This window comes from Duganella sp. Leaf126 (assembly GCF_001423125.1).
GTDB lineage: Bacteria > Pseudomonadota > Gammaproteobacteria > Burkholderiales > Burkholderiaceae_D > Rugamonas.
In genome coordinates, this window is record NZ_LMNW01000023.1 from 457392 (window position 1) to 515062 (window position 57671).

Consider the following 57671-nt stretch of genomic DNA (forward strand, 5'->3'; position numbering starts at 1 on the left):
ATCGCCAGCCACAGGCGGCCGGCCTCCAGCGCACCGCGCCGCAGCCCGGCAAACGGTTCCATCGCTGCCAGCGCCAGCAGGATCGCCAGCGCGGCCAGCGGCACCGGCATGGCGCGCAGGTCGGTCAGTGCGGCGGCAGCGAGCAGCACCGCAGCCAGGGTAATGCTGCCGGCGATGCCGAAAGCGGCACCGGCGCGCGTGTCGCATCGCATCAGCGCCAGGTCGGCGCGCGCCAGCGCCCGGTCGGCGCTTTGCAGGGCGTGGCACTGCGCACCGAGACGGCCGGCCATCGCCAGCTCGGTCTGCCCGGCCACCAGGTCGATGGCGCGGGCGCGCAGCGCCTCGACCGCGCGCGCACGGGCCAGTCCGGGACGCAGCGCACTGCTCATCAGCAGCGCGGTGATCGCGCTACCGCACAGCAGCAGCCACAGGCCCACTGCCACGCCCAGCTGCCACTGCATGACGCCGAGCGTCACGCCGGCCAGCAGCGCCGCGCAGACGGCGGTGGCGGCCGGCACCAGCAGCCGCAGATAGAGCGATTCCAGGGCGTCGATGTCGGCGGTGAGCCGGAACAGCAGCCGGGCCGGGCTGCGCAGCAGGCGGCTCGATGCATCGGGCAGCGACCAGCCGCGGAACAGCTGCACCCGCAACCGGGCCAGGGCGCCGAAGGTGGCGTCGTGCGTGACCAGCCGTTCCGCGTAACGGCTGCCGGTGCGCCCGAGCGCCAGCAGACGGATGCCGGCCGATGGCGCGAAGACGTCGAACATCAGCGCGGTCGCCGCGCTGGCGCCCGCGATCGCGGTGGCGGTGATGAACCAGCCGGATAGGCCCAGCAGGGCCATGCCGGCCAGCGTGGTCAGGGCCGCCAGCGCGGCGCCGCCCAGCAGCCGTTTCGGTTCGGCCAGCAGCAGCTGGCGCAATGCGGGATCGGATATGAGGTTCATGCGATGCTCCGGTACACGCTCCGGGCGCGGAGGTCGATGCTGCGGTGCAGGCGCGCGGCCAGCACCGGATCGTGGGTGGCGACCAGCATGGTCTTGCCGCGGGCCAGCGCCAGCAGCGCGTCGGTCACGCGGGCGGCGGTCTCGCTGTCGAGATGGGCCGTCGGTTCGTCGACCAGCAGCAGGTCGGCGTGCGGCCAGATCGCCACGCGGGCCAGCGCCAGCCGCACCGCTTCGCCGCCGGACAGTCCATGCCCGCCATCGGCCAACATCATGTCCGGCTGCGCTTGCGTCACGCCGGCCAGACCGGCCAGGTTCAGCGCTGCAGCGACAGCCCCGCCGGCGGGCACCGGGCGCCCGAGCGTGACATTGTCTGCCACCGAGGCGCTGAACACGTGCGGACGCTGACCCATCCACGCCATGCGCCGCCGCAGCGCTGCCGCACTGGCTTGGCCGAGCACGACGCCGCCGATACGGATGGTGCCAGCAGTCTGCTGCAGCAAGCCCGCCAGCAGCGCCAGCAAGGTGGTTTTGCCGGCGCCGCTGTCGCCGAGCAGCGCCACGTGTTCGCCGCCGCCCACGCAGAACGACAGCTTGTCGAACAGGGGCGGTTCGCCGGGATGGGCGAAACACAGCGAGCGGACCGCAAGCGCAGGCGGCGTCTGGCGGAAGCCGGCAGCTGCCCCAGCGCCAGCGCTGACGATGGACACGTCGACGCGATCCTGGCCCGAGCTGAGAGCGGCTACGTCTGCGACTTCCCTGCCCGGGTCGGCAGCTGCCCTGGCTGCGCCGCACACGGGGGACACGCCAGCGTCTTCCCTGGCTCCCCCACTGGCGGCAGGCGCGCCTGCGTCTGCGTGGTCCGCGCCGACCGCTGCCCGGCCGGTCGGCCTGACGGTGGCGACGTCCGCCGAGCGCGCCGTGCTGCCGGCATCGGCGCCGGCGCCGGCGCCGACCAGCATCGCACCTGCAACGCCCAGGTCGTGCAAGCCCGCCAGCCCCGCTTCGCCGGCTGCCTTGTCGTGCCAGACGGCGGCCAGCTCGCGCAGCGGCTCGAAAAACGCCGGCGCCAGCAGCAGGATGAACAGGCCCTGCGCGAGGCCGAGACGCCCGCCCCACGCGCCGATGTCGAGGGTGCCCAGCAGCGAGAAGCCGACATACACGGCCACCATCGCCACGCCCAGGGCCGAGAACAGTTCCAGCACCGCCGACGACAGAAACGCGATACGCAGCACGGCCATGGTGCGCCGGCGCAGCGACTGGGCCGCGTCACCGAGGCGGGCGGCAGTGGCGTCCACCGCGCCCAGCGCCCGCAAGGTCGCCAGGCCGCGCAAGCGGTCGAGCAGGAAGGCATTCATGCCGCCCAGCTCGACCAGGTGGGTGCGGCTGGCCGCTTGCGCTCCCATGCCCACCAGCGCCATGAACAGCGGGATCAGCGGCGCCGCCGCCAGCAGCACCAGCGCCGCCAGCCACGACAGCGGGGCGATCACGGCCAGGATGGCCAGCGGCGCCAGCACGGCTTTCCAGCGCGCCGGCTGGAAGCGCACCAGATACGGCACCACGGCTTCGGCCTGCTCGGCCAGCACGCTGGCCGCCTGGCCCGACGGCGCGCGCTGGCGGTCGAGCGGCGAGCGCCGCGCCAGTGCGGCCACGGCGTGCGCGCGCAGCGACGACAGGTGGGCGCGCGCAGCGACGACAGGTGGGCGCGCGCCGCCGCATACATGGTCCGCGTTCCCCAGGCCTCGGCCAGTGCGCGCAGCACGCCCAGCGCCAGCACGGCCGCTGCCGGCGCCACGGCGGCGCGCCAGCCAGTTCCTGCCGCCATGCCCTGCACCGTCCACGCCAGCAGCGCCGCTTGCGGCAACCATGCCAGCGCGGCAGCACCGTGCACCAGGGCGGCGATGCGGGGGGCGACAAAAACCGGGGTCGGGACGCTTGCGGAGCACATGGGAACATCCTGTAATTACTGAGTTTTCAGAAATTTTTGTAAATTCGATTTTTAGTATAATCCTTCTGTTCGATGATGTACATCACTTTTCACTGCGGAGCCGTCCACCATGCCCAATACACCGACCACGCCGACCCCGAACAACTTCCAGATGACGCCGCTGGCACAGGGCTTCATCGGCCACTTCGGCGAAATGGGCAGCCGCTGGGGGTTCAACCGCACGGTGGGACAGGTGTATGCGCTGCTGTTCGTCTCCGAGCAGCCGCTGCACGCGGACGAAATCGCCGAGCACCTGGCGTTCTCGCGCTCGAACGTCAGCATCGGCCTGAAGGAATTACAGGGGTGGGGCCTGATACGGCAGACGCGCCTGCCGGGCGACCGGCGCGAATATTTTTCATCGCTGGGCGACGTCTGGCAGATCTTCAAGGTGGTGGCGGCCGAGCGGCGCCGGCGCGAGGTGGCGCCGACGCTGACCGTGCTGCGCGAGTCGCTGATGGCGCCGGCCAGCGAACCTGGCGACCACTACGCGCAGCAGCGCATGCGCGACATGTACGAACTGGTCGACCTGGCCAACACCTGGTTCGAAGAGATGCAGCACCTGTCGCCCGAATCGCTGGCGCAGCTGATGAAGATGGGCGCCAAGGTGCAGAAGCTGCTGAGCACCAAGGAACGCCTGTTGGGTGGCAAGAGCAAATCCTAGCCGGCGCCGGCGCGCGACGCGCCGGTCGCATGGCGGGCAACGATGCGTCTGCGGTCAAAAAAACGCTCGCCTGCCTGGCGCGAAAAACCATAAATCCATTGATTAAAATGATTTTCGGGGATAATCTCGGTCCCTTTGAATGCCGGTAGTTGTGTGTAATGAAATCTGCAAGTGAAACCGACCAAGTGTGCACCACCCAGCGCGCAGCCGAGATCCTCGGCGTGTCCGTCTCTTCGGTCCAGCAGCTGGTCGAATCGGGCGCCATCGAAGCCTGGAAAACGCGGGGCGGCCATCGCCGCATTCCGCTGGCGGCGGTGCTGGCATACAAGGGCCAGGCCGGCGGCCAGCATACCGCACCACCGACCCCGGCAACGGCGCCGGTAGCAGCGGCGCCGCGCCACCGGGACCGAGAACAGGCCACCATCCTGGTCGTGGAAGATAATCCGATGCAGCGCATCCTGTACCAGAAGCACCTGGCGGACTGGCACCTGCCGGCCGAGCTGGTGTTCTGCGAAAACGGCTACCAGGCGCTGCTCGAGGTGGCGCGCCGCCAGCCCGACATCATCGTCACCGATATCGTCATGGACGGCATCGATGGCTACGAGATGGTCAATACCATCGTCAACGACCCGCAGCTGCGGCCGATGCACATCGCCATCGTCTCGGCGCTGGCCGAGGCCGACCTCGAAGCGCGCGGCGGCGTCCCGCCGGGCGTGGTCTTCTTCGGCAAGCCGGTCAACTACGACGAGTTGCGCGGCTACCTGCGCGCCGGCTGCGCCCAGTTCCTACGGGCCGCCAGGTGAGCGCCTACCGTTACCAGAGCATCGACCCCACCGTGCTGATGGAAGCGGCCGGCGACCGGGGTACGTTCATCACGCTGTCGCACACGTTTCTCGAACATGCGCCGGGCCTGTTCGCGCGGCTCGAACAGGCGTTTGCGCGGCGCGACTTTGCCGCCATTACCGCCAGCAGCCATGCGCTCAAGGGCATGGCCATGCTGATCGGCGCCGGCGGCCTGTCGGCCGAACTGCAACGACACGAAGCGGCTGCGCGCCAGGGCTGTGCGCTCGAGGCGGCGCAGGCCGACCTGGCGCCGCTGTTCGCGCTGGTGATGCGCGAAGTCACGCAGAGCATCGTGCGCGCGGTGCCCCAGCAATGAAGCGGGAACAGCCATGACCGTCACCCGGCGCCTCTGGTCCGGCATGACCGCGCGCCGCGCCACCGTGATCGTGTGCGTGGTGCTGCTGGCCATGCTCGGCGCGACCACTGCGCTGGTCAGCTGGCGCCTGTACGTCCATGAAATCGCCGACTGGCGCGACGAGCTGGACAACCTGACCCTGGTACTGGCCGAAAATACCGCCCAGACCATGAGTTCCACCTACCAGGTGCTCGACAGCATCGACGCGCTGGTGGCCGACGCCGCGAAAACCGCCGGCCCGTCGCCCGAAGCCCGGCGTGCGGCGTTCGGCAGCGCGCGCATGTACCAGGCGCTGCGCGACCGGCTGAGCGTGTCGCCGCAGATCGGTGTGGCCACCATCATCGCCGCCAACGGCGACGTGATCAACTTCACCCGCAGCCATCCGGCCCCGCCGATCAACCTGGCCGACCGCGACTACTTCCTGTACCACGTCCACAACGATACGCCCAAGCCCTTTCTTTCCACGCCGGTGCGCAACAAGGGCAACCAGACCTGGACCTTCTATGTGAGCCGCCGCCTGAACGACGAAGCCGGCCGCTTCGCCGGCGTGATCCTGGTCGGCGTCTCGTGCGACTTCTTCAGCGAATTTTTCCGTAACGTGAGCCTCGGTGAGCACGCTGCCATCTCGCTGTACCGCAGCGACTTCACGCTGCTGGCGCGCTGGCCGCTGCGCGAGTCGATGATGGGCAAGCAGAACCTGGGCGGCGCCACCTACCGCGTGATCAGCGCCGGCAAGCAGCACGACGTGGTGCTGACCGAGAGCCCGCGCTCGGCCGACGGCAACCGCGAGGTGGAGCGCATGGGCGCCGTGCGCGCGGTGCGCGACTACCAGCTGATCATCAACGCCACCATCACCGAGGAGCTGCTGCTGGCCGGCTGGCGCAACAACCTGCACATGCTGGGCGCGGTGGTCCTGCCCAGCATGATCGCGGTGCTGGTGGCCTTCGTGCTGATGGGCTATCTGCTCAAGCGCCGCGAAGAGGACGCGCGCCACGCGCTGGCCCTGAAGGCGGAAGCCGATGCGGCCAACGCCGCCAAGTCGCGCTTTTTGGCCGTCACCAGCCACGAAATCCGCACGCCGATGAACGGCATCATCGGCATGAGCGAATTGATGCTCGATACCCGGCTCGACGCCACCCAGCGCACCTATGCCAGCAATGTGCATCACGCGGCGCTGGAGCTGCTCCACATCATCAACGACGTGCTCGATTTCTCGAAGGTCGAAGGCGGGCATATGCAGCTCGAACGGCAGGCCTACGCGCCAGCCGAGCTGATCGCCCAGGTCGCAGCGCTGCACCAGGCAAGCGCCGCGCGCAAGCAGCTGCGCCTGACGACCGACGTGGACAGCCTGCCCGGCTGGGTGGAAGGCGATCCGGCGCGCGTGCGCCAGGTCCTGGGCAACCTGGTCAACAACGCCATCAAGTTCACCCCTTCCGGCACGGTCGGTATCGGCCTGCAGGCCATGGCGCCGGGCGCCGACGACGATGCCGCGCACTGGCGCTTGCGCTACAGCGTCACCGACAGCGGCATCGGCATCAGCGAAGCGGCGCAGCGTCACCTGTTCGAGCCGTTCCGCCAGGCCGACAGCAGCATCGCCAACCGCTACGGCGGCACGGGCCTGGGCCTGGCCATCTGCAAGCACCTGGTGGAGCTGATGGGGGGCGCCATCGCCTGCACCAGCGTGACGGCCCAGGGCTCGACGTTCAGCTTCGAACTGCCGGCGCGCCTGGTGCCGGCACCGGCCGACATCGCGCAAGCGCCAGCCGATCCGGCGCCGGCGCCGGCCCATCAGGGCCACGCACTGCTGGTGGAAGACACGGAAATGAACCGCCAGCTGGCGCGCATCCTGCTGGGTAAGCTCGGCTGGACTGTCGACGAAGTCCACGACGGCCAGCAGGCGCTGGTTGCGCTGGCCGTGCGCCGCTACGACCTGGTGCTGATGGACTGCATGATGCCGGTCATGGATGGCTATGAAGCGTGTCGCCGCCTGCGCGCCCAGGAAACGGCCAGCGGCTGGCCGCGTACCCCGGTGATCGCGCTGACCGCCAACGCCATCGAAGGCGACCGCGCGCGCTGCCTCGACGCCGGCGCCGACGCCTATCTGACCAAGCCGTTCACGGCCGCCGCGTTTGCCGACGCCATCCGCCGCTGTACCGGGACGGATGCCCCTCCCATACCGCCGCACAATTAAAAATTCCGCCGCTGTATCGTCACGACGGCCCCCCTCACATACTGGCGCACAATTAAAAATTCCAATAAGAAATTAGCGTAATTTGCTACAATCGTTAAAATCACTGAATTTAACGACCATCACGCATCATGCTCAAGAAAATTTCGATCGACCAGCTGGCGCTCGGGATGCACGTCCACGCCGTCTGCGGTTCCTGGTTCGACAACCCGTTCTGGAGCAATTCCTTCAACATCGACAGCCTGATCGACCTGGCCAGGCTGCAGAGCGGCCGCGTGCGACAGGTGTGGATCGATACCAGCAAGGGTGCCGACGTGCGGCCGGCGGCGCCTGCGCCGGAAGCGGAGGCGCCGTCCGAAACGCCTGAAACGCCAGCCGCAGCGCCTGAGCCAGAGCCAGACCCCGCACCAGTCGCAGCGCCGGCGCCGCTGCCCAAGCGGGTACCGCCCACCACCGGCACGGCCGAAGAACTGGCGCGCGCCGCGCGCGTCATCGCCGAGTCGCGCCGCGCCGTGGCCGACATGTTTGCGGACATCCGCATGGGCCGCATGATCGACGCCGACCGCGCCGCGCCGGTGGTGGACGATATCGCCGCTTCGGTGCTGCGCAATACCGGTGCACTCATCAGCCTGGTGCGCCTGAAACAGGCCGACGACTACACCTATCTGCATTCGGTGGCGGTATGCGCGATGATGGTGGCGCTGGCGCGCCAGCTGGGACTCGACGAAGACGACGTCCACCGCTGCGGCATGGCCGGCCTGCTGCACGACGTGGGCAAGATGGCCGTGCCGACCACGGTGCTGAACAAGCCGGGCAAGCTGACGGACGACGAATTCGCCTGTGTCAGGCAGCATGCGCTGGCCGGCCACGCGCTGCTGCAGCGGTCGGGCGTCACCTGCCCGGTGGTGCTCGACGTCTGCCTGCACCACCACGAACGGGTCGATGGCGGCGGCTATCCGCATGGCCTCAGCGGCGACCGACTGAGCCTGCACGCGCGCATGGGCGCGATCTGCGACATCTACGACGCCATCACCTCCAACCGTCCGTACAAGGCAGGATGGAGCCCGGCCGTGTCGTTGCGGCGCATGGCCGAATGGGCCCGCAGCGGCCACCTCGACGCCCAGGTGTTCGCCGCCTTCGTCAAGTGCATCGGCATCTATCCGCTCGGCAGCCTGGTGCGGCTGCGCTCCGAGCGCCTGGCCGTGGTCATCGACAACAGCGGTTCGCTGCTGGCACCCGTGGTGCGGGTGTTTTTCTCGATCCGCAAGGACATGCACGTCGCGCCCGAAACGGTGGACCTGATGCACAACCAGAGCGCCGATGGCATCGCCAACTACGAGGAACCGGATACCTGGAACCTGGGCGACCTGTCGCATTTCTGGACCTAGCATCCTGCCCGCAGGCGATGGCTTGACTCGATGACATGGTTTCCGGCTTAGAATGGCGCTACTGTTCGAACCACTTACAATAGCGAGACACCATCGATGCCGGACACCGCACGGACCACCGCCCGCCCCCTGGTGAGCCAGGACTACAAGACCCTGGCGCTGGCCGCGCTTGGCGGCGCCCTGGAGTTCTACGACTTCATCATCTTCGTCTTTTTCGCCACCACCATCGGCGCCCTGTTCTTCCCGCCCGATATGCCCGACTGGCTGCGCCTGTTCCAGACCTTCGGCATCTTCGCTGCCGGCTACGTGGTGCGCCCGCTGGGCGGCATGGTGATGGCCCATTTCGGCGACCTGCTCGGCCGCAAGAAGATGTTCAACCTGTCGATCCTGCTGATGGCCGTGCCCACGCTGCTGATCGGCCTGCTTCCCACGTATGCCGCCATCGGCCTGGCCGCACCGCTGCTGTTGCTGCTGCTGCGCGTGGCGCAGGGGGCGGCGGTGGGCGGCGAGGTGCCGGGCGCCTGGGTGTTCGTCGCCGAGCATGTGCCGGCGCGCCATATCGGCTATGCCTGCGGCACGCTCACCGCCGGCCTGACCATGGGCATCCTGCTCGGCTCGCTGATGGCCACCGCCGTCAACAGCGTGTTCACCCCGCAGCAGGTGCTGGCCTATGGCTGGCGCCTGCCGTTCCTGCTGGGCGGGCTATTCGGCCTGGGCGCCATGTACCTGCGCCGCTGGCTGCACGAAACCCCGGTCTTCACCGAACTCCAGCAGCGCAAGGCGCTGGCCGCCGAGGTGCCGCTCAAGACCGTGCTGCGCGAACATCGCGGGGCGGTCGCCGTGTCGATGCTGCTGACCTGGATGCTCTCGGCCGCCATCGTCGTGGTGATCCTGATGACGCCGACACTGCTGCAGAAAGGCTATGGTGTCGACGCCCGTACCGCGCTCATGGCCAATACCGCCGCCACCCTGTGCCTGGCCGTGGGCTGCGTGGCAGCCGGCGCGCTGGCAGACCGCCTGGGCGCGCAGCGCGTGCTGGTCGCGGGCGCCGTCCTGCTGGCCGTGTGCACCTATGCGTTCTACACCACGCTGCGGGTGCGGCCGGACCTGCTGCTGCCGTTGTATGCGCTGCTGGGCCTTGCGGTGGGCGTGGTCGGCGTGGTGCCGGCCGTGATGGTGCGCGCGTTCCCGGCGCCGGTGCGTTTTTCCGGGCTGTCGTTCTCGTACAACCTCGCTTACGCCGTGTTCGGCGGCCTGACCCCGGTGATGGTCACGCTGCTGCTCAAGACGGCGCCGCTGGCGCCGGCCTGGTATGTGATGGCGCTGTGCGCGGTGGGCGTTGCCACCGCGCTGTTCGTCAGGGACGGGCAGCGATAGTCGCGTCGCCGGCATCGGTCCAGCCGCCGCCGAGCGCCTGGTACAGCCCGACCGTATCGGTGTAGCGCGCGGCGCGCGCCGCGATCAGCGCCACGCTGGCCTGCTGCCACGACTGCTGCGCCAGCAGCACGGCCGGAAACGCCAGCGCCCCCAGCTGCCACTGGCGCTCGGTGATGGTGAGGCTGCGGCGTGCTGCCTGCTCGGCCGCTTCCGCGCTGTGCAGCGCGCGGGCGTCGGCATCGACCGCATGCAGCGCATCGGCCACGTTCTGGAACGCCGTCAGCACCGTGCTGCGGTACTGGAACGAGGCCTCGGTGTAGGCCGCTTCGGCCGCGCGCTGCTGGTGCAGCAGGGCGCCGCCCTTGAACAGCGGCTGCACCAGGTCGGCGCCGATGCTCCACAGACCGGTGCCGGACTTGAACAGGGTACCGGCGCTGAGCGCCGTACTGCCCAAGGTGGCGGTCAGCGCGATATTGGGCAGGCGGGCGGCCATGGCCACGCCGATGTCGGCGCTGGCCGCATGCAGCTGCGCTTCGGCGGCGCGGATGTCGGGACGGTGCTCCACCAGCCGCGCCGGCACGCTGACCGGCAAGGTGTCGGCCAGGACCAGGGTGTTGAAGTCCACTGCCCCGGCGCCGGTGCCATCGGCAGGCATGCGTCCGCCCAGCACGGCCAGCAGATTGCGCTGCTGGGCCAGCTGTTTTTCCAGCGGCGGCACCGCCGCTTCGGCCTGCGCCAGTGCCGTTTCCTGCGCCGCCACGTCGGCCGTGCCTACCTGACCGGCCCGCAGCATGGCGCGCGTGGCATCGAGCTGGCGGCGCGCCAGGTCGGCCAGTTCGCGGGTGACGTCGAGCTGCGCGCGCAAGGCCGCTTCGTTGATGGCGGCCAGCGTCACGTTGGCCGCCAGCGTCAGGCGCGCAGCGTCGGCCTGGTAGCGCGCCACATCGACCTGGGCGCCGGCCGCCTCCACCTGCCGCCGCACACCGCCGAACACGTCGGGCGTGTAGCCGACATTGAGCTGCGCCGTGTGCAGCGAGAACAGGTTGACGTTCGACGCCGTGGGGCTCGACAGCGTGGCAGCCACGCGCTGGCGCGTGGGCGTGACATGCAGCGTGGCGTCCGGCCACCACAAGCCCTGCTGGGCGGCGGCGTTTTCGCGGGCCGCCAGCAGCGCCGCCTGTGCTGCCTGCAGGTCGGGATTGGCGGCCAGCGCGGCATCCACCAGCGCGGTCAGCGGCTGCGAGCCGAAGCCGGTCCACCAGCGCACCGGCACGTCCTGCCCGGCCGCCAGCTTTTGCGTGTCGCGCGGCTTGGCCGCTTCGCCGTCGAGCACCTGGGCGGTGTAGCGCTGCGCCGCGGGTGCGGCAGGCGCGACGAAGTCGGGACCGGCGGCGCAGCCGGCGATCAGGACGGTCAGCGCGATGGCGACCAGTTGGGCGGCGATGACTTTTTTCATGCGGATACTCCTGCGGGTGCCTGCACCGCTGCTCGCGCGGCCAGGCGGTGTTCGATCATGTAATACAGTGCCGGCAGCAGCACCAGCGTGAGCGCGGTGGCCGTGACCAGTCCGCCCACCACCACGGTGGCCAGCGGACGCTGGACATCGCTGCCCAGGCCATGCGCGAGGGCAGCCGGCACCAGCCCCAGCGCCGCCACGGTCGCCGTGGTCAGCACCGGGCGCACCCGTTCGCTGGCGCCCCTGATGACGGCGCCGCGCAAATCGTCCGGCAGCAGCGCGCGCCAGCGATTGAGGTTGGACAGCATCACCACCGCGTTCAGCACGGCCACCCCGAACAGCGCGATGAAGCCGACTGCCGACGAGACGTTGAGCGTCATGCCGCGCAGCTGCAGCGCCACCAGGCCGCCCAGCAGCGACAGCGGCACCACCATCAGGATCAGCGCCGGCTGGCGCAGGTTGCCGAAAGCCGAGAACAGCATCACGAACATCAGCGCCAGCACCGCCGGCACGATCACCGCCAGGCGCGCCTGGGCGCGCTGCTGGTTCTCGAACTGGCCGCCCCAGGTGATCTGGTAGCGCGCATGGTCGTACGGGATCCCGCGCGCGATGCGGCCCTGCGCTTCAGCCAGGAACGACGACAGGTCGCGTCCGCGCAGGTTGGTGCGCACCGTCAGGTGGCGCCGGTTCATCTCGCGGGTGATGGTGGTCTCGCCCTGCGCCATGCCGATATGGGCCACCTGCGACAGCGCCACGTGGGCGCCGTTGGCGGCGGTGAGCACCAGGTTGCCGATCGCCTGCGGGTCGCTGCGGGCGGCGCCGGCAAAGCGCGCCGCGACATCGTAGCTGCGGTCGCCCACGTACACCTGGGCCACCGGGCTGCCGCCGATACCGGTCTGTATCAGCGCCATCACGTCGGCCACGTTGATGCCGAGGCGTGCGGCAGCGGCGCGGTCGACGTCGATGCGCACCTGCGGCAGCGGCGGCTCCTGGTCGATGATCACGTCCTGGGCGCCCGGCACGGTGCGCAGCAGGTGTTCGACCGCGCCGGCGAGCTTGCGGGTCTGCTGGAAATCGTCGCCGTACACTTTCACCACCAGGTCGCTGTGGGCGCCGGCCAGCTTGTCGAGCACACCGTCGATCATCGGCTGCGAGAAGCCGACATCGGTGCCGGGCAAGGCGCGGTAGCGCGCGGCCAGCCGGTCCACCAGGTCCTGCTTGGCCATGCCGGATGGCCACTGGTCGTAGGGCTTGAGCGTGACCGCGCACTCGATGTGCGACGGCGTGAACGGATCGGTGCCCTCGTCGTTGCGTCCCAGCTGGGTGACGATGTGCGCCACCTGTGGCTCCTTCAGGGTGGCTTCGCGCAGCGCATCGGCCATGCGGGTCGCCTTGTCGAGCGAAATCCCCGGCGGCAGCGTGACCTGCAGCCAGATCGAGCCTTCGTCCAGCGCCGGCAGGAAATCGCGGCCGATGGCGCCGCCCAGCACGACCACCGCCACCAGCGTGGCGCCCGCCAGCGCCAGCACCAGCGTGGTCTTGCCGACCAGCCGTTGCAGCAGCGCGTCGTAGCGCGGCATCAGCCATCCCAGCAGCGGGTTATGGAAAATCTTGCGCGGCTTGCGGAAAGCCCAGTGGGCCAGGCCCGGAATCACCATCATCGTCATCAGCAAGGCGCCCAGCAGCGCGAAGCCGACTGCGAACGCCATCGGCGAGAACAGCTTGTATTCGATGCGCTGGAAGGCGAACAGCGGCAGGTAGGCGACCATGATCACCAGCATGCCGAACAAGGTCGGCTTCATCACCTGGCTGGTCGCAGCCATCGCGTCGCCCTCTGCCAGCAAGCCTTCGGGCTGCTCTTCGCGGCGGCGCAGGATCGCTTCCAGCACGAAGATGGCGCCGTCGACGATGATGCCGAAGTCGATCGCGCCCAGCGACAGCAGGTTGGCCGGCACCTTGAAGTGGTGCATCAGGATAAAGGCCGTCATCAGCGACACCGGGATCGCCGCCGCGGCGATCAGCGCGGCACGCACGCTGCCCAGGAACAGCACCAGCACCAGCGTGACCAGCACCACGCCTTCGACCAGCGTCTTGCCCACCGTGTGCACGGTCGCTTCCACCAGCGAGCTGCGGTCCATGTACGCCACCACCTTGACGTCCTTGGGCAGCAGGTGCTGGTTCAGGTCGGCCACGGCGTCATGCACGCCGGCGATCACGCGCGACGGGTTCTCGTTTTTCAGCAGCAGCACGATGCCGGACACGGTATCGGCCACGTGGTCCTTGCCCAGGATGCCGTGACGCTCCTGCTGGCCCAGCGTGACCTTGCCCAGATCCCTGACCAGCACCGGCACGCCCTCCTTTTGGGCGACCACGATATTGCCCAGGTCATCGAGGCCACGGATCAGGCCCACCCCGCGCACGACCATGCCCTGCTCGCCGCGCGTGAGGATGCTGCCGCCGGCGTTGGCGTTGTTGGCCGAGATGGCCTGCGTGATCTGCGCCAGCGATACGCTGTACTTGGTCAGCTGGCCCGGGTCGAACTCGATCAGGAACTGGGTGGTGACGCCGCCGAAGTTGGTCACATCGACCACGCCGGACGCCTGTTTCAGGCGCGGCACCACGGTCCAGCGCTGCAATTCGGACAGCTCGCGCAGGCTGCGCGACGGCGACTCCAGCGTGTAGCGGTAGATCTCGCCGATCGGCGACGTCAGCGGATCGAGCGACGGCTGGGCGCCATAGGGCAGCGTGACGCCGGCGATGCGTTCCTGCAGGCGTTGGCGCGACCAGTAGTCTTCGGCGCCGTCGTCGAACACCACCGTGATCAGCGACAGGCCAAAGGTGGACTTCGAGCGCATCACGTGCATGCCCGGCGTGCCCATGATTTCGCGCTCGAGCGGAATCGTGATCTGCTGCTCGACTTCCTCGGCCGCCAGGCCATTGACCTGGGTCACCACCTGTGAGGTGGTGTCGGCGATGTCGGGATAGGCTTCCAGCGGCAGCTCGGTCCAGCAATAGGCGCCGTACAGGGTGGCCAGCAGGAAGATCAGCGCGACCATGCCGCGCTTGTTGAAGCACAGTTGGACGAGACGATCAATCATTGAGCAGCACTCCATCCTTGACCACGATGCGCGCGCCGGCGGCAAGGCCGGACAGCACTTCGACGTTGTCGCCCACCTGCGCGCCCAGCGTCACCTCGCGCGCGGCAAAGTGCCACGGCGAGGTCTCGACAAACACGCGGCTGGCAAAGCCGCCCTGCACCACCGCGGTCAGCGGCACCAGGATGGCCGGGCGCGGGCGCGCCAGCAGGGTGGCGCTGGCGAACATGCCGGGCTTGAGGCGGCCGTCGCGGTTATCGAACGGCACCCGCAGCTTGACGGTGCGGGTATCGGGATCGAGCATCTCGCCCACGTAGCGCACCGTGCCCTGCAGCGGCTGCGGGTACGCGTCGAAGCGGATGCTGGCGGACTGGCCGGCATAGACCTGCGCCAGGTCCTTTTCCTGGGCGTTGATGGCAACAAAGACCTGCGACAGATCGGCGACCGTCATCAGCGACGCGGTGGGGTCGTTCCAGTACATGCCGCGCGCGGCCGACAGCTCGACCACGCGGCCGGCAAACGGCGCGCGTACGGCCAGCGTGCCGTTTTTCACATCGAGCGCGCTGGCGCCGCTGGCGTTGCCGGCGCCGCTCTGGCGCAGCCGGGCGGTGGCGCGCGCCGACTCGCTCGCAGCCTGGGCAAAGTCGTTTTGCGCCTGCTCCAGGTCGCGGCGCGCAGTCAGCTGTTCATGGTCGAGCGACTGCTGGCGCGCCAGGTTGCCCGCCGCCAGCGTGAGCGCTGCCTGCGCCCGCGCCGCATCGGCGCCTGCCTGGGCAAAATCGGGGGCGTCGATCACGAACAGGATGTCGCCAGCCTTGACCGCATCGCCGAGCTGCTTGTTGAGGCGGACGACGCGCCCGGCCATCGGCGTGGTGATCCTGACCAGGCGCGCGGGATCGGCTTCCACGGCAGCGGGCAGCACGAACGGCGCCGCCAGGCTGTGCGACGCCACCGGCGCCACCGCCAGCGAACGGCGCAGCGGCGAGCCGGCCGGCACCGTGATGCCGTCGGCGTCGTGCACCAGCGCGGGGGCCGGCCCGGCGTCCGGTCCCGCCGCGGCAACAGCCTGCGACAGGTACAGGTGGCGCGTGCCCCAGCCGGTCAGCGCCACGCCGATCAGGATGGCCAGCATCAGCGGACCCGGGACGAAGCGGGACCAGCGGCGGTCCGGCGAAGTGTAGTGGTTTTTTTTCATGACGACTCTCCTGAAGCAACGGCCGTCATGGTACGAATTTATGCTGCACTGCATCCTGAATTCTTCTTCAGGAAGCGACGCGCGGCGCGCTGCTATACTCGGGCTCTCGGCGAGGACACCCATGCACATCCTGTTGGTAGAAGACGATCACAAAGCGGCGCGCCTGCTGGCGCGCGGCCTGGAGGAAGAAGGCTTCAGGGTACGCGTCGCCCACGACGCGCAGGAAGCGGCTGCGCCGGCCGGCTTCGACCTGGCCATCCTCGACTGGATGATGCCGGGCAAAGACGGCGTGACCCTGTGCGCGGAGTGGCGCCAGGCCGGTCACGACCTGCCGGTGCTGATGCTGACCGCGCGCGATGCCGTGGCCGACCGCATCACCGGCCTCAATACCGGCGCCGACGACTATCTGACCAAACCGTTCGTGTTCGACGAACTGCTGGCGCGTGTGCGCGCCCTGCTGCGCCGTTTCGACCGCGCCCAGCCGGCCGTGCTGCGGGTGGCTGACCTGACGCTCGACGCCCGCACCCGCACCGCCATCCGCGCCGGCACCGACTTCGCCCTGACCACCAAGGAATATGCGCTGCTCGAACTGCTGATGCGCCATGCGGGCACGGTGGTCACCCGCCTGCAGCTGGCGGAACAGGTGTGGCATGCGGACCTGATTGCGATCGACAACCTGATCGACGTCCATATCAAGAACCTGCGCCGCAAGGTCGATACGCCGGGCGCCGCGCCGCTGATCGAGACCGTGCGCGGACGCGGCTTCCGGCTGGTGCCGCCGGGGGATGCGGGCGATGCTTAGCCTGCGCCAGCGCCTGATCACCGTGCACCTGCTGGCGATCCTGGCGGCCGTCGGGGCCACGGCGGGCGCCGGCTGGTGGGTGCTGTCGCAATCGGTCAACCGCCAGCTCGATACCGCGCTGCTGGCGCTGGCCGAAGCCGAGGCGGCGATGCTGACCGACGGCGACGGCGCCGTGATCCGCGTGCACGAGGCGCCGCAAGGCAGCGCCCCGCCCTCGCTCACCCGGCTCGACCGGCTGGTGCAGATCATCGACCAGCAGGGCTGGATCCTGGCCCGCAGCAGCAACCTGGGCACCGAGGACCTGCCGGCGTCGTCCCACCTGCTCGACCAGCTGGCGGCCGGCCGCACGGTGTTCGAGACCCTGCCCGACACCAGCGAGGAGCCGCTGCGCATGGTGTCGGTGCCGGCGCGGGTCAAGGGCCGGCTGTACGCGGTGCAGGTAGCCGGGTCGCTCGACGACGCCAACAGCACGCTGCGCTCGGCGGCGCTGCTGTTTGCCGCGATGGCGGTGGCGCTGATGGCGGCGCTGGGCTGGGCCGGCGCGCGGCTGTCGCGCAAGCTGTTCGTGGCGATCGAGAACATCGTCGAGCAGGCCGGCCGGATCGAGGACAACCACCTGGACCGGCGCCTGCCCCACCCCGGCGGCGACGACGAAATCGGCCACCTGGTAACCACCCTGAACGCCATGCTGGAGCGGATCGAGGGCGCCTTCGAGACCCAGCGCCGCTTTACTGCCGACGCCTCGCACGAATTGCGCTCGCCGCTCTCGCGCCTGCGCGCCGAGATCGAGATCACGCTGCGCCGCCCGCGCGAGAGCGGCGACTACGTTGCCGCGCTGCGGTCGTGCCTGGACGAGGTGGAGCGCCTGACCACGCTGGTCGAAGAACTGCTGATGCTGGCGCGGATCGACGCCGGCCAGGAGCGCGCGCCCGGTGAGCCGGTGGCGCTGGCCCCGCTGGTGCGCGACACCATCGCGCGCATGGCAGCGCCGGCGCACGAGCGTGGCATCGCGCTGACCTGCAGCGGGGCCATCGCCGACGACGTGCGCGTGGACCACGCGGCGCTGGGGCTGGTGCTGCGCAACCTGCTGGAAAACGCCCTGAAATTTTCGCCGCCGGGCGGATCGATCGAGATCGGCCTGACGCACATCACCGGCACCGGCACCGTGCAGCTCACCGTGGCCGACCAGGGCCCCGGCATCGCCGAGGCCGAGCTGCCGTATGTGTTCGACCGCTTCTTCCGCGGCACCGGCGCGCGCGCCAGCGCCGATGCCGGTGTGGGCCTGGGACTGGCGCTGTCGCAGTCCATCATGCGCGCCAGCGGCGGCACGATCACGGCCGCCAACCGCCCGGGCGGCGGCGCGCTGTTCACCCTCCAACTTAAAGAGACCTCATGACCGCACCGATACGGCAGCCCGACGCCGTCAGCCTGCTGGCCACCCTGCGCCAGGGCGCCAGCACCGCCGAACAGCTGGTCGGCCAGCACCTGGACGTGCTGGAACGGCAGCAGCCGCGCCTCAATGGCGCCACCGCCATCTTCCGCGAACAGGCGTTGCTGCAGGCGCGCCGCCTGGACCGCGAGGGCGACCGGTCGCTGCCGCTGTTCGGGCTGCCGTGCAGCGTCAAGGAGACGTTCGGCCTGGCCGGACAGGAAGTGACGGCCGGCTCGCGGCGCATGGCGCCCGAGCACCATGCGCAGGATGCGGAGATCGTGCGGCGCCTGAAGGCGGCCGGCGCGGTGATCGTCGCCCGCAGCAATGTGCCGGAACTGGCGATGACGGCCGAATCGAATAACCCCCGCTATGGCCGCACCAATAATCCGCTGGCGCCGGAACGGGTGGCCGGCGGTTCTAGCGGTGGCGAAGGCGCGCTGGTGGGGTCGGGCAGCTCGGTGTTCGGCGTCGGCTCCGACATTCTCGGCTCGATCAGGATACCGGCAGCGTTTTGCGGCGTGGTCGGTTTCAAGCCGCATTCGGCGGCGGTCGACGGCACCGGCACCTGGCCCACGGTGACCGGCAACACCCGCAGCTGGCTGGGCCTGGGGCCGCTCACGCGCAGCGTGCGCGACGCCCGCCTCGTGTACGACGTCATTGCGCGCCAGCCGCTGGCGGCAGCACCTGCGGGGGCCGCAGCATCGGGCCGGCTGGTGACGCCGGCCGGCTTGCCGCTGACACTGCAGGACGCCTGCATCGGCCAGGCGCTGGCGGCAGCCCGGTCGGCGCTGACGGACAGCGGCTACCGCGAGGAAGTCCAGGATTTTTCGCAGGTGCGGCACCTGTTCCTGCAGATCCCGAAAATCATCCTCGACGATTTTTACGACACCTGGATCCGCCTGCTGTCGACGCCGGGCCAGGCGCCGTTTTCGCCATGGCGCGAACTGGCGGCGCAACTGCTGCGCCGGCCCACCATCGACAACGGCTTGCTGACCTGGATGCTGATCGCGCCGCTGATGAAACCGCGCCGCCAGGCTACTGCCTCCCGCATCGCCGCCGACTACGCCAGCGCGCGCGCCCATTTCCATGCCATGCTCGGTGCGGACGGCGTGCTGGTGCTGCCGACCCTGGGCCTGCTGGCGCCGCACCACGGCAAGATGAACCGGCAATCGCTGAAACCGGGCGTCAACGGCCTGTTTACCGCCCACACGCTGGGCAACTACCTCGACCTGCCGGCCATCGCCATCCCGGCATGGAACTTCCGCGACCCGGCCACCGGCCTGCCGCCGAGCATCTCCGTGCTGTGCGCCCCGGGCGCCGAAAGCCAGCTGTTCGCTGCCGCCGACGCGATCGAAACCGCCCTCAACCCGCCCTTACCGGGTTGAGTCGGGGTTCAGCCAGCCGGCCAGCTGCGCGGCCGGCATGGGGCGGGCGATCCAGTAACCCTGGCCTTCGTCGCAGCCCCAGCTGGCCAGCAATTCATACGCTTGCGCGGTCTCGATGCCCTCGGCCACCACGCGGTGGCCAAACTCGTGGCCGAGCCGTATCATCGCGCACAGAATGGTCACGTCGTGCATATTGGCCGGCAGCGAGCGCACGAAGGACTGGTCCAGCTTGAGCGTGGTGGCGGGGATTTGCTTGAGATAGCTGAAATTGCTGTAACCGATGCCGAAGTCGTCGATCGCGATCTGCAGGCCCAGTGCGCGCAGCCGGCGCAGCTGCATGCCGACATGAAATGCATCATCGGCGACGGCGCTCTCGGTGAACTCGATTTCGATCAGCGCCGGGTCGAGACGACTGTGTGCCAGCAGGCTGGCCAGCATGTCGGCAAAGCCGGGCGTGGCCAGGTCCAGGGCCGAGACGTTGAGCGACACCGTCAGCCGCCAGCCGGCGTCCTGCCATTGCTGCGCCTGGGCCAGCGCCGCGCGCACCACCCACGCCGTGATGTCGCCGATCAGCGCGGTCTTTTCCGCCAGCGGAATGAACTCGGCAGGGCTGATCGCGCCCAGTTCCGGATGGTTCCAGCGCAGCAGCGCCTCGACGCCCGTGCACGTACCGTCGGCCAGGTCCACGCGCGGCTGGTAGTGCAACTGCAGCTGGTCGTCGGCGCCGAGCGCGCCGGGGATCGCCGCCAGGATGCGAAACGCGCGCTGCTGCGCGACATCGAGCTGCGGGTGGTAGATGGCCCAGGGCCGGTGCGCCGCGCGCGCGTGGGCCAGTGCCGCGCCGAGGGCGCGCGACGTATCGGCCAGCGCGGCATTGGGCGCCGCCAGCGACACCGCGCCGAGCGTGATGGCCGGCGCATGGGGGATGCCCTGGTGCGCCGACGGCGCGCACAGGCGCTGCTGCAACAGGCCCATTTTTTCTTCCAGCGCCGCCTCGTGCTCGGCTGCCAGCACGCAGGCGATCACCGTGCTGTCGATGCGGTACACGGGTGCGGGACCGATGGTCTGCGCCACGCGCTGCGCTGCCGCGCGCACAAACCCGTCGGCGTAATCGGCGCCGAATGCCGACTGCATCTGCTGCAGGTAGGCCGGGCTGCAGACGTCGATGGCGACAGCGTACAGGCGGCGACCGTCGTCCGGCACGTCGGCCACCCACAGCGCCACGTCTTCCAGGAAGCGGGTGCGGTTGGGCAGCTGGGTAAGCGGATCGGTATAGCCGATGCTGCGCAGGGTTTCGACGCGCATCATGGCCAGCCGCGCAAACTGGCGCAACAGCTTGATCTGGCCGGCGTCGAACCCGTCGCGCGTGCTGGGATCGAGCACGCAGAAGGTGCCCAGGCACAGGCCATCCTGGGTGATCAGCGGTGCGCCGGCGTAAAAGCGCAGATACGGCGCGCCGGTCACCAGCGGATTGTCGACGAAGCGTTCGTCCTGCAAGGCGTCGAGCACCACCAGCGGCTCGGGATTGAGCAGCGCCCAGGCACAAAAGGCGTGCGAGCGCGGCGTTTCGCGGACATCCAGACCGACGCGCGACTTGAACCACTGGCGCCCTTCGTCGACCAGCGAGATCAGCGCCATCGAGGTACCGAAGACCTGCGAGGCGAGCAAGGTCATCTCGTCAAACGTGGGGTCGCTGGGCGTATCGAGCAGGCATAAGCCGTGCAACGCCCTGAGGCGCTCGACCTCGCTGCGGGGGACTGGTGGAGAAATAGGCATGGGACGATTGTAGCGCAAGCACCAGAAAATTACCTGAAAACAATACCATTAACCTGGTATAACATCCGCGCCACTCCGGCAAGCGCCCGTCAAGCCAGCGTCGCCACCAGCGCCACCAGCTTGGCCGGGTCGATCGGCTTGACGAAGTGGTGGTCGAAACCGGCGGCAGTGGCTTGCTGCCTGGCCTGCGCGTCGCCGTAGCCGGTGACGGCGATCAGCACCAGGCCAGCGAGTTCCGGCGTGGCGCGCAGGCGGCGCGCCAGTTCGTAGCCGTCCATGCCGGGCAGGCCGATGTCGAGCAGGCAGACATGCGGCCGGAACGCCAGCGCCTTCTGCACCACGTGCGCCGGCTCCTCCTCGATCAGCACGGCGTGGCCGTGGATCTCCAGGAACATGGCCAGCATGGCGGCAGCGTCCTCGTTGTCGTCGACGACCATGGCGCGCAGCGCGTGGCTGGCCGCGCCAGCCGGTGGCACACCGGAGCTTGCAGCCGCTGGCCCATCCTCTGCCGCCACAGCGGCCGCCGCACCACCTGCCGTAGGGGCGTCTTCCGCAGCTCCGTCAGCCGCTTCTGCCGCCAGCTGCGGCAGCACGATGGTGAAGCGGCTGCCCTGGCCCAGGCCCGCGCTTTGCGCCTCCACCGTGCCGCCGTGCAGTTCGACCAGGCTTTTTACCAGCGCCAGGCCGATACCGAGGCCGCCCTGCGAGCGGTCGGTTTCGCGCTCGGCCTGGACGAACAGGTCGAACGCGTGGGCCAGCACGTCGGCCGTCATGCCGATGCCGTTGTCGATCACGGCCAGCTTGACGCGGGCGCCGTCGGCATCGAGGCGCAGCATGATGTCGCCGCCGCCCGGCGTGTACTTGACCGCGTTGCTCAGCAGGTTGGCCAGCACCTGCACCAGGCGCTTGGCGTCGCCCGTCACCAGCACCGGCGCCGGCGGCGTGCTGACGGTCAGCAGGTGGCCGTGGCTGTCGATCAGCGGCCGCACCTGCTCGATGGCGTCGGCCACCACGCGCAGCAGGTCGGTGGCACTGGTGTTCAGGGGGATCATGCCGCGCGTGACGCGCGAGACATCGAGCAGGTCGTCGATCAGGCCCGTGATGTGGCGCACCTGGCGGCCGATCACCGCGCTGGCGTGCTGCACCCGTGCGGCATTGGTCCCCGGCTGCTGCAGCAGTTCGGCCGCGGCCGAGATGGGCGCCAGCGGGTTGCGCAGCTCGTGCGCCAGCATGGCCAGGAATTCATCCTTGCGGCGGTCGGCCGTGCGCAGGGCCTGCTCGCTGCGGATGCGGTCGCTTACGTCGCGGAACATCAGCGCCACCATCAGCTCGTCCCTCGGTCCCACCGGCGTCGCGTACACCTCGAACCAGCGGTTCATCGGCGCCGACCCTTCCAGGAAGCGCACCGATTCGCCGGTCAGCGCTACCTTGCCATAGGTCTGGAACCAGCGTTCTTCGAGGCCGGGCACCAGATGGCGCGCGGTCTTGCCGACCACGTCCAGCAGGCCGGTCTGACGTTCGAACGCCGGGTTCACTTCCAGGAAGCGGTAGTCGGCCGGCTGGCCGGCGTCGTCGAGCATGATGCGGATCACGGCCAGCCCTTCGTCCATCGATTCGACCACCGTCACATACGACTGCTTGAGCAGCTGGCGCGTGCGCATGTCGTGGGTCACGTCGGTACACACAACCAGCACGCCGCGCACGCCCTCTTCATCCTCGATCGGGCTGTAGCCATAGGTCCAGTAACGGTCCTCGCGCTTGCCGTTGCGGGTCAGCGGCACCAGCGCGTTCTCGTGCCAGGTAGGGCTGCCGCCGGCCATCACCGCAGCCAGTTCCGGGCCGATGATGTGCCATGCCTCGTTCCAGCACTCGGCGCCGCGCTGGCCCAGCGACGCGGGATGGCGGTCGGCGCCCAGCGTGCGGCGGTAGGCGTCGTTGTAGAACTGGTAAAGGTCGTCCCCCCAGAAGATGAACATCGGGTGGTTGCTGGCCAAAACCAGGCGCAGCGTGGATTTGAGCAGCGACGACCAGCCGGCGGGTGGTCCGAGCGGGTGGGCGCTCCAGTCATGATCGCGCGTGAGTACGCCCATTTCACCGCCGCCATCGAGAAAACCGGGCCGGCCATGCGCGCTGTTCCAGATCATTGCCAAACTCCACGTGATTAGTAAGGGCAATCTTACCATGCGGCACACGGGTGACCAGGCAGACGGCAGGGCCGCAGCGATTCTGGTATTGTCGATAGCACCATAAACGCTTGCCTTGCCTGAAAGGAGTTCCAGATGGCTTACGAATTGCCTCCCCTGCCGTACGCATACGACGCCCTCGAGCCGCACTTCGACGCGCGCACGATGGAAATCCACCACAACAAGCATCACCAGACCTATGTCACCAGTTTGAACAACGCGGTCAACGACGCCGGCATCGAGCCGGTAGCCGTCGAGGACCTGATCCGCGATATCGGCGCGCTGCCCGAAGCGGCCCGCACTGCCGTGCGCAACCACGGCGGCGGCCACGCCAACCACGCGCTGTTCTGGACCGTGCTCAGTCCCAAGGGCGGCGGCCAGCCGACCGGCAAGCTCGCTGCCGCCATCGACGCCGACCTCGGTGGTTACGACCGCTTCAAGGACCTGTTCACCAAGGCCGCGCAGACCCGCTTCGGCAGCGGCTGGGCGTGGCTCACGGTGGGCAAGGACGGCAAGCTGCTGGTGGAGAACAGCGCCAACCAGGACAGCCCGCTGATGGGCGAATTCGTCGGCCTTTCGGGCGGCACGCCCATCCTCGGCCTCGACGTCTGGGAACACGCGTACTACCTGAACTACCAGAACCGCCGTCCCGACTACATCGCCGCGTTCTTCAACATCATCAACTGGGACGACGTGGCGCGACGCTACGAGGCGGCTATCGGCTGAGCTGCCCGTTGGCTGTCAGGCAGGCTGTTGTAGGCCACAGCCATTGTTTCGTGATGAAATACTTTTCGTAGGGAAATGCCTTATACTCGGGAGGTCTGGGCTCACCCCAGGCGCCCTCCCGGCACCGCCCCCGCCGTTTTTGAAGTCTTCATGAAAACGGTAAACGTATGAAATTCGGCAATCTCAAAATCGGTGTCCGGCTCGGATTACTCTCCGGCCTCTTCTTCATCGCCTTGTTAATCGTGGGCTGGGTCGGCTGGCGTGCGCTCGACGCCGGCAATACCCGCGCCAGTGCCGCGATGGCGCGCCTGGTGGCCATGGGCCAGGCCAGCGATGCGGCGCGCAGCGCGCAGGTGGAATTCAAGATCCAGGTCCAGGAATGGAAGAATATTCTGGTCCGCGGCAAGAATCCCGAAACATTCGACAAGTACCGCGCGGCGTTTGTCAAAAGCGGTGAGAGTACCCATGCGGAACTGGCGCGCCTCGGGACCCTGCTCGACAAGCTCGGTATTGCCACACCGCTGGTGGCCGATGCACAGCGCACCCAGGAAACCCTGACCAGCCGCTACCTGACGGCATTGCAGCAGTTCGACCCGTCCCAGGCCGCACCGGCCGACAAGGTCGATGCGCTGGTAAAGGGCATGGACCGCGAACCGAAGCGCAAGATCGACGACATCGTCGCCCATATCGGCAAGGAGGCGCAGGATGTCGCGCACCAGATCGAAGCCGAGAATGCGGCCGCGCACCGGCGCGCCACGCTGACCATCGTCGTGGCGCTGGCGCTGGTGCTGGCGGTCGGCTCGGGCACCGTGGTGTGGCTGATCCGCAGCATTACGCTGCCTTTGTATGCGGCAGTCTCGGTGGCGCAGACGGTTGCCGCAGGCGACCTGCGCACCGAGGTGCGGGCCGACACCACCGACGAAATCGGCGACTTGCTGCATGCGCTCAGGCAGATGCAGGACAACCTGTCCGGCATCGTGGGCCGGGTCCGCGACGGCACGGTGGCGATCCATGCAGCATCGACCGAAATCGCCACCGGCAACCTCGACCTGTCTTCGCGCACCGAGCAGCAGGCCGGCGCGCTGGAGGAAACGGCAGCATCGATGGTAGAGCTGACCAGCACCGTCAAGCAAAACAACGACAACGCCAACCAGGCCGGCCAGCTGGCCGACAACGCCTCGGCGATCGCCATCAGGGGCGGTCAGGCAGTGGAGCAAATGGTCACCACCATGACGGCGATCAGTGCCTCGTCGAGCAAGATCGTCGACATCATTGCCACCATCGACGGCATCGCGTTCCAGACCAATATCCTGGCGCTGAACGCGGCCGTGGAAGCAGCGCGCGCCGGCGAGCAGGGGCGCGGTTTCGCGGTGGTCGCCACCGAGGTGCGCAACCTGGCGCAGCGCTCGGCGACGGCAGCGCAGGAAATCAAGGTGCTGATCAACGATTCGGTCGGCCGTATCGCCTCCGGCAGCGAGCTGGCCGCCGTGGTCGGCGCGACCATGGGCGATGTCGTGGCCAGCGTGCAGCGGGTGACATCGGTGATCGCCGAGATCACCGTCGCCGGACAGGAGCAGACCGACGGCATCGCCCAGATCAGTTCCGCCATCAGTCACATGGACGGCGTCACGCAGCAGAACGCCGCCCTGGTGGAAGAAGCGGCGGCAGCAGCGGACGCGCTGCAGCAACAGGCCGCCACCCTGGCGCAGGCGGTCAGCGTGTTCAAGCTGGCGGCCTAGCGCCGGCCACCGCGGGAAATGCCACGATGACCCGCAGTCCCGTCGCCGACAGCGGCGCCTGGTCGAACCTGACCGCGGCGCCGGCCTTGTCGGCCACCGCCTTGACGATGGCCAGGCCCAGCCCCGACCCGGTATTCTCGCTACCGTCCAGGATGCGGTAGAACGCGTCGAACACCCGTTCGCGCTCCGGCTGCGGGATGCCGGGACCGCTGTCATCGACGATCAGCTCCACGCCGCCGTCATGGCTGCGGAACGACACATCGACACGGCCGCCGGGCGGGGTGTAACGCAGGGCATTGTCCACCAGGTTTTTCACCAGCATGGTCAGCGCCAGCGGCGGCGCCGCCACCAGCGCATCGTCGCCGCTCAGCACCCCGAGATCGATGGCGCGCTGCTCGGCCAGCGGATACAGGTCTTCGATCACGGCCCGCACCACCTGCTGCAGCGATACCGCCATGGCGGCAGCAGCACCAGCACCAGCAGCGCCGGCAGCTTCCGGCGCCCCCTGCTGCGAACGGGCCAGCGCCAACAGCTGGTCGAGCATGGCGCGCGTGCGCTGCAAGCCTGCCGCCAGGGTCTGCATGCGGCGGCGTGCCTCGTCCGGCATGTCGGCAGCGGCCAGCCGCTCCGTCTGCAGCGACATCGCGGTCAGCGGCGAGCGCAGTTCGTGGGCGGCGTCCGCCACGAAGCGGCGCTGCGCCTGCATGGCCGCATTCACCCGCGTCAGCAGGCGGTTGATCTCGGCCACCAGCGGCTGCACCTCGTCCGGCAAGCCGGCGGCGTCGAGCTGGCGCAGATCGTCGTGGGCGCGGGCGCCCGCCTCGGCAGCCAGCACCCGCAACGGCCCGAACAGTTTGCGGATCAGCCAGTGCACCAGCAGCGGCAGCAGCGCTGCCAGCAGCGCAAACGGGATCAGTGCGCGCACGGCGTTGTTGATCGCCACCGCATTGCGCACCCGGGTCTGCTGGGCCACGGCCAGGCGCACGCCGTTGCCGTCGGTACGGACGAACACGCGCCACGAGTCCTGGTCCAGCTCCACCGTTTGCAGACCGTCCAGCAGCGGCGTGGCAAATACCGGCAGCCCGTCGTAGGCTTCCGGTTCGCCCGGCGTGGGGTTGAGGAAGCGCACCACGATGCGCTCGTCGAGCGTGATGCCGCTGATTTTCTGCCGCGCGGCCAGCGTGACCGGCCCGGTTTGCAGGCGGCCGATCAGGTGGGCGATCTGGCGCAGCTGCTTGTCCTGCGCGATGTGGGCGTCGTTCCACGAAGCGATCAGCGTGAACAGGGCGGCGGTGCCGGCCATCAGCACCACGGCCAGCGCGATCGAGGCCGACAGCCGGTACTGGAGCGAGGTATTCATGCCGGCTTGGACACCATCCAGCCCACACCGCGCACATTCTTGATGGCGTCCGCGCCGAGTTTCTTGCGCAGCGCATGGATCAGGAATTCGACCGCGTTGCTCTCCACTTCCTCGTTCCAGCCGTAGATGCGGTTTTCCAGTTCGCTGCGCGAGAGGATGGCGCCGGGCCGCACCATCAGCGCCTGCAGCAGCGCGAATTCGCGCCCGGTCAGGCGTACCTGGCGGCCGTCGCGGCATGCCTCGTGGGTGGCCGGATCGAGTGCGATCACGCCGTTGCCCAGGTTGGGGCCGACGGCGGCAGCCTGGCGCCGGGTGACCGCGCGCATGCGCGCGAGCAGCTCGGACAGCGCAAACGGTTTGACCAGGTAGTCGTCGGCGCCGCCGTCCAGGCCCGCCACCCGGTCTTCGGTGGCGTCGCGCGCGGTCAGCACCAGCACCGGCACGCCGCGGCCCGCGCCGCGCAGCGTGTGCAGCACCGACATGCCGTCGCGCCGCGGCAGCCCCAGGTCGAGCAGCACCATCTGGTACGGGTTGCAGGCCAGCGAATCGAGCGCGGCGTCGCCGTCGCGCACCCAGTCGACGCCATAACTGGCCTCGCGCAGCGCCTGCTGGACCGCGTTGCCGATCATGTCATCATCTTCCACCAGCAGTACCCGCATGACATCCTTTCGATTTCCGCGCCACCCAGCGCCGCATGCCGGCTATTGTAGCGGCATCGCCGTCGCCGCGACCGCACAGCGGGCGCGCGGCGCCGGGCGCCCATCCACTAAGTGACAGCTAAGTGTGCTTGCCTACCATCCGCACGTCGTTTCAGCCCGGATGCCGCTGCATGAAAAACATGAAATCACTGAAGTCCCTGTTGTTGTCGTCGCTGTTGACGCTCGGTGGCCTGGTCGGCCTGCAAGCGCCCTCCCCTGCGCTCGCGGCCAGCGCCGCCCATGCGTCGACATCCACCCAGGCGGTCAAATCCAGACAGGCCAAGGCCCGCCCGGCCAAGGCCGCAGCGATCAAGGCCAAACAGGTCAGGGGCAATCGGGGCAAGGTCAAGCGGGTGAAGGTCGAGCGCGTGAAAGCCCGGCAGGCCGAGGCCAGGCAGGTCAAGGTGCGCCGGGCCAGGGCCCAGCGGAACAAGGCCCGGCAGGTGAAGGCGCAGCAGGTCACGGCGTCGAAGCCGGTGTACCAGCGCCGAATGGCCAAGGCGGCGGCCGCAACAGCGCCGAGCGCAACGCACCTGGCCGCGCTGCGCTCGAGCGCGGTCGTCATCATCGATCCGGCCACCAGCGACGTGCTGTATCAGAAAAACCAGGATGCAGTCATGCCGATCGCCTCGCTCACCAAGCTGATGACGGCCATGGTGGTGCTTGACGCCGGACAAAGCATGACGCAGCAGCTCACCGTGACCAGCGCCGACGTCGACCGTCTCAAGTATTCGAGTTCGCGCCTGCAGGTAGGCACCACGCTGCCGCGCGCCAGCATGCTGCATCTGGCACTGATGAGTTCTGAGAACCGGGCAGCGTCCGCGCTCGGCCGCAACTACCCGGGCGGCACCCGCGCTTTCGTGGCGGCGATGAACGCCAAGGCGCGCGCGCTGGGCATGCGCAACACGCGCTACGTGGAGCCGACCGGGCTGTCGAGCGCCAACGTCTCCACCCCGAACGACCTGGCGCGGCTGGTGATCGCCGCCGAAAAGCACGCCATGATCCGGCAATATTCGACCGACCACCAGTTCAGCATCCGCCAGGGCCGCAGCACCAGCGTGTACCACAACACCAACCGCCTGACGGCCAGCGCCAACTGGCGCATCCGCCTGCAAAAGACCGGCTACATCTCGGAAGCCGGCCGCTGCATGGTGCTCTACACGCTGGTCAACAACCGGCCGACGGTGATGGTATTTTTGAACTCCCAGGGCAAATACTCCCACGCGGCAGACGCCAACCGCGCACGGTCATGGCTGGCCGGGTATCGCGCGGGGAAGGTGCAGCACGCAGCAGGCGGGCTACATTGAAGGGAAGCTCCTAAAGCCAGGAGGCCTGATCACGTGGAAGGCTACGCGCAGGGTCGTATGGGTGTATCACGTCGCCTGCCGTCAGCAAGTGCGTGTACAGGACCAGGTTGCTGCCGGCGGCGATGACGGAGTCGAACAATATGCCTTTGGCGCCCGCCGCCACCGCCAGGTCGCCAATCACCCAGGACGGCGGCTCGATCCTGTCATTGAACACCATGCGTCGCCAGTCGCAGCCGAAGTCCTGCCAGATCGGATCCCAGCCCTCGGCGTAACCTCCGCGAAAGTCGACTACAGGGTCAGCTTTCAGCTGGTAGCTGACTATCATTGCCGGCGCGATCAGCGCGTCGAGTTGCCGGTATTCGGCCAAGGCAGTTTCCAGTTCGAGCGACAGATAGAGCGCGTTAATACCGGGACGGTTTGCGCGGCCACCATGCCGGGCTGCGCCCGCACCAGACGTTGGCGCAAACGCCCACTTCGGATCGTGTACGCGAAAGGCATGACAGGCCAGGGCGACCATCTTCATCCGGAAAACCCCTGACGCAGCGACTGTAAATACTTCACCACATCGTCGGTTCGCCCCTCGGAAATGAGTTGCTGGCCGGTTTTATAGTCGAATGTCGGAATAGGATGATTCCGATACCAATAGATGGCTTTTTCAATGCTATGTGAAACGTCTGCCGCTGCGCGGACCACGCGAACAGACTCCCGTAAATAACGTTGAACGCTTTCCGATTCGGGCGCACGCGTGATGGTATTGCGATGCACGCGCGCAGCCGCAGCCAGGCTTTGCAGGTCAAAGTTGAATGCCCGCGCGAAACTCCTGGGGGAAATCGCGGGCCGTCTGGTTTCCCCGTTGAGAAACACCAGAAAACTGTCGAAGTCCCGGTCGAACACAGGCATCGTGTCGCTCTCCCGCACCAGCATGGCAACTCCCCCGCATCAAACTGACATCATATATGCAGCATATTTGCACTATTTGCGGTTGGGTGCAAGCGCATCGCGTGTGCGCCAGACACCTTAGAAGTAATAACCCGCCTGCACATTGATGCGCCGGCTATAGCCGGGATGCTCGGCCGAGGTGGATGCCAGGCCGCCGAAGTCTGGTGAGATATACGGATGGTGCTTGCCGAGCATGAAGTCGGCCGAGAACGACCATTTGCCGGCCGAGAAGCTCAGGCCCGTGACATTCTGGGCCGAGTCCTGGTAGTGGCCGACGCGCTTGTGCAGCATGCTGTAATCGTTGTAGACCTTGAAGCCGCTGAACGGACCGATCTTGCCGCCGATGTCGTAGCTGGCGTTGGCGATGTAGATGTCGCCCTTGGTGGCCACCGGGAACGGGTAGCCGAAGCCGCCGACGATGACGAAGCTGTTGGCATCGAGGCCGCCGTAGGTCTGGTTCGCCTCGTGGCTGGTATGGTAGTCGTAGCGCAGCGCCTGCAGCATTACCGCGACCGGGCCCGATGTGCCCTTGAAGTGGACGGCCACGGCATTGCGGCGGGTGTCGACGGCGCCATTCGCGCGCGCCTGGTTGCGGATCTCGCCCGTCAAGGCGGACGCGCCGAGTTCGTGCTGGTCGTGGTCGCCGAGCTTGACCACCACGCGGCCGATCAGCGTGTTGCGCTCGGTATCGCGCTGGCCGGTGCCGAAGCCCTGGGCGTCGTCGTCGGCGACGATGTTGTACGAGTAGCGGTTGGCGGACGGCGCGGTATTGCTGCCGCCGCCGTACGATCCGCCGTCGCGCGGATAAAAGCCCAGCTGCCATGCGACCGGGCCGGGTTTGCTCAGGTAGGTCACGCCGAGGTCGTACTTGTCCTCGAAGCCGGCGTAGAACGCGATCGACTCGTAGAAATTATTCGACGCATACGGCTGCAGGCCGAACAGGTTCTTGTCGAGACCGACGTGCAGCTCGCTCTTGTCATCGAAGCGCCTGCCGATCCAGCCGTGGTGCAGGAAATGCTGCCAGTAGCCGCCCTGCCCCTTGGGGAAATGGTTGTAGCGATACTGGGCCGAGCCGATGGTCGTGCCGTCGTCATAGTTGAGGTCGAGCCGCGCGGTGTCGAGGCCGAAGAAGCCGCTGCGGTACTCGTCCTGCCAGCTTTTATAGACATAATTAAAACGGATGGCGCCGCCGACGGTGAGCGGCGATGCACTGCTCTCGGCGGCCATGGCGTCGGCGCCGGAAAAGAAAAGGGTGGCGGCTGCTGCGCAGGCGCACCAGCCTTTGACATTTTTCGACAACATAATTTTCCTTTTTAATCTGGTAGCGGTGATGCCTGCTGCGCCTCGGCCGCCAGTTGCGCCCGGTAGTCGCGCAACAGGGCTGCGCGCCGGGGACGGAAACTGTCGGTCGTGGCGTGCGCAGCCTGCAGCCGCGCCACTTGAAACTTGCGAAATCCCTGCCGCAGGCAACACCACGCCAGCACCACCAGCATGCGGTCCAGATACACGATGGCCAGTGGCCAGATCCGCCGTGCACTGACCTGTCCGGCGCGGTCCTGGTACGTGATGTCGAGCGCCTGCTCGCGCCAGCACGCCTCGCGCACCAGGTCCAATACTGCCGCCGGCAGATAGCGCGGCGTCATACGATGGACTTGCGAGACCGCGTGCAGCAGCTGCTGCTGTCCCAGCGACGGCAGGGTGGCGGCCACCTTGGCCAGCGCCGCCGCAGCCGCTGCGGCCAGCGCCGGGTCGCCCATGTGGCGCACCTCGGACAAACCCAGTACCAGCGCCTCGATCTCGATCCGATTGAACATCTGCGGCGGCAGGCTGCCGTCCTCGACCAGCGAGTAGCCGTAGCCACGCTCGCCGCCGATGTCGGCGCCGCTCGCCCGCAGGCTGTCGATGTCGCGGTAGATCGAGCGGACGGAAACGCCGGTGTCGCGCGCCAGCCGCTGCGCCGTCACCGGTGCAGGCAGGGTACGCAAGGCCTGCAACAGGCGGATCAGACGGTCGGATCGCGACATGGCAACTGACAGTAATTGGCAGCAGGGGCCGATATAGTACCACCGGCCTCGACCATTACCCTGTCCGGTTGCCGCAAAGCATCGGCTTCACATAAAGGAAACTTGCATGTCTATCAAATCCGTCGCCCACATCAACCTGCGCGGCACAGCACGCGAAGCGCTCGGCTTTTACCGCGCCGTCTACGGAGGGCAGCTGACGCTGGTCAGCTATGGCGAGGCCGGCATGGCCCACGATCCGGCGCAAGCCGACCAGATCATCTGGGGCCAGGTGACGGCCGAGAGCGGCTTTTGCGTGATGGCGTTCGATGTGCCCGAAGCCATGCCGTGGGATCCGGGCCAGAACGCCTATTACGTTTCCGTGCGCGGCGACAGCGCGGAGGAGATTACCGGGTATTGGCAGCAGCTGAGCGAGGGCGCGACCATCGTCCAGCCGCTGGCGGCGTCGCCGTGGGCGCCCTTGTACGGCATGCTCAAGGATCGTTACGGCGTGATGTGGGTATTGGACGTGGCTGCTGCGGCCCCGGCGGCCTGAGCGACCACTACCGACACTGCGGCAGCTCAAGCCCCGGCACTGCCCTCGCGGCGCTGCAGCAGCTGGCGATACAGCGCCGGTTCCCTGGCCGCGAGCTGGTCGAGGGCCTCGACCGCCGCGCGCAACAACGATGACGCCTGCGCCTGCTTGATCTGCTCGATCTCCTGCATCGCCGCTGTCACCTTGGCCAGGACGTCGGGATCGGGCTGTTCTCCCTGCACCAGCTTGACCACCAGGTCGTTGAGCCAGCCGATCTGCCGGCCGTAGCTGGCCACCTCCGAGACCACGCGGTCTTCGACCCTGGCGTCACCGGCAAAGTTAAACGTCGGCGAGAACCACGGAGAGTTAATACGCGGCATGACGTCACCCGAGAAGGGCATTTTGAACAGCCAGAACGGATCGAATGAGGTGGGCATGACGGCTCCAGGTGAATGACAGCGTGTTGACAGGAAGTCCCAGTCTATTTGCTGTCGCGGTACCGTCATGGTGCGCACGGTCATGGCGGAGCCAGGGCATGGTTGACCGTTGCCAAATTGCGCAACAGTCGCCTGCCCGGGGGCCGCTCACCCAGCATGCCGGCGACGGCAAGGCCAACCAGTACTTCGCGCGCGGCTTCAATTCTGAGCCGGCGGCCATAAAAAAACCCCAACCTGCCGCGCGGGCGGGTTGGGGTGTCGGGACGCTGCCTGGACCGAAGCTCAGGCCACCTTGACGGTATCGGCCACCGCGCTGAATTCCTCGATCTTGTCGAAGTTCATGTAGCGGTAGATGTCGGCCGAATTCGCATCGAGCACGCCGGTGTGGGTCAGGTATTCCTCGCGGGTCGGAATACGGCCCAGCAGCGAACAGACCGACGCCAGTTCGGCCGAACCCAGGTACACATTGGTTTCGATGCCGAGGCGGTTCGGGAAGTTGCGGGTGGACGTGGACATCACGGTCGCGCCCTTGCGGATCTGCGCCTGGTTACCCATGCACAGCGAGCAGCCCGGCATTTCCATGCGCGCGCCGGTGCGGCCCAGGGTGCCGTAGTGGCCTTCGGTGGTCAGCACCTGCTGGTCCATCTTGGTCGGCGGCGCGATCCACAGGCGCACCGGGATGTCGGACTTGCCTTCCAGGACCTTGGACGCGGCGCGGAAGTGGCCGATGTTGGTCATGCACGAGCCGACGAACACGTCGTCGATCTTGGCGCCAGCCACGTCGGACAGGGTCTTGACGTCGTCCGGATCGTTCGGGCAGGCCACGATCGGCTCGTGGATGTCGGCCAGGTCGATCTCGATCACGGCAGCATAGTCGGCGTCGGCGTCCGGCGCCAGCAGCTCGGGCTTGTCCAGCCAGGCCTGCATGGCCTTGATGCGGCGCTCCAGCGTGCGCTGGTCGTGGTAGCCGTTGGCGATCATCCACTTCATCAGCGTGATGTTCGAGGTCATGTACTCGATGATCGGCTCTTTGTCGAGGTGCACCGTGCAGCCGGCAGCCGAACGTTCGGCCGAGGCGTCGGACAGCTCGAACGCCTGTTCCACTTTCAGCTGCGGCAGGCCTTCGATTTCCAGGATGCGGCCCGAGAAGATGTTCTTCTTGCCCTTTTTATCGACCGTCAGCATGCCCTGGCGGATCGCATACAGCGGAATCGCGTTGACCAGGTCGCGCAGGGTGACGCCGGGCTGCATCGTGCCCTTGAAGCGCACCAGTACCGATTCCGGCATATCGAGCGGCATCACGCCGGTGGCGGCGGCAAACGCCACCAGGCCCGAACCTGCCGGGAACGAGATACCGATCGGGAAGCGCGTATGCGAGTCGCCGCCGGTGCCCACGGTGTCGGGCATCAAGAGGCGGTTGAGCCACGAGTGGATCACGCCGTCACCGGGACGCAGGGCCACGCCGCCGCGGTTTTCGATAAAGGTCGGCAGTTCGCGGTGCATCTTGACGTCCACCACTTTCGGGTAGGCGGCCGTGTGGCAGAACGACTGCATCACCAGGTCGGCCGAGAAGCCCAGGCAGGCCAGGTCTTTCAGTTCGTCGCGGGTCATCGGGCCGGTGGTGTCCTGCGAGCCGACGGTGGTCATCTTCGGTTCGCAGTAGGTGCCGGGACGAATGCCCTGGCCTTCCGGCAGACCGCAGGCGCGGCCGACCATCTTCTGCGCCAGCGAGAAGCCACGGCCGCTGTCGGCCGGGTTTTGCGGCAGGCGGAACAGCGTCGATGCGGGCAGGCCCAGCGCCTCGCGCGCCTTGGACGTCAGGCCACGGCCGATGATCAGCGGAATACGGCCGCCGGCGCGCACTTCGTCGAACAGCACCGGCGACTTGACCTGAAACTCGGCAATGACCTTGCCATCCTTGAGCGCCTTGCCGTCGTACGGACGCAGCTCGACCACGTCGCCCATCTCCATCTGCGTCACATCGAGTTCGATTGGCAGTGCGCCGGCGTCTTCCATGGTGTTGTAGAAGATCGGGGCGATCTTGGTGCCCAGGCACACGCCGCCGAAACGCTTGTTCGGAATGAACGGGATGTCTTCGCCGGTAAACCACAGCACCGAGTTGGTGGCCGACTTGCGCGAGGAACCGGTGCCGACCACGTCGCCGACGTAGGCCACCAGGTGGCCCTTGGCCTTCAGTGCCTCGAGCTGCTTGAGCGGGCCGACCTTGCCCGGCTCTTCCGGGTTGATGCCGGGGCGCGGGTTTTTCAGCATCGCCAGCGCGTGCAGCGGGATGTCGGGACGGGTGGTGGCGTCCGGCGCCGGCGACAGGTCGTCGGTATTGGTTTCGCCGGTGACCTTGAACACGGTAATCGTCAGGCTTTGCGGCACTTCCGGGCGCGAGGTGAACCACTCGGCGTCGGCCCACGACTGGATCACTTCCCTGGCGCGCGCGCTGCCTTGGTCGGCCAGCTCTTTGACGTCGTGGAAGTAGTCGAACATCAGCAGGGTCTTCTTCAGACCGTCGGCAGCGATGGCGCCGACCACCGGGTCGTCGAGCAGGTCGATCATCGGCTTGATGTTGAAGCCGCCGAGCATGGTGCCAAGCAGGCGGGTGGCCAGCTCGCGCGAGACCAGCGGCGAGCTTTCCGCCCCCTTGGCCACGCTGGCCAGGAACGCGCACTTGACCTTGGCCGCATCATCGACACCGGCCGGTACGCGGTTGGTGATCAGGTCGACCAGGAATGCTTCTTCGCCCGCTGGCGGGTTCTTGAGAAGTTCGACCAGGTCCGAAGTCTGGGCGGCGGACAAGGGCAACGCAGGGATCCCGAGGGATGCACGTTCAGCAACGTGCTGGCGGTAGGCAGCTAGCATGAAAAACTCTCATTCAGGGTGGATAGCGGAAGGAAGCAGGCCAACGTGCCCGTCCCGACCGCTATTGTACCTCAACAGGTCTTATATAAGACATATAATAGGAGACACATGCAGGAATGCCAACATTTTGCATCCTCAAAGCAACAACGCACTGCCCGCCATCTCCACCACCACCCGGGTTCCCCGCCCGCCAACACCGGGCTCGATGCGCAGGCGTGCGCCATGGCGCGCTGCGATCTCGCGCGCAATCGGCAGACCGAGACCGCAGCCGCCCGCCGCTTCACTGTGGCTGCCGCGGTAAAAACGTTCGAGCACCAGCGAGCGCTCGTGCTCGGGAATGCCGGGACCGTCGTCTTCCACCACCAGCCGCAGCGGCTGCCGTTCCAGGCTCAGGGTCACGGTGCCGCCGGCAGGACTGTACCGGATGGCGTTGTCGATCAGGTTAGCCAGCAGTTCGCCCAGCAGTTGCGGCTCGCCGGCCAGCATCACGTCCGCATCCGGTCCCTCGTAACCGAGATCGATGTCACGTGCCAGTGCACTGTCGGTCCAGCGTTCCACTTCGCGCCGGGCGATGGCAGCCAGATCGACCGGCACCTGGCGCAGATGCTTGCCGCCTTCGCGCTCGGAGCGCATCAGCGTTAAGAGCTGCTCGGTGACATGGTGCAGCCGACCGACGGCGCGATCGACATCGCCCAGCGCGTCGTTGTGCCTGACCGGATCGCGCTCGCGCAGCACGCGCTGGGTTTGCAGCTGCAGCGAAGCCAAGGGCGTGCGCAGCTGGTGGGCCGCATTCGAGATGAAGCGCTTTTGCAATGCCTGCTCCTCGCTCAGTTTGCGGATCAGCCGATTGATCGCGGTAGTCAGCGGCTCGATCTCGACCGGCATGCGGTCGGTATCGGCCACCGGCACCAGGCTGTCGGCGTCATAGGCGCCGAGGCTGGCCGCAATGGCATCGACCTTGCGCAGGTTGCGGGTCACGGCCAGCCAGATGAAGGCGCCCGCCAGCAGCAGCACGGCCACCTGCAGCGGCGCCCATTGCGCCAGCAGCGTGGCGGCCATCTGCTGGCGTTTTTGCATGGTCTCGGCGACCAGGATGCGCACCGTGTCGTGGATACCGCCCGGCGCCGGCTGTTCGAGCGCGACCACGCGCACTGCGGCGCCCTGCAGCAGGGTGTCGTAATAAAACGGCTTGTTGGGGGCCAGCGCGCGCGGCGGCGGCGGCAGCGACGCGTTGCGCAGCAGGGTTCCCTGGGCGGCGGACGAGGCTTGCCAGTAGATGCGGTCCACCCGGTCCCACTCCAGCACCTCGATCGCCGCCGGCGGCAGCGCCAGCGCGACCCGGCCGTTGTGCGCTTTCACCTGCGCGGCCAGTGTCATGGCCGAATCGAGCAGCCAGCGGTCGTGCACCACATTGCCGACCTGGCGCGCAATGGCCATGCCGCCGACGGCGCCCAGCGCCAGCACCAGCAGCAGCGGCACCGCCAGATGCAGCAGCAGCTGGCGCCGCAGGCTGGGACGCACCGGCTTGCCGCTATCGGCCATGATCGCCGGCCTCGATACGGTAGCCAAGTCCGCGCAGGGCGCGGATCGTGGTGACCGATTGCGCATCGCCGAGCTTGCGGCGCAGGCGGCTGATGAACACTTCGATCATCGCAGGATTTTTTTCTTCGGCATGGTCGTACAGCTGGTCGAGAAATTGCGACTTGCTGACCACCCTGCCCGGCCGGCGCAGCAGCAGTCCGAGCACGGTGGCCTCGGCGGCAGTCAGTCCCAGCGCGCGTCCGCGCACGCTGGCCTGCCGCGTGGCCGGTTCGAACTCGATATCGCCGAACGCGATACCCGACACCGGCGGCGCGCCGCGCCGCAGCAGCGCGCGGATGCGCGCCTCCAGTTCGGGCAGCTCGAACGGCTTGGCCAGGTAATCGTCGCCGCCGGCGTCCAGGCCGGACACCCGGTCGTCGAGCTCGATGCGCGCGGTCAGGATCAGGACCGGTGCGGCCAGGCCGCCGGCACGCAGGCGGCGCAGCACTTCCAGGCCGTCCAGGTCGGGCAGGCCCAGGTCGAGCACCACCAGGTCGTAACTGGCGGCGGCGCAGGCGGCGATGGCCGCCCGGCCGTCGGCCGCGACATCGGCGCTGTAGCCCGACTGCGCCAGGGAGCTGCACAAGCCATGCGCGAGTTCGCGGTCGTCTTCAACTATCAGCAGCGCCATGGCGGTATCGGGAATGGAGGGCAAGGTTCAGGCAAGGTAGCGCCAGTAAGATGGCGGCGCAACGCTGGCAGCAAGCCGCGCCATTGTAACCGAGGTCGCCGCGTAATACGGCATGGACCGGAACGAACGGACAATAGATGAACAATCGATACTGGATGGGTGCCGGCGCAGTTGCTGCCGTGCTGGGAACAGCCGCCGTCATGGTAGGTTCTGCACTGTGGACGCCATCGAAGCATGCCAACGCCGCCGTCCCGGCGACCGCCGCCGCGCCGCCACCGGTGGCCAACGGATCGCAGGAACTGCGCTTTGCCGTTGGCGCCCCGCAGCTCGACATGCTGCGTGCCGAGACCATGCCGGCGCTGCCGGTGCCGTTGGCCGCAGCGCTCAATGCGCGGCTGGCGGTGGACGAAGACACCACGGCGCGCCTGGCGTCTGGCCTGGCGGGCCGGGTGCTGTCCGTCAAAGCAGCACTGGGCGAGCAGGTGCGCGCCGGCCAGGTGCTGGCCGAAATCGATGCGCCGGAGCTCGGCACGGCCCAGGCTGAACTGGACAAGGCGCGGTCGGACGAGGCGCGCAAGCGCCTGGCGGTCGAGCGCGCACGCGCACTGGGCGCCGGCGAAGGCATCGCCGGGCGCGAGCTCGAAGCGGCGGAAGCGGACCTGCTCGAAGCGCAGGCGGAATCGGCGCGGGTACGCCAGCGTATGGCCAACCTGAATGCGGCCGGCATGCGCGTGCACGGCCAGCGCCTGGAGCTGGTCAGCCCGATCGCCGGCGTGGTGGTCGAGCGCACGATCAACCCGGCGCTCGAAGTCGGCCCCGATGCGGCCGCACCGCTGTTCGTGGTGACCGATCCGCGCAAGCTATGGCTGCTGATCGACGTGCCCGAGGCGATGGTGGCGCAGGTGCGCCCCGGCACGCGGGTCGATGTCGAAACCGACGCCTGGCCCGGCGAGCATTTCAGCGCCACCGTCATGCAGCGCGGCCAGGCGGTCGATCCCGACACGCGCCGCGTGGTCGTGCGCGCCCGGCTCGATAACGCCGGCGGCAAACTGCTGCCCGAGATGTTCGTGCGCGCGGCACTGTTGCAGGACAGCGGCCGCGCGGTGCGCGTGCCCAACAGCGCGCTGGTCAACCGCGGCCTGTACACCTATGTGTTCGTGGAAGCCGCGCCGGGCCGCTACCAGCGCCGCCAGGTCACCCTGCGCACGCGCGGTGGCGAGAGCAGCTACGTGGAACAGGGTTTGCATGACAACGAACGCGTGGTCACCGCCGGCGCCCTGCTGCTCGATGCAGAACTGGCTGCCCGCGCAGGAAACACGCCATGATCGACCGCCTGATCGTGTTCGCGCTGCGCCAGCGCGTGTTCGTGCTGGTGCTGGTGGCGGCGTTGACGGGCTTCGGCTTCTACGCACTGTCCAACCTGCCCATCGAAGCCTTCCCCGACGTGCAGGACGTCCAGGTCAGGGTCATCTCCCAGCAGACCGGCCAGGCGCCGGAGGACATGGAGCGTACCGTAACATTACCCATCGAGCGCGAGGTGGCCGGCATTCCGCGCCTGACCAACGTGCGCTCGGTAACCATGACCGGCCTGTCCATCGTCACGCTCACCTTTGCCGACGACACCGACAATTATTTTGCGCGCCAGCAGGTGATCGAAAAGCTGGCCGGCGCCGACCTGCCGGACGGCGTCAAGCCCGAGCTGGCGCCGCTGTCCACCGCCGTGGGCGAGGTGTACCGATACACCATCGACGCACCCGGCATGTCGGAAACCGATATCCGCACGCTGCAGGACTGGACCATCCGCCCTGCCCTGCGCATGACCCCGGGCGTGGCCGACATCAGCAGCTTCGGCGGCGCCATCAAGGAATACCAGATCGACGCCGACCCCTTCCTGCTGCGCAAATACCAGGTCACGCTCGACCAGCTGAAGCAGGCCATCGCAGCGGGCACCGGCAATGCCGGCGGCGGCCTGGCCAGCCTCGGCGACGCCACGCTGATCGTACGCTCGGCCGGCTTGTACACCAGCCTGGCCGACATCGAAAAGGTGGCGATTGCCGCGCGCCAGGGGCGCACCATCACGGTGGCCGACGTGGCGCGGGTACAGACCGGCGAGCGGCCCCGCTTCGGCATCGTGGGCGCCGATAAGCGCGACAGCATCGTCGAGGGCATCGTCACCATGACCAAGGGCGGCAATCCGTCCAAGATCAACGCCGACCTCAAGGAGCGTATCGCCCAGCTGGAGAAGCGCCTGCCGGCCGGCGTGAAAATCGTGCCGATCTACGACCGCACCGACCTGGTGAGGCACACGGTGTTAACGGTCGCGGAAAACCTGATCATCGGCGCGCTGCTGGTGATCGTGGTGCTGGTGATCTTCCTGTCCAACTGGCGCGCGGCGCTGATCGTCGCCACCGTGATTCCGCTGTCGCTGCTGTTCGCCTTCATCCTGATGAACGCCTACGGCGTGTCGGCCAACCTGATCTCGCTGGGGGCCGTCGATTTCGGCATCATCATCGACAGCGCGGTGGTGATCGTGGAAGCGCTGATGGTGCGCATGGCGCTGATGGGGACCGGCGACGCCAACCCGGTACAGTCGCGCATGCAGGTGCTGCACCGGACCATGCGCGACATGGCGCACCCGGTGCTGTTCTCGAAAGCCATCATCATCGTCGCCTTCGTGCCGATCTTTACCTTCCAGCGGGTGGAAGGCAAGATCTTCACCCCGGTCGCGCTCACGCTCACCTTTGCCCTGATCGGTTCCGTGCTGCTGACCTTTACGCTGCTGCCCACGCTGCTGGCGCGCACGATTGAAAAGCGCCCGCTCGGCGAAAAGCACAAGCCCTGGCTCAACCGGCTGCAACAGCGCTACGGCGCCCTGCTGGGGCGCACCATGCCGCGCGCGCGGCCGGTGCTGTGGTTGTCGGCGATCCCGGTGTTGGTCGCGTTTGCGCTGGCGCCGCGCCTGGGCAGCGAATTCATGCCCAAGCTCGACGAAGGCAATATCTGGCTCACCATCACCTTGCCCACTTCGGCCTCGCTGGAAACGACCAAGCAGGTCGAGCGCGTGGTGCGCGCCAAGCTGCTGGCCTATCCGGAGGTGTCGCACGTGATCAGCCAGGCCGGCCGTCCCGACGACGGCTCCGATCCGAAAGGTCCGAACAACCTCGAGACGCTGGTGGACCTGGTGCCGCGCAAGCAGTGGCGCTTTGCCGACAAGGAGGCGCTGGTGGCCAGCATGTCGGCCAGCCTGGCGCAGATACCGGGGCTGACCACCAACTTCTCGCAGATCATCCAGGATAACGTGGAAGAGTCGCTGTCCGGTTTCCGCGGCGAGATCGTCGCCAAGATCAGCGGCAGCGACCTCAATATCCTGGAAAACCATGCCCAGCACCTGGTCGAGATCATCGAGAAAATTCCCGGTGCGGTCGACGTGGACGCCACCCGCATCGGCGGCCAGAGCGAAGTGGTGGTCACCCCCGACCGCGCCCGCCTGGCGCGCTACGGCATCGCCATCGGCGACGTCAACGCGCTGGTGGAGCAGGCGCTGTCGGGCAACGGCGTGACCAGCTATTTCGAGGAAGACCGCCGCTTCGACGTGGTGCTGCGCATCCGCGCAGCCGACCGCGCCAGCGTGGACGCCATCGGCGCGCTGCAACTGGCGGTGCCGGGCACCCGGGTCGGCGACGGGCCGGGCACCGTGTCGCTGGCCGACGTGGCGAAGATCGAGATCCGCCAGGGGGTGTCGCGCATCCTGCGCGAAGCCGGCTCGCGCACGGTGATCGTCAAGATGAACCTGTCCGGCCGCGACCAGGGCAGCTTTATCGACGAAGCCCAGCGCAAGGTGGCCGAGCAGCTGCACCTGCCGACCGGCTACGACATCAGCTGGGGCGGCCAGTTCGAAAATTCCGAGCGCGCCAGCAAGCGCCTGGCCGTGATCATCCCGCTCACGGTGCTGCTGATGTTTTCGCTGTTGTTCTGGACCTTCCGTTCGGTGCGGCTTGCCGCACTGGTGCTGGGCATGGTGCCGTTCACCATGATCGGCGGCTTTGCAGCGCTGGCGCTGGCCGGACTGCACCTGTCGGTATCGGCAGCGGTGGGCTTTATCGCGGTGGCCGGCATCTCGGTACAGAACGGCGTGATCATGGTCGAAGAGGTGATGCAGCGGGTGCGCGAAGGCGCCGCCGTGCGGCTGGCGATCGCCGAAGGCGCGGTGGTGCGCCTGCGGCCGATCCTGATGACGGCGCTGATGGCGGGCATGGGCCTGCTGCCGGCCGCGCTCTCGCATGGCATCGGCAGCGAGACCCAGCGCCCGTTTGCCTGCGTGATCGTCGGCGGCATCGTCAGCGGCACCATCTTCACCCTGCTGGTGCTGCCGCTGGCGCTCAAGCTGTTCGGTCACTTCTCCGAACCGGACCACCCTGCCCAACCGGAACCGGCCATACCATGAACAAACACCTGATCACCGGGGGCGCCCTCGGTCCCCTGGCGCTGCTGGCATTGCTGACTGCGGGCTGCACGGTCGGCCCCACTTACCAGCGCCCTGCCATCGCCGTACCGGCAGCGTACACCGACACGCCGGCCAGCACCGAAGCGGCGCCGCGCTACGCGCTGCAACAGGATATCCAGCGCGACTGGTGGACCCTGTTCCGTTCGCCGGCGCTGGACGCGCTGGTCGCGCAGGCGTTCCGCGCCAATCCGTCGGTGCGCGAGGCGCAGGAATCGCTCAAGGCGGCGCAGGAAAATGTGCTGGCCCAGCGCGGCTACTTCTATCCGACCGTGCAGGCGGGCTATTCCCCCGCCCGCACCAAGATCGCCGGCAACCTTGGCGGCAACTCGCCCGGCATCCAGGGCAACGGTACCGTCATCAGCACCAGGGAAGGCACGCCGGCCAGCGAAGGCGGCAAGGGACCGTACAACGCGCCGGTGATCTACAATTTCCATACCGCGCAGCTGACGGTCGGCTACACGCCCGACGTGTTTGGCGCCAACCGCCTCGACGTGGCGTCGCTGACGGCGCAGCAGCAGGCCGAGCGCCTGCAGCTGGAAGCGACCTACATCACGCTGGCCTCCAATATTGCGGCAGCTGCCTTCCAGGATGCGCTGCTGCGGCGCCAGGTCGAGGTGGTGGAACAGATGATCGCCGCCGGCGAGCAGTCGGTGGCGCTGGCGCGCCGCCAGCGCGACGGCGGCTACACGGGCCGCCAGGAACTGGCGGCGCAGCAGAATGCGCTGGCCCAGGCGCGCCAGCAACTGCCGCCGCTGCGCCTGCAGCTCGCGCAGAACCGCGAACTGCTGCGGGTGCTGGCTGGCGTTGCGCCCGGCGGCGCGGTGCCGGCGTTTACGCTGGCGGCGTTCACGCTGCCGGCGCAGTTGCCGCTGTCGCTGCCGTCGCAACTGATCGAGCAGCGGCCAGACATCCGCATGGCAGAGGAAAACCTGCGCGCCGCCACCGCCCAGGCAGGCGTGGCCCGTGCCGCGCGCCTGCCGCAGTTTTCCATCAGCGCCACGGCAGGCGGCGCAGCAAGCCAGTTCGGCCAGATGTTCTGGAACAGCGGTAAATTCTTCGATGTCACCGCCAGCCTGCTGCAGCCGCTGTTCGACGGCGGCACGCTGAAACACCGCGAACGCGCGGCCTACGCCACCATGCGCGGCGCCGTGGCCAGTTACCAGTCGGCCGTGGCCCAGGCGTACCAGAACGTGGCCGACGTGCTGCACGCCATCGATGCCGGCAACGACGCGCTGGCGGCCGCCCGCGAAGCGGGCGACGCTGCCGACACGGTGCGCGCACTGGCCGTGCGCCAGCACGCCAGCGGTTACCTGGACCGGCTGGCCCTGATCGCGGCCGAGCAGGACAGCTGGCAGGCGCAGTTGGCGCTGGCCCAGGCCGAGGCCAGCCGGCTCGGCAACGCAGCGGCGCTATTCCAGGCGCTCGGTGGCGGCTGGTGGCATCGTGATCAGGGAGATGACGCTGGTGGCGAAGCCACCGGCGCCGGTGCTGGTGCTGGTGCTGGCGCCGGTGCTGCTACCGCTGACAACACTGGCGGCGACGGCAGCGGTGGACTGCCTCCGGCCGTCAAGGACGCAATCGCCGCTGGCGGCTAGTAAGCCCGGGCGTCCGCCCGGGCACTCTCACCCGAGCGCTGCCGCCCTGGCACGCGCTGCGTGCAGCTTCCTGTAGCTGTCGATCAGGCGCGCGTGGCGGTCCAGCCCTTCGAGCGCCATGCTGGTCGGCGCAAGGCCATGGAAGCGCACCGTGCCGGCCACCGAACCTAGCGCCGCATCCATGCGGGCGTCGCCGAACATGCGGCGGAAGTTGACTTCGTAGTCGTCGAGGTCCATGTCGTCGTCGAGTTCCACTTCCAGCACCACGTCGAGCGCCTGGTAGAACAGGCGGCGCTCGACCGTGTTGTCGTTGTACTGCAGGAAGGACTCGACCAGTTCCTTGGCGTCCTCGAAGTTTTTCAGCGCCAGGTGGATCAGGAGTTTCAGTTCCAGCGTGGTGAGCTGGCCCCATTCCGTGTTCTCGTCGAATTCGATGCCGATCAGGGTGGCGATGTCGCCGTATTCATCGAGTTCGTTGTCGTCCAGGCGTTCAAGCAGCGCTTCGAGCGCGTCATCGTCGAGCCGGTGCAGGTTCAGTATGTCCTCACGGAACAGCAGCGCCTTGTTGGTGTTGTCCCAGACCAGGTCTTCGACCGGATAGACTTCCGAATAGCCGGGCACCAGGATGCGGCACGCCACTGCGCCCAGGTCGTCGTAGACGGCGGTGTACACTTCCTTGCCCATCTCCTGCAGGATGCCGAACAGGGTGGCTGCCTCCTGCGCGCTGGCGTCGTCGCCGGCGGCGGAAAAATCCCAGTCCACGAAGTCATGGTCGGCTTTGGCGCTGAAGAAGCGCCACGAGACGATGCCGCTTGAATCGATGAAGTGCTCGACGAAGTTGTTCGGCTCCGTCACCGCCTCGCTGGCGAACGTCGGCTGCGGCAAATCGTTGAGACCTTCGAAACTGCGGCCCTGCAGCAGCTCGGTCAGGCTGCGTTCGAGCGCCACCTCCAGGCGCGGGTGGGCGCCGAACGAGGCGAACACGCCGCCCGTGCGCGGATTCATCAGGGTCACGCACATGACCGGGTACACGCCACCGAGCGAAGCATCCTTGACCAGCACCGGGAAGCCCTGCTCTTCGAGTCCCTTGATGCCGGCCACGATGCCGGGGAAGCGCGCCAGCACGTCTTGCGGCACGTCCGGCAAGGCGGTTTCGCTTTCGATGATCTCGCGCTTGACGGCGCGCTCGAATATCTCGGACAGGCACTGCACCTGCGCCTCGGCCAGCGTGTTCCCCGCGCTCATGCCGTTGCTGACATAGAGGTTTTCGACCAGGTTGGACGGGAAGTACACGGTCGCGCCATCGGAGCGCCGGGTGTAGGGCAGCGCGCAGATGCCGCGTTCCACGTTGCCGGAATTGGTGTCGATCAGGTGCGAGCCGCGCAGTTCGCCGTCGGCGTCGTAGATGGCGCGCGTGTAGTCGTCGAGGATCTCGGCCGGCAGCTTGTCGCGGCGCGCCGGCTTGAACCAGCGCTCGTCCGGATAGTGGACGAACGGCGCGTTGGCGATCTCCTGGCCCCAGTAGGCGCCGGCATAAAAGTGGTTGTTGTTGAGACGCTCAATGTACTCGCCCAGCGCCGACGCCAGCGCGCTCTCCTTGGTCGCGCCCTTGCCGTTGGTGAAGCACATCGGCGAATGGGCGTCGCGGATATGCAGCGACCAGACGTTGGGCACGATATTGCGCCACGACGCGATCTCGATCTTGATGCCGAGATCGGCCAGCACGGCCGACATGTTGGCGATGGTCTGCTCGAGCGGCAGGTCCTTGCCCGGGATGAAGGTGCGCGCGGATGCATCGGGATTGAGGGTCAGCAGCGCCTGGGCGTCGGCGTCGAGATTGGCCACTTCCTCAATCACGAAATCGGGCCCCTCCTGCACCACCTTTTTCACCGTGCAGCGCTCGATCGAGCGCAGGATGCCTTGCCGGTCCTTGTCCGAGATATCGGCCGGCAGCTCGACCTGGATCTTGAAGATCTGCTTGTAGCGGTTTTCCGGATCGACGATGTTGTTCTGCGAAAGCCGGATATGCTCGGTCGGGATATTGCGGGTATTGCAATACAACTTCACGAAATACGCCGCGCACAGCGCCGACGACGCCAGGAAATAGTCGAACGGCCCGGGCGCCGAGCCATCGCCCTTGTAGCGGATCGGCTGGTCGGCGATGACCGTAAAGTCATCGAATTTGGCTTCGAGCCGCAGCTTGTCGAGAAAGTTGACCTTGATTTCCATGGGAGACGTCCAATTCCGGTGCTAAAAATGAGATAGGCAGCATTATCGGCTAAATTGCGGCGGTTGCGTGGCTGGCGGCCGGAAGACATCGAAACCGGCCGCTGTGTCGCTTGCGAAGATCATCCGAAACGTATACTCTAAACCTCCATATGGAGGTCGGTATGAATGACAAAATTCAGCCCACGGCCGGGGCGCGGCGCAAGCCACAGTCCACCCGGCCGCACGACACAAGGCCGGCAAATTTTGCCGATCTGATGCGCTTGCAGGGCGGCAGCAGTGCTGTCGATGCAATACGTGTTGGCTTTCCGGCAGACATGATCAAGGACGCAGGCATTTATTTCGATGTGCCGGCCCAACGCATACGGCATATCACGCGTCTGCCGGAAACGACCGCCCACACGCTGGTCAAACGCGGTGCGCTGATGGATGCCGCGGCGTCCGAGCGGATATGGCGGCTGGCCGACATCATGGGCCTGGCGCACCAGGTCTTCGCCGACGAAGACGCTGCCAAAGCATGGCTACGCACGCCCAATCTGACGTTCGAGGACGCAGCACCAATGGACTATCTCGACACCGAGCCAGGCGCCATGGCGGTGCGCCAGGTGCTCAATGCGATCGCCACCGGGGGCGCCCTGTGAAGCTGTGGCGCATCGCTCACCGGGATCATGCCCTCGACAAGGTCTGCGCTGGCGCTGCCCTGTATGGCGGCCGCTGGAATCCGATCGGCGTCCCGGCACTGTATTGCGGCGGCTCGATCGCCATCACCTCGCTCGAAAAGCTGGTCCACCTTGGGACCGCGCCCAGCCCGCCGCTGATGCTGGTCGCTGTCGATTTACCAGACGCCTGCGCGGTATTCGAGCCCGACCCCGCCGATTTCCCTGCCGGATGGGATGCCTTGCCCGTCTCCACCGGCGCCCAGGCTTTCGGCGGCGCCTGGCTGCGTCGCGGCGACACGCTGGCCATGAAAGTCCCATCGGTCATCGTGCCGGAGGAGGCCAACTTCGTGATCAACCCACGCCATCCCGAGTATCCGCAGGTGCAGCTCACCGCGGTGCGGCCGTTCGCGTTCGGCCGCCGGCTGCTGAAGTAGCACGTCCGCCACCCGGAGCACACCATCTTCCCCTACCCCCTGCTCACCCACCGCCTGCGCTGGTATGCCCTCAGCACCGCGCGGCTGCTGTTGCGGCGCTGGCAAGGCGCCCTGCTGCTGTTCTTTCTGTCGGCGTCGATGAATGCCTCGGTGCTCAGCAATCTCGCCACGCTCGCCTATCCCCTGCTGTCGCTGCTGGCGCCCGGCCACGGCGTGATCGGCCGCAGCCTGCACCTGGCCGCGCTGCTGGGGTTTGCCGGCCTGTGGGCCGGCATGCAGCGCGCGCAGATCGCCGGCGGGCCGTTCATGGACTACCTGCACACGCTGCCCTACACGGCGCGCCAGCTGCGCCATGCCGATGTGCTGGTGCTGATGCTGGCCAACGGGCCCTGGCTGTTGCTGGCGCTCGGCGCCATCGCGGTCGGCATCCGTCAGCATCAGCCGCTGGCGCACCTGCTGCTGTTGGGCGACGTGATCGTGCTGGCCCTGGCGGCGCAGCTGGCGGTGCTGGCGCGGCGGTTTGCCAGCCTGCCGGCGCTGCTGGCTGCGTGCCTGCTGCTGGGCGCCAGCTTCGGCACGCGCGCCGCGACCGTCAGCGCGGTGCTGGTGGCCGCCGTTACCGTGGTGGCGCTGTGGCGCGGTCCGTCGGCATCGGACCGTCCGGTACGCCGGACCGTCGGCAACACGCGCATCGCTACCGGCGGTGCGGCGACCGGTTTCGGCGCCCTGCACCTATCCGCAGCGCTGCTCTGGCGTCAGCGACGCAATGAATTGGCAGGCAAGCTGCTGGCCTCGGCGCTGCTGGCGACCGGTGCGTATAGCCTGGCGCGCCTGTTCGACGGCGATGGGCGCAGCTTTCCGACCATCGTGATCGCGCAGGGCGCGATCGTGCTGGTCATGAGCGGCATGCTGCGCCCGATGCACCTGACCCATGTGGCGGCAGCAGGCTACTTCGATGCCTTGCCGTTGCGGCCAGGTCGGCACTGGTGGCGGCCGTTCGACCTGGCGTTGGTGGCGGCATGCTGCCTGCCGTTGCTGGCCGGTCTGTCCGTCGCTGCATGGCAGATCGGCGCGAGCACGCCGTGGCACAGCACGGCCTCGGTGGCGTCGTACCTGGCGCTGCTGGCAGTGCTGTCGTTGCCGCACCTGTATACCGAGCGCCACGCCGTAGTCGTGGGCGCCATCGTCACCGGCCTGTGGGTGGCCGTCACCTTTGTCAGCCTGACCTGAGGGATTCCATGCTGCGTGTCGAACAAGTGTATAAATCGTATGGTGCGCGGCAGGTGCTGCACTCGGTCAGTCTGACGTGCGCGCCAGGCGCTTACGTGCTGCGCGGGCCGAACGGGGTCGGCAAATCGACGCTGCTGCGGGTGCTGGCCGGCGTGACGCCGCCGGACAGCGGCGCCATCTGGATAGCCAGCCACGCCCTGCAGGTAGAGCCGGTCGAGGCCAGATCGCGGCTCGCTTATGTGCCCGACGAGTGTCCGATTTACCCGTTCATGACCGGCAGCGAGCTGCTGGCGTTTGTGGCCCACGCCAAGCGCTGCCAGCTCACGCCGCAGGTGCGCATGGTCGTCGAACGCCTGGACCTAGCGCGCCACCTTGGCACCCGTTGCGGCGACATGTCGCTGGGAACGCAAAAAAAGCTGATGCTGGCGGCAGCCTGGATCGGCGAACCATCGGTGTTATTGCTCGACGAGCCGTCCAACGGCCTGGATATCGATGCGCAGGCGGTGCTGGTGGCGCTGCTGCGCGAGAAACGTGACAACGCCGTGGTATTCGTGTCCAGTCACGACCCGGCGTTTGCGGCGGGCGTGGGTGCGCAGGTGCTGGCGTTCGAGGCACTGCAAGGCGCGCCCGGTTCTACGGGCTGACAACGCGGGCTGACGACGCGGGCTGGACTGAGCGGGCTGGACTGAGCGGGCTGACTGCGTGGTCTGACCGTCGGGCTGACTGCAGCGCCGACCGCATCGTTCGACAACCGCTACGGACTGCGGCCGCTCTTGACAAGACCGGTGCGGCGCTGCGTCAGCGGCGCCACCGATCCAGGCGGCGCTGCCTTCACCAGGGCTTACTTCAATACGTAGAAGTGGAACACCGTGGTCTGGGCGTACTGCTGGCCCGGATCGAGGCGGGTGGACGGGAATGCCGGCTGGTTCGGCGCGTCCGGATAACCTTGCGCCTCGAAGCTGATCGACTGGTACTTGGTCAGGCGCTGGCCGCCCTTGCCCACGATGGCGCCCTTGAGGAAGTTGCCGGTATAGACCTGCATGCCCGGCTCGGTGGTGGCGATCTTGAGGCCGCGACCGGACTGGCGGTCTTCCAGCGTGACGGCCGGTTTCGGCATGGCGGTTTTACCGCCGCGCAGCACGTAGTTATGGTCGATGCCGCCATTGGCCAGCGCCAGTTGCGGATGCTGGGCGCGGGCGCGCTCGGTGACGTTGGCGGGCTTGCGGAAGTCGAACGGCGTGCCGGCTACCGGCAGCGGCTTGCCGGTCGGGATCAGCGTCTGATCGACCGGCAGGATGGCGTCCGCTTCGATGGTGAGGTCGGCGTCGGTGGCCAGGCGCGAGGCCGGAATACCGGACAGGTTGATCATGCTGTGGTACGTCAGGTTGACCACCGTCGGCTTGTCGGTGGTGGCGCCATAGCGGATGGTCAGGTCGTTGTTGTTATTGAGTTCGTAGGTGACGTCGGCCACCACGGTGCCCGGGAAACCCTGGTCGCCATCGGGCGACGTCAGCGTGAAGGTGACCGAGGCCTTGTCGGCCGACTGGTCCACCGACTTGATCACCCAGTTGCGCTTGTCCCAGCCGATGGCGCCGCCGTGCAGGGTATTGGGCGGTTCGCTCAGCGACAGCGGGTACGCCTTGCCGTCCAGCGTGAACGTGCCCTTGGCGATGCGGTTGGCGTAGCGGCCCACGGTCACGTTGGTAAAGCCGGGGGTGGTTTCGTAGCCGGCCAGGTTGTCGTAACCGACGACCAGGTCGGCGGCGTTGCCCTGCTTGTCCGGGAAGCGCAGGCTCTGCACCGTGGCGCCGTACGAGATCAGCGTGGCCGACATGCCAGCCGCATTTTTCAGCGTGACCGCTTCCACCTGGGCGCCGTTGGACAGCGTACCGAAGGATGCGCGCGTCGCGGATACCCCGGCAGCAGCAGTAGCAGCACCAGCTACAGCGCCGGCGCCGGACTGGCCGCCGGCCGGCATCTGGCTGCAGGCGGAAAGGCCGACCAAAGTGGAGAGCAGGATCGTGGTTGCGGGTCTGATGGAAATATTCATGTGATCGATAGTCTCAGTTAGAAATGCGGAGCGCCCGGCCTGTCGCTTGCCGGCGACCGCAATTGTTAGAATGGGCATGCGGTGCTGCACGGGATCGCCATCATGCGCGCAGTGTGCAACCGCGGTGTGCGGCCGCAATTTGCATCTTCACTGGCGCGAATGACAACTATTGCATTATCCACCAAAAAACCGAACTAGGGTCGCAACCATCCCCGTGCGATCGCCGGTGCGAACACGCGGCGATACATGGCCACCCCCCACCCCGTGACGGTGGCGCTCAGCACCGTCAACGAATGCACCCGGAACAGCGCGACCAGCGCCACGGCCAGCAGCAACGCGCCCAGCATGTCCATCGGCCAGTGGACACCGATGAATACCCGCGACCACGCCACCAGCACGGCCAGCGGCAGCAATACCCAGCCCCAGCGGCGGGCTTGCGGCGCTGCGCTGGTCACCAGCATCAGCGCCGTTACCAGCATGATGGTGCCATGGTTGCTGGGGAAGGAACTGGTGGGAGCATGTGCAAGAAAGCATTGGCCGATGCCGACCGCGAACGGGCGCCCGTGGAACCACAGCACGCCGATGGCGCCACTGACGGCCAGGCCGCACAGCACGGCCAGCGCCGCCTCCACGGCAGCCTGGCGCGCACCGCGCCGGCCGGTGAACCACAATACCAGCAGCGCCAATGGCGCCAGCAGGATCACCCGCTCGGCTGCGAACAGCGCACCCGCCAGGCGCCAGCCAGCGAGGCCGGCACTGGCGTTGAGCAGGTCGAACCAGGCGAGATTGAGCTGGCGTAGCGTCTCGAACAGCCCCCCGGTCATCTGCCAGCCTTCGGTGCGCCAGCCACTTTAAGCCAGGCAAAGCCCGACAGGCCGGCCACCAGCGACGCGACCAGGATGGCCAGCTTGGATGCGTTGATCAGCGCAGGATCGGCGCCGAACGCCAGGTTGGTGATAAAGATCGACATGGTAAAACCTATTCCTCCGAGTAGTCCGGCGCCGATCACGTGGCGCCATTTCAGGTCCGATGGCAGCGCGCACAGGCCTGCGCCCACCGCCAGCAGGCAGCCCAGCGTGATGCCCAAAGGCTTGCCCAGCACCAGGCCGGCCAGGATGCCCAGGCTGTTGTGCGACATCAGTTCCTGCAGTGCTCCGGCACCGACCACGATGCCGGTATTGGCCAGCGCGAAGATGGGCAAGATCACGAACGCCACCGGCGTATGCAGCCTGTGCTCGAGCCGGTGCGACGGCGACTGCTCGTCCTCGTCGCGGGTCGAATAGGGAATCGCGAACGCCAGCAGCACGCCGGCGATGGTGGCGTGGACACCCGATTTGAGCATCAGGAACCACATCAGCGCCCCACCCACCAGGTACGGCAGCAGTGCACGCACGCGCAGCAGCCGGTTCATGCCGAACAGACCGGCAAACACCAGCAGCGCGCCAAGCAGGTACCACGGCGCCAGCGTGGTGGTGTAGAACACGGCGATCACGATGATGGCGCCGAGGTCGTCCATCACCGCCAGCGCGGTAAGGAACACCTTGAGCGACGCCGGCACCGCGCTGCCGAGCAGCGTCAGCACCGCCAGCGCAAAGGCGATGTCGGTGGCCATCGGGATGCCCATGCCGGCCTGGCTGGGCGTGCCCGCGTTGAGACCGAAGTGGATCAGCGCCGGCACGGCGATACCGCCCATGGCCGCCACCATCGGCAGCAGCGCGCTGCGCAGCGTGGACAGTTCGCCGCTGCGGATTTCGCGCTGCAGTTCGAGGCCGATCAGCAGGAAGAACACGGCCATCAGCGCATCGTTGACCCATAGCTCGACCGAGAGCCCGGCCAGCGGCAGATGCCAGAAATGCAGATACGGTGCGGCCACCGGCGAATTGGCCAGCAGCAGGGAGATGACGGTGCAGGCAATGAGCAGGATGCCGCCCGCCTTGCTGGACGCGACGAAGCGCTCGAGGGTACGGGAAATGGCAGCTGGAATGGATGTCGACATACTTTGCATGGGCGATTACCGTAGGCGAAAAAAAGCCGCGCGGCGGCCCGACCTGACGCATCCCTGCCACACGAGATTGTGTGTACACCCAGGCCGAATGGTAGCAGATCGCTGCCGCGACCGGCGTACGACTGGCCTGCAGCGTTCGGCACACCATTGTGCCGCCACGGCATATAATGACGCTCCCCTGTCCCCAATCGCTCCCATGCACCCGCCAGAAAAGACCCCGCACGACATGCGCACCGCCTTCCGCCGCGAGTTCGCCTCGCCGGAGGTATGGATCACCCGCACCGTGGTGGTGGGCGCGGCGGCCGTCGCCGGCCTGGTGGTGGTGGGCTTCACCTGGCTGGCGGAGCAGGCGCTGGGACTGTTCCTCGATCTCGCCCACGTGGGCTGGTGGTTGCCCCTGATCTGGACCCCGCTGCTGTGCGGCGCCATCGTCTGGCTCACGCGGCGCTTTGCGCGCGGCGCGGGCGGCTCCGGCATTCCGCAGGTGATGGCGGCGCTGGACCCGGAGCTGTCCGGCGGCAGAAGGCCGCTGCTGGTGTCGTTGCGACTGAGCCTGGCCAAGATCGGCCTTACCTCGGCCGGCCTGCTCGGCGGCCTGTCGCTGGGGCGCGAAGGTCCGTCTGTGCAGATCGCCGCCGGCGTGATGCTGACCGCGCGCCGCTGGCTGCCGCGCGGCAGCGGCGTCAGCGCCCATTCGCTGCTGGTGGCCGGCGGCGCGGCCGGTATCGCGGCCGCCTTCAACACGCCGCTCGCCGGCGTCATGTTCGCGATCGAAGAACTGTCGCGCACACCCGAACAGCGCAACAGCGGCCTGATCGTCTCCGGCATCGTGCTGGCGGGCCTGATCGCGGTTTCGGTGTATGGCAACGGCACCCATTTCGGCGTGATCCATCCCGGCCCCATCGGCCTGGCACTGGTGGGGCCCGGGCTGCTGGTCACGCTGGTGACCGGCCTGGCCGGCGGCCTGTTCGCGCGCCTGCTGCTGGCATCCCTGCGCGGCACGTCGCCCGACGCGCCGAGCCGCTGGCGCCAGCGCTACCCGGTGCGCTTTGCCATCGGCTGCGGGCTGGTGGTGGCAGTCATCGGCGCGGTGACCGGCGGCGCCACCTACGGCAGCGGCAACGAGGCCACCCGCGCCCTGCTCGACAGCGACGGCCTGGTGCCCGGCGGTTTTGCCCTGTTCAAGTTCATCGCCACCTGGGTCACCGCGTGGTCGGGCGTGCCGGCCGGGATCTTTGCGCCGTCGCTGTCGATCGGCGCGGCGCTCGGTCACGACGTGGCCATGCTGACCAGCTATCCGTACGCTCCCGCCGTGATCGCGCTGGGCATGGTGGGCTTCCTGGCAGCGGCCACCCAGGCCCCGCTGACCGCCTTCATCATCGTGATGGAAATGGTCGATGGCCACGGCATGGTATTGAGCCTGATGGCGTGCGCCGTCATCGCCAGCACCGTCTCGCGCGTGCTCACGCCGCCGCTGTACACGGCGCTGGCGATGATCCAGCTGCCGCCGCGGCGCGTGCATCGCACCGCCCCCGCCGACCGCGCCTGACAGCGGCCGCGCGCCGGCGCTGGCAGTGGCAGCCGCTCACGGTGCCTGTCCCGGTGCTGTCCTGGATCGCAGGCGTCCCAGCCGGCGCAGCGCGATGACCACCGCCGTGGCGCTGAGCAGCAGACCGCCAAGACTGAGCAAAACCAGCACGACCTCGCGCGCCCGGCCCTGCGCCGGTGCCAGCAGGGCCGGCAAGTCCCAACTGTGCAGGAAGTTGAACAGCCAGCGCCCCACGCGCTGGGTGCGGTCGAGGCTGAGCGCCAGCTGGCCGGTGCCGGCGTCGATATAGGCCCAGGTGTGGCCAGGGTCGTCGAACACCACGCGCAGCGCAGGCAGGCGGCGCTCGTTACCGCCGTACATGGAAGCATCGCCGCGCTGGTAGTAATAGGCGTCGGCGCGGGTCAGCCATGCGACTGCGTGCACCGGGTACGGCAGCAGCCGGTGCGCGTGTGCTGCCAGCTGCGCCTGCGGCCACTGCGCGGTGACAGCGATACCGTCGCCGGCGGCGCGCACGATGCGGGTGTGGTTATCGCCATCGCGCGCGACGATGAACGGTTCTCCCGCGAGCACGCGCCACTCCACCTCGTGCGGCGCAAACGACTGCGCGTACAGCAGGGCCAGTACCTGCGCCACCGGTTGCGGCAGGCGCAGGGCTGCCGGCGAAGCGCCCTCCATGGCGCCGGCATCGGGCTTGGCCCCCGCAGCGTTGAATACCCCGAGCGGATTCATCGACATCAAGCCGCTGAACACCCAGGTGCACAGCACCAGGCCGAACATCAATCCCAGCAGGTGGTGCCAGCGCATGGCGAACTCGCGGTACGGCGTGCGCGCGCCGCTCTTGTAGCGACCACGGAAGCGCCAGCGCTGCACGCCGTTCACCATGCCGGTCGCCGCCGAGAGTACGCCGAGGGCTGCCAGCCCGATCAGGGTCCAGGTCCACACCGGGTCGGTATTCTGCTGGCGCAGCATGTACAGCCAGTGCAGCCACGACCCGGCGAAGTTCCACAGCCGCTCAGCACGCGGCGCATCGAGCACCACCTGCCCGGTCGTGGACGACACGTACACGCGGGTGGCGTCAGCGTCGCCGAGTTCAACGACGTGCAGCGGCCGGTGCGGATTGAGACTGCGTGAACGGGTCCAGCGGTCCTCTTCCACCAGCCCAATGTAGCGGCCCGGCGTGCCGGGCTTGAACATCGACGCTGCCGCCAGCGCTGCGCGCGCATCGGGCCTCGGCATCGGCGCACCGGTTGCCGCATCCACCTGCAGGCTGCGGCCGCCCTGCCCTACCAGCTGGTAATGCGGGCGGCCGCCGATCGACGTGAGGATGACGGCGGTGACCTGTGCGGGATCGGGGCTGCGCGCCAGCGCCTGCGCCGGCTCGATGCAGCATCCGGCCGCGAGCGGCGGCAAGGAGGCCAAGCGCTCGGCCGGCGTCAGCTTGGGATAGCCGACGAACAGCATCACCATGCCGCTGACGAACCACAGCGCCATCAGCGCGCACATGGCAATGCCGGTCCAGCGGTGGATCAGGTACAGAATGCGACGCATCGTCCGTCTCCGTCAGAACCGGTGATTCAACACCAGGTCCGCGCGCCGGTCCTGGCCATAGAACCACTGGGTGGGCGTGTAATACGCGGTGGTGAAATAGCGCCGGTCGAACAGATTGGCCACGCGCAGCGTCACGCTGGTGGCACCCGACGCCTTCCACGTCAGCGACGCATCGGTGACCGCATACGATGGCAGCTTGAGCGTGTTGGCATTGTCGGCATTGCGCTCGCCGACGTAACGCAGGCCGGCGCTGGCGCTCCAGCCACGCGTGATGTCGCGATGGAGCCAGAGATTGGCCAGCCGTTGCGGCACGTCGGGCGGCGTAATGCCGGCGCGCGACACCAGCGTACCGCCTGCGGCTTCGCTGAAATCTGCGAAGCGGGCGCGCAGCAGCGACGCATTGGCTTCCACGCGCCAGCCGGGCGCCAGCGCCGCCGTCAGCGTCGCCTCCACGCCGCGCGAGGTACGCTTGCCCACCTGCAGGCTGCGCCCTGGATCGTTGGGATCGCGCGTGAGCAGATTGTGCTTGGCGATGTCGTACACGGCCAGCGTCCATTCGGCGCGGTTGTCCGCGAAGACCTGCTTGACGCCCACCTCCACCTGGCGGCCGGTCGCGTTCTTGAACGCGCTGTTGGCAGGCGAGAGGAAAAACAGGGCGCTGACCGGGTCGGCCGCCCTGGCCAGCTGGCCATACAGCGCCAGCGCTGGCGTCAGCTGGTACACCGTGCCCAGACGCCAGCCGATATTGTGGAAGGTCGTGTCGTAAGCCAGACGGTCGGCCAGCAGGTCGGTGCGGCGCACGCTGGCGTGATCGTAGCGCGCGCCAGCCAGCAGCGACCACCGGTCCGTAACTGCCAGCCGGTTCTCGGCAAACAGCGCGGCCTGGCGCGCCTTGCTGCGGTAACGCGGCAGCGTCGGCACCGGACTGCTGAACCAGCCGGGATCCGGGCGGTACGGATCGACCGAGGCAGCGTCGCCGACGTAGGTGTTATTACTGTGCCTGAAGGTGCTCGCATTGACGTCGAAGCCGATGGCGAAGCGGTTGTCCAACCCGGCCAGCTTGCCCTTGAAGGCGGCGTCGGTGGTGTTACCGGTTTGCGACTGGTCGTGGTAGATCTCGGTGGCGTCCGAGCGGTCGATCAGGCCGGTGGCGGCGTTGTATCTGTAGGCCTCGACATCGCGCCAGTGGCGCCGGCTGTCGATATCGTAAAACCGGCTGCGCACGGTGGTGCTGTCGTTCGGGCGCCAGTTGACCAGCGCATCGAGCCAGCGGTCGTCGTACCGGATCACGCTGTCGGCGACGTTGTAGTTCCTGGTCGCCAGCGCCGGATCGGGCCTGCCATCGACCAGCGGGGTGCCGAAATACCGCATCGGTTCCTGTCTGCCACGCGCGGCGCTCAGGCGCACATCGAGCCGGGGCGAGATATCGAGCCGCACCGCACCGGAAACGGCGCGGGTGCTGTAACGGCCCCGGTCCACCCAGCCGTCAGAGCGGTCGCTGCTGACATCGAACCGGTACGACCAGCGCTCGTCGATGGCGCCGCCGCTGCCCAGCGCCAGGCGGCGACTGTGCTCGGTGCCGAGACCGGCCTGTAGCTCGGTGGCGATGGCGCCGCGCGTGGGCTGCTTCGGCACCACGTTGATCACGGCGCCGATGGCGCCATCGCCGTAGATCACGGACGCCGGCCCGCGCAGCACGTCGATGCGCTCGACGGCCCAGGTATCGAACGGGAAGGTCAATCCGACGCCGCCGTACTGGCGCATGCCGTCGTAGAGCCGCATGACCGACACGGTATCGGTAAAACCACGCGCGGCCATCGACGAGCCGCCATTGCCCGGATGCGGCATGGCGCTGACACCGGGTGCGCGGGTGATGGCGTCGATCAGGCTGCGGTCGCCCCGCTGCGCGAGCTGCCCGGCGGTGATCGCGTCGACACTGGCCGGCGTTTCCAGGCGTGACAGGTCGAGGTGGGAGCCGACACC

General features: G+C 67.8%; 43 protein-coding genes and 1 pseudogene (2 of these 44 cut by a window edge). 21 read left to right on the plus strand and 23 right to left on the minus strand.

Annotated features, from left to right (window positions below):
* On the minus strand, positions 1–944 hold the 5' portion of the coding sequence (locus ASF61_RS13135) for an amino acid ABC transporter ATP-binding/permease protein (RefSeq protein ID WP_056156474.1). It extends 859 nt beyond the left edge of the window; the window shows 944 of its 1803 coding nt (coding positions 1–944); its start codon is at positions 942–944; its stop codon lies off the left edge, out of view.
* Positions 941–2889 (minus strand): annotated as a pseudogene (locus ASF61_RS13140) (ABC transporter ATP-binding protein/permease). Before ASF61_RS13140 ends, ASF61_RS13135 begins: the two are co-directional and overlap by 4 nt.
* A 109-nt stretch (positions 2890–2998) precedes the next feature.
* Here ASF61_RS13140 and ASF61_RS13145 point away from each other — a divergent pair.
* The 6 genes from ASF61_RS13145 (at position 2999) to ASF61_RS13170 (ending at position 9740) form a co-directional block, all read left to right on the plus strand.
* On the plus strand, positions 2999–3589 hold the full coding sequence (locus tag ASF61_RS13145) for a GbsR/MarR family transcriptional regulator (protein WP_056156476.1): 591 nt from the start codon (positions 2999–3001) through the stop codon (positions 3587–3589).
* A gap of 158 nt (positions 3590–3747) precedes the next feature.
* Positions 3748–4392, plus strand: coding sequence for a response regulator (locus ASF61_RS13150; RefSeq protein WP_056156479.1), 645 nt, complete (start codon positions 3748–3750; stop codon positions 4390–4392).
* Entirely contained in the window at positions 4389–4748 is a 360-nt protein-coding gene (locus tag ASF61_RS13155; RefSeq protein WP_056156480.1) for an Hpt domain-containing protein, read from the plus strand. Before ASF61_RS13150 ends, ASF61_RS13155 begins: the two co-directional genes overlap by 4 nt.
* Before the next feature lie 13 nt (positions 4749–4761).
* Positions 4762–6978 carry an ATP-binding protein gene (locus ASF61_RS13160; protein ID WP_056156483.1) on the plus strand — a complete coding sequence of 739 codons (2217 nt, stop codon included), beginning with the start codon at positions 4762–4764 and terminating at the stop codon, positions 6976–6978.
* 128 nt (positions 6979–7106) lie between these two features.
* Positions 7107–8363, plus strand: coding sequence for an HD-GYP domain-containing protein (locus ASF61_RS13165; protein WP_056156486.1), 1257 nt, complete (start codon positions 7107–7109; stop codon positions 8361–8363).
* Positions 8364–8459: 96 nt separating this feature from the next.
* The gene (locus tag ASF61_RS13170; protein WP_056156488.1) at positions 8460–9740 is read left to right on the plus strand and encodes an MFS transporter; all 1281 of its coding nucleotides are present in this window, start codon (positions 8460–8462) and stop codon (positions 9738–9740) included.
* On the opposite strand, the gene ASF61_RS13175 is transcribed toward ASF61_RS13170, so the two are convergent.
* The 3 genes from ASF61_RS13175 to ASF61_RS13185 are packed head-to-tail and all read right to left on the minus strand — an operon-like array spanning position 9721 to position 15486.
* Positions 9721–11196: an efflux transporter outer membrane subunit gene (locus tag ASF61_RS13175; protein WP_082491587.1), complete on the minus strand. Its 1476-nt coding sequence runs from the start codon at positions 11194–11196 to the stop codon at positions 9721–9723. The genes ASF61_RS13170 and ASF61_RS13175 overlap by 20 nt on opposite strands.
* Positions 11193–14294, minus strand: coding sequence for an efflux RND transporter permease subunit (locus tag ASF61_RS13180; protein ID WP_056156492.1), 3102 nt, complete (start codon positions 14292–14294; stop codon positions 11193–11195). The genes ASF61_RS13175 and ASF61_RS13180 overlap by 4 nt, the downstream gene beginning before the upstream one ends.
* Positions 14287–15486 (minus strand): efflux RND transporter periplasmic adaptor subunit, encoded by a 1200-nt coding sequence (locus ASF61_RS13185; RefSeq protein WP_056156494.1) that lies wholly within the window; start codon positions 15484–15486, stop codon positions 14287–14289. The genes ASF61_RS13180 and ASF61_RS13185 overlap by 8 nt, the downstream gene beginning before the upstream one ends.
* A 121-nt stretch (positions 15487–15607) precedes the next feature.
* Between ASF61_RS13185 and ASF61_RS13190 the strand changes: the two genes are divergently transcribed.
* The 3 genes from ASF61_RS13190 to ASF61_RS13200 are packed head-to-tail and all read left to right on the plus strand — an operon-like array spanning position 15608 to position 19105.
* Positions 15608–16288 (plus strand): response regulator transcription factor, encoded by a 681-nt coding sequence (locus ASF61_RS13190; RefSeq protein WP_056156496.1) that lies wholly within the window; start codon positions 15608–15610, stop codon positions 16286–16288.
* The gene (locus tag ASF61_RS13195; protein WP_056156619.1) at positions 16281–17684 is read left to right on the plus strand and encodes a cell wall metabolism sensor histidine kinase WalK; all 1404 of its coding nucleotides are present in this window, start codon (positions 16281–16283) and stop codon (positions 17682–17684) included. The genes ASF61_RS13190 and ASF61_RS13195 overlap by 8 nt, the downstream gene beginning before the upstream one ends.
* Positions 17681–19105: an amidase gene (locus ASF61_RS13200; protein WP_056156498.1), complete on the plus strand. Its 1425-nt coding sequence runs from the start codon at positions 17681–17683 to the stop codon at positions 19103–19105. The genes ASF61_RS13195 and ASF61_RS13200 overlap by 4 nt, the downstream gene beginning before the upstream one ends.
* Here ASF61_RS13200 and ASF61_RS13205 read toward each other — a convergent pair.
* Positions 19094–20881 carry a sensor domain-containing phosphodiesterase gene (locus tag ASF61_RS13205; protein WP_056156500.1) on the minus strand — a complete coding sequence of 596 codons (1788 nt, stop codon included), beginning with the start codon at positions 20879–20881 and terminating at the stop codon, positions 19094–19096. The genes ASF61_RS13200 and ASF61_RS13205 overlap by 12 nt on opposite strands.
* Before the next feature lie 89 nt (positions 20882–20970).
* The gene (locus ASF61_RS13210) at positions 20971–23025 is read right to left on the minus strand and encodes an ATP-binding protein (protein ID WP_056156503.1); all 2055 of its coding nucleotides are present in this window, start codon (positions 23023–23025) and stop codon (positions 20971–20973) included.
* 135 nt (positions 23026–23160) lie between these two features.
* On the opposite strand from ASF61_RS13210, the gene ASF61_RS13215 reads away from it, so the two are divergent.
* The gene (locus tag ASF61_RS13215) at positions 23161–23790 is read left to right on the plus strand and encodes a superoxide dismutase (RefSeq protein WP_056156505.1); all 630 of its coding nucleotides are present in this window, start codon (positions 23161–23163) and stop codon (positions 23788–23790) included.
* Positions 23791–23957: 167 nt separating this feature from the next.
* Complete coding sequence (locus tag ASF61_RS13220) at positions 23958–25529, plus strand: methyl-accepting chemotaxis protein (RefSeq protein ID WP_056156506.1); 1572 nt, start codon at positions 23958–23960, stop codon at positions 25527–25529.
* Here the strand turns inward: ASF61_RS13220 and ASF61_RS13225 are convergent.
* A complete protein-coding gene (locus ASF61_RS13225) occupies positions 25513–26889 on the minus strand; it encodes an ATP-binding protein (RefSeq protein ID WP_056156508.1) in 1377 nt (458 codons plus the stop codon). The two genes, ASF61_RS13220 and ASF61_RS13225, sit on opposite strands and share 17 nt — an antisense overlap.
* Positions 26886–27548, minus strand: coding sequence for a response regulator transcription factor (locus ASF61_RS13230; RefSeq protein WP_056156511.1), 663 nt, complete (start codon positions 27546–27548; stop codon positions 26886–26888). Before ASF61_RS13230 ends, ASF61_RS13225 begins: the two co-directional genes overlap by 4 nt.
* A 179-nt stretch (positions 27549–27727) precedes the next feature.
* On the opposite strand from ASF61_RS13230, the gene pbpG reads away from it, so the two are divergent.
* Positions 27728–28894 (plus strand): D-alanyl-D-alanine endopeptidase, encoded by a 1167-nt coding sequence (gene pbpG / locus ASF61_RS13235; protein WP_056156514.1) that lies wholly within the window; start codon positions 27728–27730, stop codon positions 28892–28894.
* 10 nt (positions 28895–28904) lie between these two features.
* On the opposite strand, the gene ASF61_RS13240 is transcribed toward pbpG, so the two are convergent.
* The 4 genes from ASF61_RS13240 to ASF61_RS13255 all read right to left on the minus strand — a co-directional run bounded on the left by ASF61_RS13240 (position 28905) and on the right by ASF61_RS13255 (position 31857).
* Entirely contained in the window at positions 28905–29411 is a 507-nt protein-coding gene (locus ASF61_RS13240; RefSeq protein WP_229205839.1) for an RES family NAD+ phosphorylase, read from the minus strand.
* Between the two features lie 2 nt (positions 29412–29413).
* Positions 29414–29818: a hypothetical protein gene (locus ASF61_RS13245; RefSeq protein WP_056156518.1), complete on the minus strand. Its 405-nt coding sequence runs from the start codon at positions 29816–29818 to the stop codon at positions 29414–29416.
* A 93-nt stretch (positions 29819–29911) separates the two neighbouring features.
* Positions 29912–31135: a hypothetical protein gene (locus tag ASF61_RS13250; protein WP_056156520.1), complete on the minus strand. Its 1224-nt coding sequence runs from the start codon at positions 31133–31135 to the stop codon at positions 29912–29914.
* An 11-nt stretch (positions 31136–31146) separates the two neighbouring features.
* The gene (locus tag ASF61_RS13255) at positions 31147–31857 is read right to left on the minus strand and encodes a YafY family protein (protein WP_056156522.1); all 711 of its coding nucleotides are present in this window, start codon (positions 31855–31857) and stop codon (positions 31147–31149) included.
* 106 nt (positions 31858–31963) lie between these two features.
* On the opposite strand from ASF61_RS13255, the gene ASF61_RS13260 reads away from it, so the two are divergent.
* Entirely contained in the window at positions 31964–32389 is a 426-nt protein-coding gene (locus ASF61_RS13260; protein ID WP_056156525.1) for a VOC family protein, read from the plus strand.
* A gap of 26 nt (positions 32390–32415) precedes the next feature.
* Here ASF61_RS13260 and ASF61_RS13265 read toward each other — a convergent pair whose 3' ends face one another.
* From ASF61_RS13265 to ASF61_RS13280, 4 genes are all read right to left on the minus strand, one after another.
* Positions 32416–32805, minus strand: a complete 390-nt coding sequence (locus ASF61_RS13265) for a hypothetical protein (RefSeq protein ID WP_056156527.1) — start codon at positions 32803–32805, stop codon at positions 32416–32418.
* 282 nt (positions 32806–33087) lie between these two features.
* Positions 33088–35676 carry a bifunctional aconitate hydratase 2/2-methylisocitrate dehydratase gene (locus tag ASF61_RS13270; RefSeq protein ID WP_056156529.1) on the minus strand — a complete coding sequence of 863 codons (2589 nt, stop codon included), beginning with the start codon at positions 35674–35676 and terminating at the stop codon, positions 33088–33090.
* A 135-nt stretch (positions 35677–35811) separates the two neighbouring features.
* Positions 35812–37218: a sensor histidine kinase gene (locus ASF61_RS13275; RefSeq protein WP_229205841.1), complete on the minus strand. Its 1407-nt coding sequence runs from the start codon at positions 37216–37218 to the stop codon at positions 35812–35814.
* Positions 37208–37888 carry a response regulator transcription factor gene (locus tag ASF61_RS13280; protein ID WP_056156531.1) on the minus strand — a complete coding sequence of 227 codons (681 nt, stop codon included), beginning with the start codon at positions 37886–37888 and terminating at the stop codon, positions 37208–37210. Before ASF61_RS13280 ends, ASF61_RS13275 begins: the two co-directional genes overlap by 11 nt.
* A 137-nt stretch (positions 37889–38025) precedes the next feature.
* On the opposite strand from ASF61_RS13280, the gene ASF61_RS13285 reads away from it, so the two are divergent.
* The 3 genes from ASF61_RS13285 to ASF61_RS13295 are packed head-to-tail and all read left to right on the plus strand — an operon-like array spanning position 38026 to position 43987.
* Positions 38026–39213: an efflux RND transporter periplasmic adaptor subunit gene (locus ASF61_RS13285; RefSeq protein ID WP_156369586.1), complete on the plus strand. Its 1188-nt coding sequence runs from the start codon at positions 38026–38028 to the stop codon at positions 39211–39213.
* A complete protein-coding gene (locus ASF61_RS13290) occupies positions 39210–42332 on the plus strand; it encodes an efflux RND transporter permease subunit (protein ID WP_056156533.1) in 3123 nt (1040 codons plus the stop codon). The genes ASF61_RS13285 and ASF61_RS13290 overlap by 4 nt, the downstream gene beginning before the upstream one ends.
* Positions 42329–43987, plus strand: a complete 1659-nt coding sequence (locus ASF61_RS13295; RefSeq protein WP_082491592.1) for an efflux transporter outer membrane subunit — start codon at positions 42329–42331, stop codon at positions 43985–43987. Before ASF61_RS13290 ends, ASF61_RS13295 begins: the two co-directional genes overlap by 4 nt.
* A 27-nt stretch (positions 43988–44014) precedes the next feature.
* Here ASF61_RS13295 and ASF61_RS13300 read toward each other — a convergent pair whose 3' ends face one another.
* Positions 44015–46216 (minus strand): OsmC domain/YcaO domain-containing protein, encoded by a 2202-nt coding sequence (locus ASF61_RS13300; RefSeq protein ID WP_056156534.1) that lies wholly within the window; start codon positions 46214–46216, stop codon positions 44015–44017.
* A gap of 161 nt (positions 46217–46377) precedes the next feature.
* On the opposite strand from ASF61_RS13300, the gene ASF61_RS13305 reads away from it, so the two are divergent.
* From ASF61_RS13305 to ASF61_RS13320, 4 genes are all read left to right on the plus strand, one after another.
* Positions 46378–46854: an antitoxin Xre/MbcA/ParS toxin-binding domain-containing protein gene (locus ASF61_RS13305; protein ID WP_162241996.1), complete on the plus strand. Its 477-nt coding sequence runs from the start codon at positions 46378–46380 to the stop codon at positions 46852–46854.
* A complete protein-coding gene (locus ASF61_RS13310; protein WP_056156538.1) occupies positions 46851–47306 on the plus strand; it encodes an RES family NAD+ phosphorylase in 456 nt (151 codons plus the stop codon). The genes ASF61_RS13305 and ASF61_RS13310 overlap by 4 nt, the downstream gene beginning before the upstream one ends.
* A gap of 90 nt (positions 47307–47396) precedes the next feature.
* Positions 47397–48536, plus strand: coding sequence for a hypothetical protein (locus ASF61_RS13315; RefSeq protein WP_056156540.1), 1140 nt, complete (start codon positions 47397–47399; stop codon positions 48534–48536).
* An 8-nt stretch (positions 48537–48544) separates the two neighbouring features.
* On the plus strand, positions 48545–49180 hold the full coding sequence (locus tag ASF61_RS13320) for an ABC transporter ATP-binding protein (protein WP_056156541.1): 636 nt from the start codon (positions 48545–48547) through the stop codon (positions 49178–49180).
* Positions 49181–49377: 197 nt separating this feature from the next.
* Here ASF61_RS13320 and ASF61_RS13325 read toward each other — a convergent pair whose 3' ends face one another.
* The 3 genes from ASF61_RS13325 to nhaA all read right to left on the minus strand — a co-directional run bounded on the left by ASF61_RS13325 (position 49378) and on the right by nhaA (position 52582).
* Positions 49378–50586: an aldose epimerase family protein gene (locus ASF61_RS13325; RefSeq protein ID WP_082491596.1), complete on the minus strand. Its 1209-nt coding sequence runs from the start codon at positions 50584–50586 to the stop codon at positions 49378–49380.
* 194 nt (positions 50587–50780) lie between these two features.
* Positions 50781–51410, minus strand: a complete 630-nt coding sequence (locus ASF61_RS13330) for an undecaprenyl-diphosphatase (RefSeq protein ID WP_156369588.1) — start codon at positions 51408–51410, stop codon at positions 50781–50783.
* Positions 51407–52582, minus strand: coding sequence for a Na+/H+ antiporter NhaA (gene nhaA, locus ASF61_RS13335; RefSeq protein WP_056156545.1), 1176 nt, complete (start codon positions 52580–52582; stop codon positions 51407–51409). Before nhaA ends, ASF61_RS13330 begins: the two co-directional genes overlap by 4 nt.
* Positions 52583–52787: 205 nt before the next feature.
* On the opposite strand from nhaA, the gene ASF61_RS13340 reads away from it, so the two are divergent.
* Complete coding sequence (locus ASF61_RS13340) at positions 52788–54140, plus strand: chloride channel protein (protein WP_056156547.1); 1353 nt, start codon at positions 52788–52790, stop codon at positions 54138–54140.
* Between the two features lie 36 nt (positions 54141–54176).
* On the opposite strand, the gene ASF61_RS13345 is transcribed toward ASF61_RS13340, so the two are convergent.
* A complete protein-coding gene (locus ASF61_RS13345) occupies positions 54177–55688 on the minus strand; it encodes a PepSY domain-containing protein (protein WP_056156549.1) in 1512 nt (503 codons plus the stop codon).
* Positions 55689–55700: 12 nt separating this feature from the next.
* Positions 55701–57671, minus strand: partial view of a TonB-dependent siderophore receptor gene (locus tag ASF61_RS13350; RefSeq protein WP_056156627.1) — the 3' portion only. It continues 174 nt past the right edge of the window; the window shows 1971 of its 2145 coding nt (coding positions 175–2145); the start codon falls outside the window, past its right edge; its stop codon occupies positions 55701–55703.

Coding starts and splice junctions, on each gene's coding strand:
- ASF61_RS13240 (WP_229205839.1), bottom strand. CDS start 29,411: ATGGTCGCCCTGGCCTGTCATGCCTTTCGCGTACACGATCCGAAGTGG.
- ASF61_RS13225 (WP_056156508.1), bottom strand. CDS start 26,889: ATGAATACCTCGCTCCAGTACCGGCTGTCGGCCTCGATCGCGCTGGCC.
- ASF61_RS13300 (WP_056156534.1), bottom strand. CDS start 46,216: ATGGAAATCAAGGTCAACTTTCTCGACAAGCTGCGGCTCGAAGCCAAA.
- ASF61_RS13305 (WP_162241996.1), top strand. CDS start 46,378: ATGAATGACAAAATTCAGCCCACGGCCGGGGCGCGGCGCAAGCCACAG.
- ASF61_RS13195 (WP_056156619.1), top strand. CDS start 16,281: ATGCTTAGCCTGCGCCAGCGCCTGATCACCGTGCACCTGCTGGCGATC.
- pbpG (WP_056156514.1), top strand. CDS start 27,728: ATGAAATCACTGAAGTCCCTGTTGTTGTCGTCGCTGTTGACGCTCGGT.
- ASF61_RS13170 (WP_056156488.1), top strand. CDS start 8,460: ATGCCGGACACCGCACGGACCACCGCCCGCCCCCTGGTGAGCCAGGAC.
- ASF61_RS13210 (WP_056156503.1), bottom strand. CDS start 23,025: ATGATCTGGAACAGCGCGCATGGCCGGCCCGGTTTTCTCGATGGCGGC.
- ASF61_RS13160 (WP_056156483.1), top strand. CDS start 4,762: ATGACCGTCACCCGGCGCCTCTGGTCCGGCATGACCGCGCGCCGCGCC.
- ASF61_RS13180 (WP_056156492.1), bottom strand. CDS start 14,294: ATGATTGATCGTCTCGTCCAACTGTGCTTCAACAAGCGCGGCATGGTC.
- ASF61_RS13215 (WP_056156505.1), top strand. CDS start 23,161: ATGGCTTACGAATTGCCTCCCCTGCCGTACGCATACGACGCCCTCGAG.
- ASF61_RS13245 (WP_056156518.1), bottom strand. CDS start 29,818: ATGCTGGTGCGGGAGAGCGACACGATGCCTGTGTTCGACCGGGACTTC.
- ASF61_RS13320 (WP_056156541.1), top strand. CDS start 48,545: ATGCTGCGTGTCGAACAAGTGTATAAATCGTATGGTGCGCGGCAGGTG.
- ASF61_RS13250 (WP_056156520.1), bottom strand. CDS start 31,135: ATGTTGTCGAAAAATGTCAAAGGCTGGTGCGCCTGCGCAGCAGCCGCC.
- ASF61_RS13295 (WP_082491592.1), top strand. CDS start 42,329: ATGAACAAACACCTGATCACCGGGGGCGCCCTCGGTCCCCTGGCGCTG.
- ASF61_RS13255 (WP_056156522.1), bottom strand. CDS start 31,857: ATGTCGCGATCCGACCGTCTGATCCGCCTGTTGCAGGCCTTGCGTACC.
- ASF61_RS13145 (WP_056156476.1), top strand. CDS start 2,999: ATGCCCAATACACCGACCACGCCGACCCCGAACAACTTCCAGATGACG.
- ASF61_RS13165 (WP_056156486.1), top strand. CDS start 7,107: ATGCTCAAGAAAATTTCGATCGACCAGCTGGCGCTCGGGATGCACGTC.
- ASF61_RS13285 (WP_156369586.1), top strand. CDS start 38,026: ATGAACAATCGATACTGGATGGGTGCCGGCGCAGTTGCTGCCGTGCTG.
- ASF61_RS13185 (WP_056156494.1), bottom strand. CDS start 15,486: ATGAAAAAAAACCACTACACTTCGCCGGACCGCCGCTGGTCCCGCTTC.
- ASF61_RS13345 (WP_056156549.1), bottom strand. CDS start 55,688: ATGCGTCGCATTCTGTACCTGATCCACCGCTGGACCGGCATTGCCATG.
- ASF61_RS13280 (WP_056156531.1), bottom strand. CDS start 37,888: ATGGCGCTGCTGATAGTTGAAGACGACCGCGAACTCGCGCATGGCTTG.
- ASF61_RS13150 (WP_056156479.1), top strand. CDS start 3,748: ATGAAATCTGCAAGTGAAACCGACCAAGTGTGCACCACCCAGCGCGCA.
- ASF61_RS13220 (WP_056156506.1), top strand. CDS start 23,958: ATGAAATTCGGCAATCTCAAAATCGGTGTCCGGCTCGGATTACTCTCC.
- ASF61_RS13325 (WP_082491596.1), bottom strand. CDS start 50,586: ATGAATATTTCCATCAGACCCGCAACCACGATCCTGCTCTCCACTTTG.
- ASF61_RS13200 (WP_056156498.1), top strand. CDS start 17,681: ATGACCGCACCGATACGGCAGCCCGACGCCGTCAGCCTGCTGGCCACC.
- ASF61_RS13340 (WP_056156547.1), top strand. CDS start 52,788: ATGCACCCGCCAGAAAAGACCCCGCACGACATGCGCACCGCCTTCCGC.
- ASF61_RS13175 (WP_082491587.1), bottom strand. CDS start 11,196: ATGAAAAAAGTCATCGCCGCCCAACTGGTCGCCATCGCGCTGACCGTC.
- nhaA (WP_056156545.1), bottom strand. CDS start 52,582: ATGTCGACATCCATTCCAGCTGCCATTTCCCGTACCCTCGAGCGCTTC.
- ASF61_RS13275 (WP_229205841.1), bottom strand. CDS start 37,218: ATGGCCGATAGCGGCAAGCCGGTGCGTCCCAGCCTGCGGCGCCAGCTG.
- ASF61_RS13190 (WP_056156496.1), top strand. CDS start 15,608: ATGCACATCCTGTTGGTAGAAGACGATCACAAAGCGGCGCGCCTGCTG.
- ASF61_RS13230 (WP_056156511.1), bottom strand. CDS start 27,548: ATGCGGGTACTGCTGGTGGAAGATGATGACATGATCGGCAACGCGGTC.
- ASF61_RS13330 (WP_156369588.1), bottom strand. CDS start 51,410: ATGACCGGGGGGCTGTTCGAGACGCTACGCCAGCTCAATCTCGCCTGG.
- ASF61_RS13265 (WP_056156527.1), bottom strand. CDS start 32,805: ATGCCCACCTCATTCGATCCGTTCTGGCTGTTCAAAATGCCCTTCTCG.
- ASF61_RS13270 (WP_056156529.1), bottom strand. CDS start 35,676: ATGCTAGCTGCCTACCGCCAGCACGTTGCTGAACGTGCATCCCTCGGG.
- ASF61_RS13290 (WP_056156533.1), top strand. CDS start 39,210: ATGATCGACCGCCTGATCGTGTTCGCGCTGCGCCAGCGCGTGTTCGTG.
- ASF61_RS13205 (WP_056156500.1), bottom strand. CDS start 20,881: ATGCCTATTTCTCCACCAGTCCCCCGCAGCGAGGTCGAGCGCCTCAGG.
- ASF61_RS13260 (WP_056156525.1), top strand. CDS start 31,964: ATGTCTATCAAATCCGTCGCCCACATCAACCTGCGCGGCACAGCACGC.